Genomic DNA, 57671 nt, shown 5'->3' on the forward strand with positions numbered 1-57671 from the left:
TCGCACTCACGGGCCGTACTGGAAGCGGTTGGCAGCGGTGAGCGCACATTCAGCACCATCGCAGCCCAGGCGGGCGGCGCCGGCGCACTGCCGTCGGGCACGCTCTCCCCGCTACTGGCCATGCTGCAGGCCAAGCGAGTCCTGGCCGCTGACCTCCCCCTGTCCGTCAAGCCGGACACCAAGAACAAGCGCTACCGGATCGCCGACCCATATCTGCGGTTCTGGCTGGCCTTCCTGGCACGCGCGATCCCACTCATCGAGCGAGGCCGCGGTGACGTGGCACTGGAACGCATCGAGCGGTCATGGACCACTTGGCGCGGACGAGCGGTCGAGCCACTGATCCGCGAGTCCTTGCTCCGTCTGATGCCCAACGACGAGTGGCCCGAGACCGAGGCCGTCGGCGGTTGGTGGAACCGTCAGAACAACCCCGAGATCGACCTCATCGGTACAGACCGTGAGCCGGTGGCCCGGCAGGTGCACTTCGTCGGGTCGGTCAAGTGGCTGGAGACCCAGCCCTTCGGGCGCCATGAGTACGACGCCTTGGTACGTGACATGCTCGCCGTCCCCGGCACCGCCCCGGACACTCCCCTAGTGGCGGTCTCCCGCTGTGGGGTGACCGATGATCTGCCTCTCAACGTGTGCTGGGGGCCGGAAGACCTCGTACGGGCATGGCAGCCCCGATAGTCGCGGAGCAGCAATGTTCTCTTCTTCGTCCCCGCCGGTTTCACCGCTACTTCGGGGCCCGGGTGCAGTGCCGTGGCCGCCGACCAGATCAAAATCAAATGCACCGCCACCGCCGGGCCGATTCCAGTGAGCTGAGTTTCCGTCGGGTCCGGCATACCCGGGGCGGCCGTCGTACCGTTCTACCGTGCGGACGGCGCCAGGCCCGTCTTGGCGCCCGCGCCGCAGAGCGGTACGACGGCGGTGCGGTCCGTCCAGTCGCCCGCCGCCGCCCAGCAGGCGACGCCCGTCGACTCCACGAAGAGTCCCCGGGCGGCCAGATCGAGCTGGGCCGCGCGCAGCTGGTCCTCCGTCACCGTGAGGAACGTGCCGCCGGACTCCCGTACGGCGCGGAGGATCTGGCGGGCACGCGGCGGGTTCGGGATGGCGATGCCCTCGGCGAGGGTGGGGGCCGGCTCGGCTCCCGCGAGCAGGTCGTCGGCGCCCGCGTGGAAGGCGGCCGCCAGCGGCGCGACCGCCGCGGCCTGGACCGCGATCAGGGCGGGGCGTTCGTCGATGAGGCCGTTCGCGGACAGCTCGGCGACCGCGAGCGCCGCGCCCAGGAGCAGGGTGCCGTTGCCGACCGGGACGACGATCGCCTCGGGCAGCCGGCCGCCGAGGTCCTCCCACAGCTCGTAGACGTAGGTCTTCGTGCCGTGCAGGAAGTACGGGTTGTGGACATGGCTGGCATAGAACGTGCCCGGCTCGTCGGCCGCCGCGCGGGCGGCGCGGGCCGTGGCCTCGCGGTCGCCGGGGACGCGTTCGAGGCGCGCGCCGTGGGCCCGGATCTGCTCGGTCTTGTTCGGCGAGGTGGCCTCGGGCACGTACACCGTGCAGGGCAGTCCGGCCCGTGCGCAGTAGGCCGCGACGGCCGTGCCCGCGTTGCCGCTGCTGTCGGCGATCACCCGGCGCGGACCGAGCCGGACGGCCAGTTCCGCGAGGAGCACCGCGCCGCGGTCCTTGAAGGAGAGCGTCGGCATCAGGAAATCGAGCTTGGCGGAGACGGACGGCGTGAGCGGGACGAGCGGGGTGCGGCCCTCGCCGAGCGTCGTGACGGGCGCGGAGAGCGGCAGCGCTTCCTCGTACCGCCACAGTGAATTGACCCGATGGCGAGGGAGCGTCAGGGGTACGGGCGACGCGTGGAAGTCGAGATCCCAGGGCCCGCGGCAGACGGGACAGCACCAGGTGAGCGACTCGACGGGGGAGCGGGTGCCGTCGGCCGGGCAGAGGTACGTCGTCATGACCGCCAGCATGGCAGTTCCCCGTGCGACGGCGCGGGCGCTCCCCGGGCGCGGGCTTCTCGGGGCGGGCAGCGGCCGGACGCCGGATCCGGAACTCGGACACGTGCCGCGCACCCACAACTCATCACTTCGGGTGAAACGTTGGCCCATGCTTGCGATCAACAACCGACGGTTGCGAGTCTGTTGCTGTCTGTCAACCTGATGGGAGTGGCCCGTGGCCTTCGGTGAGCAGCCCGCCTATCTGCGCGTTGCGGGCGATCTACGCGAGAAGATCGCCAATGGCGCCCTGCCGCCGCACACCCGACTGCCTTCACAGGCCCGCATCCGCCAGGAGTACGGCGTCTCCGACACGGTCGCCCTGGAGGCGCGCAAGGTGCTGATGGCCGAAGGGCTGGTCGAGGGCCGCTCCGGCTCCGGAACGTATGTGCGGGAGCGGCCGGTGCCGCGCCGTATCGCCCGCTCCGGCTACCGGCCGCCGTCCGGCTCCAGCCCGTTCCGGCAGGAGCAGGCGGCGGAGAGCGCGCGGGGCACCTGGGAGTCCAGCAGCGAGCAGCGCGAGGCGGGGCCGGAGATCGCGGCCAGGCTCGGGATCGCGCCGTCCGGCCGGGTGATGCGTACGAGCTATGTCTTCCGGGACGCGGGCGAGCCGATGATGCTCTCCACCTCCTGGGAGCCCCTCGCGGTCACGGGGCGTACGCCGGTGATGCTGCCGGAGGAGGGGCCCCTCGGCGGCTGCGGGGTGGTCGAACGTATGGCGGCCATCGACATCGTCGTGGACAACGTGCTGGAAGAGGTCGGCGCCCGCCCGGGTCTGGCGGAGGAGCTCATGGCGCTCGGCGGTGTACCCGGCCATGTGGTGGTGGTTCTGGAGCGGACGTACTACGCGTCGGGCCGGGCCGTGGAGACGGCGGACGTGGTCGTGCCCGCCGACCGGTACCGCATCGCGTACCACCTCTCCGTCAAATGATGTGACGGATAGCCGGACCCCCTTTTTTCCTCCCCCGCGGGTGCGCCTGGAGCCTGTTGACGGCTCAGCCGCCGGTACCTGGAGCGAGTTCCCCACCAGCGCACTGTCGCCTGCGGACCCTGGTTTTCGGTGGATTCTTGGCCGGATGCGTATCTCTTTGTGAAAACACGCATCCGCTGAGTGAAGGTCAGGCGTAGGGTCAGGCATATGCGGATTGCGGTTTCCCTGGAATTGCTGGAGAGAAGCGGACCGGCGGCGGGAGGGGCTCGATGAATGACAGCGGCGCCGTGCTCCCCTGGCTGGTGATACGGCAGGACGACAACGGCAATCGCTACCGGGTCGGTAGCTACGCCACGCGGGACGAAGCGCAGAAGATAGCCGACAGCTTCGAGGTCCACGGACATGAGCAGCCCTACTCGGTGGAGCGCGCCGGACAGGTCGCCCACTGAGCCCTCGCCTGCCCACCGCGTTACGCTCCGGCCCATGAGCGATCGAGTGGTGGTGGCAGGCGCCGTGTACGACCGGGGGCGCCTGCTGGCGGCGCGTCGTAGTGCGCCTCCCGAGCTGGCCGGCCGCTGGGAGCTGCCTGGCGGCAAGCTGGAGCCGGGGGAGGGGCCCGAAGGGGCCCTGGTGCGCGAGCTGCGGGAAGAACTCGGCGTGGAGACGCAGCCGGTGGAGCGGATCCCCGGTGAGTGGCCGCTGAAGCCCGGCTTTGTTCTCCAGGTGTGGACGGCCCGGCTGCTCTCCGGCGAGCCCCGGCCTCTTGAGGACCACGACGAACTGCGGTGGCTCGGCCCGGACGAAATCCACACGGTGGACTGGCTCGACCAGGACCGGCCGGCCGTGGCCGAAGCCGCCCGCCGTCTGCGCGCCGCCTCGACCGGACAGGACCTGGGCACGGGCCGCCACTGACGGGGCCGCGTGCCAGGGGGCTGCGGGCATGCGCCCCTTTGATGCTCTGCGTACTCCATTGGTGCCACCGTGCGCCCGCTGTGGCGATAGCCACAGGAGATAACGGGTATGTGCTGACCAACCCCCCTAAAAAGGGCGCGGGTCTGCCCGTCGGTCTTGGGAAGTGATCGGCTTGATCGACACAGAGGGCGCCGGCGCCGAGTGGACCTTCCCCGGCGACCTCGCCGCTGTGCGCTCCGCCCGCCATGCCGTCCGTGACACGCTCCAGGCATGGGACATGCCCCCGGCCGTCCGTGATCTGGCGGTCCTGCTGGTCAGCGAGTTGGTGACCAATTCCTTGCGGTACGCGTCGGGGCCGATCGGGGTGCGGCTGGCGGTCCGTGTCCTTGCCCCCGGCCCGGGCGGACCCGACGGCGCCGAGGCGGAACCGCCCGCCGCACTGCTCGTCGAAATCTCTGATCCGCTGCCTGATCCTCCGACCGAGCGCCCCGCGGGCCCCGACGACGAAGGGGGTCGCGGACTGCAACTGGTGGCCTGTTCCGCCCGGCGTTGGGGCACGCGCCGGGGGAAGACGGGTAAGACCGTGTGGTTCGAGCTGCCCGTCCCTGGTTAGAAGTCTGGAGGGACAACGATCACGTCGGACTCGGCTCAAAAAGAACGAGACCTTGCTGTGATCGTGAACGCCGTGTCGACCGGGGCCGTAGTGCTGAATACTGCGGGCAAGGCCGGTCCGGTGCGTGAGCTGGAGGGGACGGTCGCGTGAGCGAAATATCTGGAACGGCGGGCGACGTCGTATGGCAGAGCAGTCCGCCCGGCTCGATGTATGACTACATCAAGGTCGCTTCCTTCTCGATCGGCCCCGACGGGCTGGTCGACCAGTGGAGCCGACGGGCCGCCGAGCTGTTCGGAATCGGCCTGGACGAGGTCAGGGGCAAGGACCCGGTCGAGGTGTTCATGCCCGCCGAGCTGCGCCCGCGTGGCCACCGCAAGGTCAGCGAGATCCTCGACGGCAAGGAATGGACCGGCCTGGTCCCGTTCCGTACGGACCGGGGGCGCGGAGAGCACGGGCTCGCCGAGGTCTATGTGATGCCGAGCGAGACGGAGAGCGGCGAACGGGGCGCGCTCTGTATCGTCGTCGACGTCCACGCACTGCGCCGGATCGAAACCGACCTCGCCTCCTCGCAGGCCATATTCGGCCAATCTCCCTTCGGATTCCTGCTGTTCGGCACCGATCTCAAGGTGCAGCGCGCGAACCAGCGCTTCGCCACCGTCTTCGGCGGCGAGGCCAGTGACCACCGCGGCCGTACGGTCCACGACTATCTCTCCCGCCCCGAGGCCGACCGGATGACCGCGGCCCTCCAGCGCGTCCTGGGCAGCGGGGAGTCCGTCACCGACCTCCAGATCGTCGGCACCCAGCCGGGCGGCAACGAACGCCGGCACTGGTCGATCAATCTCTATCGCGTGCACAGCGGCTCCGGCCGGCCCATCGGCGTCGCCGGAGTCGGCACCGATGTCACGCGCCGTCATATCGCCGCCCGTGAGGCCGCCAGCGCCCGCCGTAACCTCGCCCTGCTCAACGAGGCAAGCGCCCGAATCGGCAACTCCCTCGACCTGGAGACCACCGCCCGCGAGCTTCTCGACGTCGCCGTCCCCGGCTTCTGCGATCTCGCCTGCGTCGACCTCTACCAGAGCCTGCTCACCGGTGAGGAGGCGCCGCCCGGACGCTGGGGCTCCTCCGGGGACGATTCCGGCGGCGGCAGCGCCCGGCTGCGCCGGGTCGCCTTCGCCAGCGCCGTCTCCGACGCCCCGCTCACCGGACCCGGCGACCCGGGCGACGGGGAATACGTCCCGCCCGAGGTCGGCGCGGTCCACCGGTTCCCCTTCAGCTCGCCCAGCGCGAGCGCCCTGCGCACCGGCCGGGTGCAGTCCATCCCCGGTGAGGCCGGCAGTCTCGTCCAGTCCACGCTCGCCGTCCCGATGGTCGCTCACGACACCGTCATCGGCCTCGTGCAGTTCTCCCGGACGAAGGGCAGTGAACCCTTCGGCGAACGGGACCGGGCGCTCGCCGTCGAACTCGCCGCCCGCGCCGCCGTCTGTATCGACAACGCCCGCCTCTACCGGAGGGAGCACGAGCGCGCGCTGATCCTCCAGCGCAGCCTGCTCCCGCCCGGCGACCCCGAGGCCGCCGGGCTGGACATCGCCTGCCGCTATCTGCCGGGCAACACCGCCACCGAAGTGGGCGGTGACTGGTTCGACGTCATCGAACTGCCGGGACACCGGACCGCGCTGGTCGTGGGCGATGTCATGGGGCGCGGTCTGCGGGCCGCCGTCGCCATGGGCGAGCTGCGCACGGCCGTCCGCACCTTGGCGCTGCTCGACCTGGAGCCCGCCGAAGTGCTCTCCGCGCTCGACGAGATCGCCCGCGGCCTCGGCACCCCCAGCGGCGCCCAGCAGGCCTCGCGGGTCGCCCACAAGACGCGGGACGCGGATCTCGCCGAGGTCTATCTCGCCACTTGTGTGTACGCCGTCTACGACCCGGTCACCCGGCGCTGCACGTTCGCCAACGCCGGTCACCTTCCGCCCGTCCTCGTCGAACCGGGCGAGGAGGCGCTGCTGCTCGATGTGCCGCCCGGCATGCCGCTCGGGGTGGGCGGTGAGCCCTTCGAGCAGGTCGAGGTCGACGTGACGGAGGGCGCGCTGCTCGCGCTTTACACGGACGGGCTCGTCGAGTCCAGGGACCATCCCCTCGACGAGGGGCTGAGCGCCTTCCGCGCGGCCCTCACCCACCACGCCCGCCCGCTGGAAGACGTCTGCGACCACGTACTGAACACGCTCGACACCCGGCACGGCGAGGACGACATCGCGCTGCTGATGGCCCGTATCCAGGGGCTGCCGGCCGACGCGGTCGGAGACTGGCGGCTGCCCCGCGAGCCACGCTCCGTGGGCCGGGCCCGGGAGCTCGCCCGCGCTCAGCTGCTCACCTGGGATCTTGAACCGCTGGTCGACACCGTCGAACTGCTCGTCAGCGAACTGGTCACCAACGCCATGCGCTACGGCGAGGGCGAGATCAGGCTGCGGCTGCTGCGCGACCGTACGCTCGTCTGCGAGGTGTGGGACGCGGGCCTCGTACAGCCGAGGCGGCGGCGGGCCCGCGACACCGATGAGGGCGGCCGGGGGCTGCAACTGGTCGGCCTGCTGAGCGCGGCATGGGGCTCGCGCCGGACGCCACGCGGCAAGACGGTCTGGTTCGAACTCGCCCTGCCCGACGGCGACTCGACAGCCGAGCCGACGGTCGAGCAGCTGCTGAGCATGTTCTGACGGAAGGCCGCCCGCGCCCGGCCGCCCCGTCAGGCGCTCTTCAGTGCGGCCAGGCGTGCTTCGACCTCCGCGCTGTCGCCGAGACTGTCGAGCTGCTCGAACCGCGCGTCCAGCGACGAGGCGGCAAGCTCCTGCTTGCCCATCGCCTTCGCCTCCTCGCGCCGCACCTTGTCCTCGAACCGGCCGATCTCGCTGGTCGGGTCGAGAACATCGATGTTCTTGACCGCGTCCATCATCCGGTTCTGCGCATGGGCGGACGTCGCACGGGCCACCAGCTCGTCGCGCTTCGACCGCAGCTCGGTCAGCTTGGCTCTCATCCGCTCCAGACCGGTCTTGAGCTTCTCCACCACCTCCGTCTGGGAGGCGATCGTCGGCTCGGCGGTCTTCGCCTCCTTCTCGGACTGGAGCTGCCGCCCCAGCGCCACCTTGGCGAGGTGGTCGAAGGTGTCCGCATCCTCGCTCCGGCCGGCCGAGCGGAGCTCGTCCGCCTTCCTGCTGGCCGCCAGCGCCTTCTCGCCCCACTCCCGGGCCGCGGCCACATCCTCCCCGTGGTCCTGCTCCAGCAGCCGGAGATTCCCGATGGTCCCGGCCACCGCCTCCTCCGCCTCGCTGATGTTGTTCGTGTACTCGCGGACCAGTTGGTCCAGCAGCTTCCGGGGATCCTCGGCCTCGTCCAGCAAGGCGTTGACATTGGCCTTCGCCAGCTGCGTGACGCGACCGAGGATGGTCTGCTTCGCCATGGCTCTTCTCCTTGTGGGGAAAGGGAATTGCGTCAGAAACGGCCGCCGCCGCCCAGCCTGCCGCGCGTACCACCGCCGCCAAAACTGCCAGGACCGCCGCCACCCCCGCGGCCGCCGCCGAAACCTCCGCCAATGCCCCCGCCCCCTCCCTGTGCACCTCCGCCGCCGCCCAGGCCGCCGAGGATGATTCCGCCGAGCACGGCGCCGCCGAGCCCGCCTCCTGCTCCTTGTACACCGCCCGCCCCGTATCGGTTCCCGAACGACCGCACATCCTGCTCGGCGAGATCCTGCGCCTGCCGGGCCAGCGCGTCCGCGTGCTGCGCCTGTGTCAGCGCGCCCTGCGCGTCGGCCCAGGAATCCAGCGCGTGCGCCCGCTCCAGCAGCCGCTGAGACTCCGCCAGGCGGGTACGGGCCGCGCTGCCGACCGCCCCGCGATGGGTGGTGATGTAATCGGCGGCGGCGCCGACGGCCGAGCCGGCGGTGAGCGTCGCCAGGCCGAGGTGGGACCTTGCCCGCCGGTCTCCCTCCTCGCGGGCCCGCGAGCCCGCCAGCGCCTCGTCGAGGACCGCGTCCGCCTCCTCGACCCGGCGCAGGGCGTCGATCGGGTCGTAACGTCCGGTGTCCTGCTCGCGCCATACGTCTGCGATCACCGCCTCGGCGCGGCCGATCCGCCCCCGGAGATCGGCCGTCGGCACACCTTCCGCGGTGCCTTTCAGCAGGCCGCGGGCGTCGGCGAGATCCGTCTCCGTCTCGGTGAGGGCGCCGGGCAGCTTCCCGGCCGCCTCCGCGAGTTCCAGCGCGCGCCGCTCGACCGCCGCGACGAGGGTGGTCGCCTGGTCGACGGCCCCCTCCGCGGCGCGCACCTGCACGGCCGCCTTGCCGTTGTCTCCCGCGTCGATGAACCCGCGGGCCTCGTCCAGGCCGGTGGCGGCGAAGACCATCCGGTCCTCGGCCTGCGCGGCATTGTCCGCGACGGGAGCGGAGGCCGAGTCGGCGTAGCGCCGGCGCAGCGCGGTGAGCGTGCCCCGCGCCGTGACGACGCGTCCGCTCAGCTCGTCGAAGGCCGCTCTGACGGCATCGAGGGCCTGCGGCGCGTTCCGCTCCAGGGCGCGCAGCCGGTCGAAGCCCTCGGACTCGGCGTCCAGCCGGCCGTCGGCCTCCGTGCAGCGGGCGATGATCTCCTCCAGCATCCGGCGGCGGGTCGCGTCGTCCTCCGGAAAGGCATCGTCCAGTTGCTGGCGCAGCCGGAACGCCAGGGTCAGCTCCCCCTTCGCGAAGTGCACGGCATCGTTGAAGGGCGCCGCGGCCTCCTCTCCGAACTGTGCCGTGGCGAAGCCCACTTCTTCCTGACTGGTGCGCAGGGCGTCGTCCGTGTCGACAAGCATCCGCTTCGCCCGGCTGTCGAGCTCGGGCAGCGGAGTCCCGGCGGGCGGCGCGGGTGAGCCCCAGCGCTGCCGGCCGCTGCGCGGTGTCGTGAGGGTTTCCGCCCGCCGCCTGCGTCGCGCGTACGCGTACGCCGCGACGGCTCCCGCCCCGACCACCAGCACGACGGGCAGCACCAGATTGCTCGCGGCACCTGCGTCGGCCGCGCTGCTGCCCGGGTCGACCACGCCGGGAGTGATGGCGGGCGTGGGTACGGCCCGGCCCGCCAGCACCGCGGCGTACCCGTTCGCCGCTCCGATCGCCGCGCCCGCCCAGTCGTTCTGTCTCAGCGCGGGCTCGACGGCCGTCCTGGCGACATCGGCGAGCCGGCTGCCGGTGAGGGGAGAGCCGACGTCGGCGGAGTAGGCGTACTGCCGGTCGTGGGTGGCGACCGCCAGCAGGATGTCGTCGCGGCCGAGGCCGCTGAGCCGGGCGGTGGAATCGGCCCAGCTCTGGGCGGGGCGGCCGGAGAAGTCACGGACGTACGCGACGAAGAGCTGGACGCGGCTGTCGTCGTACAGCCGGTCGAGGGAACGGCTCACCTCGGTCCTGCGGTCGCCGAGCGCGCCCACCTTGTCGGTGATCTGACCCTGCCGGGAGAGGGGGATCGGATCCTCGGCGCGGGCGCGCTCGACGGCGGGTACGACCAGCCACCACGCCGTGACCAGCACGGCCAGAAGGGCCCGGCCTGCTGTGCGCGTCCGGATACGGCTCGCGAGCGGCGTCACACTGCGGAGGTTATGTCCGTGCCGCGGCGTCCGCGACCGCACACCGCACCCGTCCTTCCCGGGCCCGGCGCATAACCTGGTCACCGTCCCGGCCGGGGGGCCGGGGCTCAAGGGGAGGGGACAGCTTTGCGTGCACGGCTGCGTGGATTCGGGCGGACACTGATACGGGCCTGGCGCGATCCCCGCGCACGGTGGCCCAAGCGGGTCGCACTGGTGCTGGCCGTCCTGCTCGTCGTGCCCGTCGTCACCGGCGCGGCCGCCCTGCGGCTCAACTACGCGGGGGAGCTCCTGGACGGCACCCAGACCCGTGGCCGGGACGCCATCTGGCTGGGCCACGCCTGGGTGGACGGCCGCAAGAAGGACGCGGATATCGACGCCTTCGCTCGGCGGATCAAGGGGACGGGGATACGCGACCTGTACGTCCACACCGGGCCGCTGGAGCACAACGGCACCCTGCCCGCCGACCGCCATCCCCGCGCGCGATGGCTGATCGACGCCGTACACCGTGAGATGCCGGGCGTACGCGTGCACGCCTGGCTGGGCGACAAGCTGGCGACCGAGAGCCCGGACGGGCTGCGCCTGGAGCGTGCCGCGTCCCGTGCCGCCGTGGTGCGCTCCGCCGAACAGATCCTGGACGTGGGCTTCGACGGCGTCCACTTCGATCTGGAACCGCTGCACTCGGACGACCGCGACTATCTCTCGCTGCTGGACGACCTGCGCGTGCTCACCCGGGCACGCGATGTGCCGCTCTCCGTCGCCGCCCACCAGATCGATCCCCTGCCCGCGCTGCACTCCGCCGCGGGCGCTCTCGCCGGCCACCCCAAGTGGTGGTCGCAGGCGTTCTTCGCCGAGGTGGCCCGGCGGGTCGACCAGATCGCCGTCATGTCGTACGACACGGCGCTTCCGGTGGAGAGTCTGTACGGCGGCTATGTCGCCCAGCAGACCTCCCTCGCCATCGAGGTCACGCCCGAGGACACCGACCTGCTGATGGGGCTGCCCTTCTACCACACGGAGGAACTGGGGCATCACGCTCACGCGGAAACGGCCGCGGCCGCGGTCCGCGGCGCCCGGCTGGGGCTCGGGCGTACGGACCGCGACCGGGAACGCTTCGGGGTCGCGCTCTATGTCGACTTCGCGGCGACGGAGGCCGACTGGACCGCCTACCGCCAGGGATGGGGCTGCGTGGCAGCTAAATGCTGAAACGCTCCTTCGCCAGCAGCGGGCGGACCCGCGAGGTGAATCCGCCGCTGCGGAAGGGGTTCTGCAGCAGCCCGGGACGCAGCTCCTGCGCGAGGGCGGCGGCGATCATGCCCTGGTCGAGGGCGAGGACGAAGTCGCTGACCCGGCCGGTCCCCACGTTGACGGAGTCACGGAATCCGTAGCGGTCGTCGTACGCCCCGAAGTCAGCGGCGATGGCCTTGAGGTTGGCGATGGCCTCACCGCGCGCCTGCGGCAGCGCGAGGAACGACGCGTGCGGAGTGACGACACCGTTGGTGTAGGCGGAGGCGGGCGGCAGCGGCTCGCCGTGCGTGACGAAGGTGCGGTCGGTGTTGGAGGCGTAGCCGTCGATCTGCATGCCGATCGCGTCGACGCCGTACTCCTGATAACCGCCCTCGGGCACATTGGAGGGGGAGAAGCCCCAGTAGCCGTAGCCGGCCTCTTCCATGCCGTGTTCGATCTGGGAGCGGACGTAGCGCTGGTGGGTGGTGCCCCAGGAGCGCGGCGACCACTCGGTCTCGGGTACGAAGAGCGGCACCATCAGCGCTTCGAACATCGAACCGCCCCAGGTGGGGACGAGCTTGCGGCCGCGGTAGGTGTAGTGCCCCTGCCAGAGGCGGACACCGTCGATGGTGTCGTACGCCCCCTGCGGGGGCTGCTCCTGCCCGTTCTCGGGGACCATGGTGCGCAGCATGTGCCAGTAGTGGTCGGTGGGGACGGTGCCGTCGGCTATGCCCAGATAGCTGGCCATGCGGGGCTCGGTGTTGAGGGCTCCGTAGTGATGCGCGGTCGGCTCGCCGGTGTCGGTCCAGAAGCCACCGCGGAGCTGGCCGGGCTTGGCGATCGGGTCGGCGGGGTCGTACGGCGTGTAGAAGTACGACCAGTCGGCGGTGGTGAGGAGCGCGGCGACCCGGCGGCGCAGCTGCGGGTCCGCGTCGGCGGCGATACGCAGGCCGGTGACGAGCCAGGCGTTGTCGACGGAGGAGAGGAAGGGGCGGACCGGGTCACCGGTCTCCGGCCAGCTGGTGAGGACGGAACCGTCGTGGGAGTCGTACCAGTTGAGCCAGAAGCCGTGGTGGCGTTCGAGCCGCTCGACGGCCGAGACGGTACGGGCCAGCCGGCGCCGCATGGTGTCGTGGTCGATGACGCCCAGACCGGCCGCGGCGACGGTGGACCACAGGCCGCAGCCGATATTGGTGGGTGAGGTGTTCTGCGAGGGCACGGGCGTGCCGGGCTTGCTGACGTCGATCTTGTCGGCGGTGAGACCGAAATCGGTCGTCATTGCCTCGATCGAGTGATACGTGTCGTGGAACCAGCGGCGCAGCAGCGGTGTATCAGAGGCATGAGAGACACGAACACGCGGCGCGGCGACGGCAGGTGTGGATACGGCTCCGAGGGACAGGGCGGCGGCCCCGGTTCCCGCGGCGGCGAGAAACGTGCGACGGTCCATAAGAGTCCAGCTTCCCTTGACAGGTGTGGAGTTGTGGCTAGGACGTGTGCAGCGGTGCGGGTATTGGCCGTGGTGGTGGCGCGTTCGGCCGCCGCCGCGGCTGCGGCTGTGCGTCGTGCGGTGGTGATACGGGGGCCGACGGCGGTCAGGTGCCGCCGGCCCCCGGGTCTGTGGGGGCCGGGTGGATCAGCTGCGGGCGAGACGCAGGAAGCGGATGCCCGGGTTGGGGAGGCCGACGGTCAGCGCGGCGGTGCCGTCGGCGTCGGCGGTGACGGGCGCGAGATCCTCCTCGGGCAGCCGGTCGGCCGCCCGCAGCTTCTGCCACTGCTGGTCGTCGGGCCAGTCGCCGCCGTCGAGGTCCTTCCAGACGGCCTGGATATTGGCGTGCTGCTCATCGACCCGGCGCGACCGGACGGAGTAGACGGCGCCCGGTTCGAGCCCTGTGACCCGCACGGCCGCGGTGCGGTCGAGTGCGGCCGCGCCGTCGATCTTGGACTGGTCGAGGGTGCCGTTCCAGAACAGGACGTCCACGGTGGAGCGGTCGTCGGCGCGGGTGGCGACGGACTCGACGAGCGCGTCGGCGCCGTCACCGGAGACGGCCACGGGAATCCGGCCGCCGGCCAGCTGGGAGAGGAGGTACAGCGCCCAGAAGCGCGGCTTGCGCAGATTGCCGACGGTCAGCAGTCCGAAGCCGCCGTGGAAGAGCCGCGGAGGCCAGCCCAGTTCCTCGAACTGGTCGGAGGCGACCCAGTAGGAGAGGCAGTCGGTGGACGACAGGGCGCTCTTCATGCCCCGCAGGACGAACGGCGCGGCGAAGACGGAGTCGCTGACGCGGTGGAAGTGGGTGGGCGTGACGCCCCACTCGGTCCACAGGATCTCCGGCTCGGGCCGGCCCGTCGCTTCGGCGAAGGCGCGTGTCATCGGACGGAAGTCCAGCGGGGCGTTGCCGTAGGTGTGGGTGGAGACGAAATCGACGGGGACGTCGTGCTCCTGGCAGTACTCCAGCAGCGCGCCGACCCAGCCGGCCGCGGCGGACGAGGGCCCGCCGACCTTGATCCGCTCGTCGACGTCCTTCACGGCGCGCACGGCGACCTCGTAGAGGCGGTGGTAGTCGTCCTGGGTGCCGTTCCAGAACACCTCGAGATTGGCCTCGTTCCAGACCTCGAACTCCCAGCCGGCGACGGTGTCGCGGCCGTACCGCTCCTGGAGGTGAACGGTCAGCTCGCGGCAGAGATCGCCCCAGCGCTCCCACTGCGCGGGCGTGGAGACCAGGGCCTTGTAGTCGAAGACCGTGTAGTCGGGATCGGAGGCCAGCTCCTTGGGCATGAAGGAGAGTTCGACGACCGGCTTGAGGCCGGTGGCGAGGAAGCGGTCGTAGACGACGTCGAGGCCGGAGAAGTCGAAGGAGCCGTCGCCCCGTACGGTCACGGTCTCAGGCAGGAAGGTGCCGTGCGCCCGCACGGACCGTACGCCGATCTCGTCCCGGACGATGGCGAGCGCCTCGCCGTACTCCTTGGCGACATCGGAGCCGCCCGCGCCCGGCTTGTCCCAGACCAGCAGGGAGAAGTGCTCGGCGCCGATCATCCGGTTCCAGACGCCCGGGAGTTCGGTGGCCGGGGCGGCCGCGTCCACCGCGACGGTGACCTCGGCGGGGCGCGAACCGGCGGCCCTGGCGGAGCCGGCCACGGCCTCGGAAAGCGCGCCGGCGCCGCTGTCGGACCAGGTGGCGACCTTGTAGAAGTAGCCGCGGCCGGGCTCGGCCAGCGTGTCCGCGTACGGCGGGTGGGGCACGGCGAGCACATCGCCGCCGAGGTGGTCGAGCGGCGCGTAGGGGCCCTCGGCGGAGTCGGCGCGGTGCACGAGATAGCCCAGGGCGCCCGCCACCGGCTGCCAGGTCAGCAGCACATGGCCGGTGCCGTCCTCGGCGGACAGGCGGACGGGCGCGGGAAGCTCCCCGATGCCGGTGAGCCGCTCGTCGCTGGGCTTCCCGATGCGCGACTCCCAGTCGGCGCGAGCAGCGGACTTTTCGGTCATGAAAGTACAAACCTTTTCTTGTTGGGGTGCGCGGAGCCGGAGCGGCGATGTGCGGGTCGTCGCAGCTGCCGGGGCGCGGAGGACGGGCTGCTACTTCAGGCCGGCCGTGGCGACGCCCTGGGTGAAATAGCGCTGCAGCACGAGGAAGACCAGCAGCACCGGCAGCACGATCAGGAAGGAGCCGGCCATCAGCATTCCGTTGGAGCCCGCCGACTGATTGGGGTCGGTGGCGAAGGTGGCCAGGGCCACCGGGAGGGTGTATTTGTCCGGGTCGTTGGTCGCGATCAGCGGCCAGACGAAGTTGTTCCAGGAGCCCAGGAAGGTGAGGATCGCGAGCGTCGCGAGGGCGGGCTTGACCAGCGGCATCACGATCCGCCAGAAGATGTACCACTCACCGGCGCCATCCATCCGGGCCGCTTCCAGCAGCTCGTCGGGGATCGACTGCATGAACTGCCGCATCAGGAAGACCCCGAAGGCCCCGGCGGCGAACGGCAGCACCAGACCCGCGTACGAATCGATCAGCTGCAGTTTGCTCATCAGGACGAAGAGCGGCAGCAACATCAGATTGCCGGGCACCATGAGCGCGCCCAGCACCAGGGCGAACAGCTGGTTCCGTCCGGCGAACCGCAGCTTGGCCAGGGCATATCCCAGCATCGAGCAGAACACCAGATTGCAGACGGTGACCAGCACCGCGACGATCAGGGAGTTGGCGAAGTGCAGCGGCAGATCGAGCCGGTCGAGCAGGCGCGCGAAGTGGTCCAGGGTCCACTCGGTGGGCAGCCACACCGGTGGGCTGGCCGCCAGCTCGCGGTCGGTCTTGAAGGCGGACAGCGCCATCCAGAGGAACGGCGCCGCCATGACCAGCAGCCCGAGCGACAGCAGTGCGTACACCCCGGGCTTCTTCAGCCGCTCGGTGCGTGCGCCCCGCCCGACGGGCGCGGGGGCCTTGGGTGCGGAGGGGGCCGGGGCCGCGCTCTGCGGGGCCGCGACGGGGGCCGGGGTGGGTGCGGCGCTCATTTCGTGTTGTCCTTCAGCAGACGGAGCTGGAGCACGGTGATGCCCATGATCACGACGAAGAGCACATACGCCATGGCGCTGGCATAGCCCATGTGGAAGAAGCTGAAGCCCTCGCGGTACATGTTCAGCGAGACGGTGAGGGTGGTGTCCGAAGGGCGGCCCTGGGTCATCACGAACGGCTCCTCGAAGACATTGAGATAGCCGATGCTGGTGATCACCGTGGCGTACAGCATCGTGGGCCGCAGCAGTGGCACGGTGATCCGGCGGAACTCCTGCCAGGCGCCCGCGCCGTCCAGCCGCGCCGCCTCCCGTACATCGGTGGGGATGGCCTGCAGGCCCGCGATGAAGAGCACCATGACCGTGCCGAGATTGCGCCATACCGCCATCGCGATCAGCGAGGGCATGGCCAGCTTCTCGGAGCCGAGGAAGTCGGGGGCGGTGAGCCCCACTTCGGAGGCCAGGCCCGCGATCAGTCCGTCGGACGGATCGAGGACGAAGCGCCAGACGACGGCGACGGCGACGATGCTGGTCACGACCGGGGCGTAGAAGCCGACCCGGAAGAAGGTGCGGGCCCGGTCCACGCCGTTGTTCAGCAGGACGGCGGCGGCGAGCCCCGCACCGATGGTGAGCGGTACGCCGACGACCACGAAGTACGCGGTGTTGAAGAGGGACTTGAGGAACTTCTCGTCGCCGAACAGCTTCGTGTAGTTCTCGAAGCCGATGAACTCCGCCGAGAGGGGGTCGGTGACATTGCGCAGCCCGAAGTCGGTGAAGCTCATGAGGAGCGTCGCGATGATCGGGAAGGCCATGAAGACGGTGAACAGCACCAGGAAGGGGGTGGAGAACAGCCAGCCGGCCAGATTCTGTACACCCATGGGGCGCGGCGTGCGGCCGTTCCCCCGGCCGGCCGGGGGACGAGCCCCCGGCCCGGACTTCACCGGGGCCGCTTCCGCGGCGGGTTCGGTCGTGGCGCTCATCGCTGTTACTCCACGAGCCCTTCGATCTCGGACTGTGCCTTCTCGGCGGCGTCCTGAGGCGAGGCCTTGCCCTGGGTCACCGAGGCGATGGCGTCGTCGACCTTCGAGCTGATCTCGGTCCACTTGGGCTGCACCGGCGAGGCCTTGGACGACTCCATCTGCTCACGGAAGACCCGCAGGCCGGGGTCGTCGGCGAGCTTGCCGGAGTCCCAGGCGCTGGTGTTGGCGGGCAGATCGCTGGAGCGGGTGAACCAGTCCTTCTGGCCTTCGGTTCCGGTGAGGTACTTGACGAAGTCCTTGGCCGCGGCCTTGTGCTCGCTGTCCTTGGAGATGACCAGGCTGGAGCCGCCCGCCATGGAGACGGAGCCCTTGTCGGCGGGGATCTTCGCGACGCCCCACTTGTCCTTGAGGTCGGGGTAGCCGTCATTGATCAGCGACATGATCCAGGGGCCGGAGAAGAACATTGGCACATCGCCGGTGTTGAAGTCCTTCAGCACCTCGTAGCCGGGCGCGACGTTCTTCTTGGTCAGGCCCTTGTCGAAGTACGTGCCGTACTCCGTCAGGGCCCTGACGGAGGCGGGGCTGTCGACGACCGCCTTGCCGTCATCGGTCACGATCTCCCCACCGGCCGAGTACAGGAAGGGATACCAGCTCTGCACGGTGTCCAGGCCGCTGCCCTGGATGTAGATGCCCCACTTCGTGCCGGCCTTGTCCTGGTAGGCGGTGGCGAGCTCCCGCAGCTCCTGCCAGGTGGCCGGCGCCTTGTCCGCCCCGGCCTTCTCCGCCAGGTCGGTGCGGTAGTAGAGGACACGGGTGTCGACGTACCACGGGACGCCGTACACGCCGCCGTTCGTCTCGCCCTGCTTCCAGGCGGCGGGGAAGAAGTCGTCCTTCTTGAAGACGGAGGTGTCGACCGGCTCCAGCACCCCGAGCTCGGCGAACTCGCCCATATAACTGCCGCCCATCTGCGCCACATCGGGCAGATTGCCGGCGGCGGCCGCGGAGACCAGCTTCTGGTGGGCGACGTCCCAGCCGACCGGCGTGACCTTGACGGTGATGTGCGGGTTCGCCTTCTGGTACACGGCGGCCACATCGGCGAGCTTCTCGCCTTCTGCGCCCATGGCCCAGACGGTGAGTGTCTGCTTCTTGTCGGCGGTGACTCCCTCACCGCCGGAGCTCCCGCACGCGGTGATTCCGAATGCCACCGCGAGTGCGGTGGCGGCAGAGGCGGTTCTGGCGGTGCGGTGCATGGACGGCTCCTCCTTGAGCTCCCCGATGTATGCGCTGCCTGTAAGCGCATACATCACTCTGCCGCTGTCACTTCGACATCCGCAAGAGGGGCCTAGGTCACACTCGTGCAACATGTGTGACATCTGCCCGAGTGGCTTCCGTGAGCCAAGCCGGGTTGTTTGCGCTTCGGGAGCAGTTGTGACGGATTCCGGCTTTGACCGGTGGGTTACTGTCGCGCTCATGTCCGCGTTCGAGCACGGCTTTCCCTTCGACCCGGCCTACGGCCGGACCCTCGATCAGCTGCTCGCCACCCCTGCGCCTGCCCCGCCGGACGGATTCGACACCTTCTGGCAGGCACGTCATGAGGCCGCCCGCCGGGTGGAGACGGCGCCTGCCGTGGGCCCGCAGGAGGAGGAGCGCGACGGCTTCCGGATCTTCGGAGTGTCCTTCACCTCCGTCGGCGGACTGCGGCTGGGCGGCTGGCTCGTCCTGCCCGCCGACGGCCCGGCCGAGCGCGGATTCGTCATCGGCCACGGCTACGGCGGGCGCCAGGAGACCGGACCCGCCGTGCCGCTCCCGCTGCCCCGCTCCGCCGCGATCCTCCCGTGCGTCCGGGGGATGGGCGCCCGCAGCCGCCGGCCCGGCATCCCCGGCGACGCCGACCGGCATGTCCTGCACGGCATCGCGTCCCGCGACACCTATGTCATCGGGGACTGTGTGGCCGACCTGTGGTGTGCGGCGTCCGCGCTGCTCGAACTGGTGCCGGAGCTGATGACGCCGGGGGGCGCCCGGCTCGGCTATGCCGGGGAGAGCTTCGGCGGCGGTCTCGGCGCCCTGGCGCTGCCCTGGGACGACCGGTTCGCCTGCGGCCTGCTGACGGTCCCGACCTTCGGCCATCACCCCCTGCGGCTGACGCTCCCCTGCGCCGGGAGCGGTGAAGCCGTCCGGGCCCGGCATCGCGACCACCCCGAGATCATGGATGTCCTGCCGTACTTCGACGCGGCCACGGCCGCGAGCCGGATCCGTATCCCGATGATGATCGCGCCGGCGCTGTTCGACCCGTCGGTGCCGCCGCCGGGCCAGTTCGCCGTATACAACGCGCTGACCGGCCCCCGCGAGCTGCATGTTCTGACCGCCGGCCATGTCGAGCACCCCGGGGCCGCGGCGGAGGCCAAGGGGCTGCTGGCGGCCGGGCGGTGCTTCTTCGCGGAGCGACTGGCGCCCCGGCCTTGATCCGCCACGGATTACCGGACAGGGCCTAGCCGCAGCCGCAGCTCGCGCGGCGGGCCACCGAGACCGGGAGCATCAGGGAGACCGGCTCGCGGTCGCGCTCGCCGAGCCGTCGTACGAGCAGCTCCACCGCTTCCTCGCCGAGACGCCGCATCGGCTGGCGTACGGTCGTCAGCGAGGGCCGCACCATCCGGCTCAGCGGAATCCCGTCGAAGCCCGTCACCGCGATGTCCTCGGGCACCCGGACCCCACGGCGTTCCAGTGCGTGGAGCGCGCCGATCGCCATCTGGTCGTTGGCGAAGAGCATCGCCTGTGGCCGGCCGCCGTCCCGGTCGCCCCGCTCCAGCAGAGCTTCCGCCGTCCGCTCACCCTCGGCCTGCGTCATCATCACAGCGCGCAGATCCGGTTCGTCGGGCACCGGCAGCCCGGCCTCCTCGCACGCCTCCCGGAACCCCCGGAAGCGCGCTTCGGCGTCCGGTGACTCCTTCTCGCCACCGACGAAGGCGAGTGCGCGCAGCCCGTGGTCGCGGATGAGATGGCGGGCCAGTTCCCGTTCGCCGTCGGAGTTTGCCACCTCGATATGGTCGAGGTGGTCGATCTCGCGCGGCCCGGCCAGCATCACGACCGGAAGCCGTCGCGAAATCACCTCAAGGTCCTCGGTGGGCACGGTCCGCGCCAGTACGGCGAACCCGTCGACCCGTCCCGCGACGTTCGCGACCAGCGACTCGGGCCCGCCCCGCAGGGACGCGGCGATCAGCAGCGCGTAGCCGTGGCGCCGCGCGGCCCGCTCCATCCCCCGGATGATCTGGTCGGAGTAGAGCATCACCGCGGAGTCGTCGTACGCGTCGTCCGCCTCGGCTTCGGTCTCGGCGTCCGGGTCCGCGTAGTCGGGGAAGCAGAGCCCCAGCACGCCGGTGGTCCTGCTGGCCAGGCCGCGGGCGTTTCCGCTGGGTACGTAGCCGAGCTCACGGGCGGCCTCCAGTACCCGGTCACGGGTCTGGACGCGTACGGAACCGGGGTTCCGATAGACCCGCGACACCGTCGCGATGGAGACGCCTGATCGCTCGGCGACGTCGTACACCGTAGGGGCACTCACCCGACCGACCGTCCGCTTCTTCTCTGTCCGTATGCGCCGGAGCGCGTCATGAAAGCGCATTCACCCTAGGCGCGCTCTTGTCCTGGGGGCAAGGCGGGGTGCCCGTCAGCGGCGAGAACGCGCCATGAGAATAACAGGCAAACTTGCAAGGCTACCTGTCTATCTCGTACGGTGGTCCGATGCCCGAACCGTCCGACGACGACCCGACCGCGGAGCAGGTGGCCGCCGATCTCAACGCTGTGGTCAGCAGGCTGATGCGGCGGCTGCGAACGGCCTCGCCCGACAGCCGGCTCACCCCGTCCCAGCGCTCGGTGCTGGCGCGACTGGACGTCGAGGGGCCGTCCACCACGGCCGCGCTGGCCCGCGCCGAGTACGTACGTCCCCAGTCCATGCGGCTGACCCTCGGCGCCCTGGAGGAACAGGGCCTGGTCGCGCGGACGCCCGATCCCGACGACGGCCGGCAGTCCGTCGTATCGGTCACGGACCCCGGCCGCAGCACGCTCGCAGGGGTCCGCGCGGCCAAGCGGGGCTGGCTCTCCGACGCCATCGCCGCCGAGCTGGACAGCGCCGAGCGCCGCACCCTCTCCGACGCGGCCGCTCTGCTGCAGCGGCTGGTCGAGAAGTGAGCCCCGGCGGGGCGAAGGGCCCCGGCGGAGCGAAAGAAGTGAGGGAGTGAGGGAGACGGAGGCAGGCGACATCGCTACCGATCCCGAAACCCACGGCCCGGGATCCGGCACCACGGCAGTCGGCGGCGCGCAAGCCTCCAAGGCGCCCGAAGCCCCAGGGGCGTCCGCAACCCCAGGGGCGTCCGAGACCCCCGAGGCGCCTGCCGACGGGATATCCGCTGGACCGGGCCGCGCGGGATTCCGGGCCCGCCTCACCGCGCCCCTGCTCCTCGGCTCCCTGCTGAACCCGCTCAACACCACCATGATCTCCACCGCCCTGGTGGCGATCGGGCACACCTTCGGGATCGGCGCCGCCGACACCGCGTGGCTCATCTCCGTCCTCTATCTCGCGAGCGCCGTCGCGCAGCCCGTCCTCGGCAAGCTCGCCGACGCGCTCGGCCCGCGCCGCGTCTTCCTCGCGGGCCTTGTCGTCGTCTTCGCGTCCGGCCTGGTCGGCGCGGTGGCCCCGTCCTTCGGCTGGCTCATCGTCTCCCGCCTGCTGCTCGGCATCGGCACCTCCGCGGCCTATCCCGCCGCGATGTCCGTCCTGCGTGACGAGGGCCGGCGGGTCGGCCGTCCGGCACCCCGTCCCGTGCTGGCCCGGCTGTCCTTCGCCGCGCTCGGCAGCGCGGCCGTCGGCCCCACTCTCGGCGGACTGCTGGTCACCCTGGTCGGCTGGCGCGGCATCTTCGCCGTCAATCTGCCCCTCGCGCTGATCGCGTTCGTCGCCGCGCTGATCTGGATCCCGGTGGACCCGCCCCGCGAGAGCGCCACCACCGGCGGTTCCCTGCGCCTCGCCCTGGATCCGCTCGGCATAGGGCTGTTCTCCACCGCCCTGACCGTCCTTGTCTTCTTCCTGCTGGACCTCGCCCACCCGATGTGGTGGCTGCTCGCGCCCTTCGCCGTGCTGACGGCCGCGCTCGTGTGGTGGCAGCTGCGCAGGCCGCAGCCCTTCATCGATCTGCGGATGCTCGCGGACAACGGTCCGCTCGCCCGCACCTATCTGCGCCACGGCGTCAGCTATCTGCTGATCTACTGCGTGATGTACGGCTACACCCAGTGGCTGGAGGAGGGCCGCGGCTTCTCCGCCGCGGACACCGGACTGCTGATGCTGCCGATGTCGGTGGCCGCGCTGGTCTGCTCGCTGCTCGGGGCCCGTACGAAGGGCATACGCGGCCCGCTCGCCCTCGCGTCCGTGCTGCTCACCGCCGGCGCCGGGCTCCTGCTCTTCATCGGCGGCAGCACCCCGCTCGCCGTACTGCTCCTCGCAGGCGCGTGCTTCGGCATCCCGCAGGGGCTGATCGGTACGAGCAACCAGGCCGCCGTCCAGGCGCATGCCCCGCCCGACAGCATCGGCTCCGCCGCCGGGCTCCAGCGCACCGCGCAGTACATAGGAGCCATCGCCGCCTCCAGCCTGATCGCCCTCGCCTACGGCTCGCGGGCCGACGACAGCGGGCTGCACCTCATGGCCGGTGCCTCCGCCGTCCTCGGGGTGCTGCTGATCATCCTGACCGTCACCGACCGGGCACTGCGGGCCCGTTCCTGACCCCACAGACCCTGACCCCCACAGACCCCGACCCCACAGACCCAGACCTCATAGACCCAGACCCCACAGGGAGTACCACCATGACCGCCACCACCCTGGATCCCCGGACCGCCCTCGTCGTCGTCGACCTCCAGAAGGGAGTCGTCGGCCTTCCCGTCGTCCATTCGGCCGAGGCGGTCGTGGCGCGCTCCGCCGAACTCGCCGAGGCCTTCCGCGCCAAGGGCCTGCCGGTCGTGCTCGTACGGGTCACCGGCGGTGCCCCCGGCCGCAACGAGCGCCCCGCGGGCGGCGGCGGCACGCCGCCGGACGACTGGGCCGACCTGGCGCCCGGTCTCGGGCAGCAGGACAGCGACATCGTGGTCACCAAGCAGGTGTGGGGCGCCTTTTACGGCACCGACCTGGACCTTCAGCTGCGCCGTCGGGGCATCACGCAGGTCGTGGTGACGGGCATCGCCACCAGCGTCGGTGTCGAATCCACCGCCCGCGCCGCCCATGAACGCGGATACAACGTGACCGTCGTCACCGACGCGGTGACCGACATGGACGAGGGCGCGCACCGCAACGCCATCGAGAAGATCTTCCCCAAGCTCGGCGAGACCGGTACCACCGACGCGATCGTGAAGCTGCTCGGCTGACGGACGCCCGACAGGAGAACGAGAAGGGGGCTCGCACCCAGATGCGAGCCCCCTTTCGCGTCACTCCCCGCCGAACGCCCTTCGCGTCACTCCCCGCGGCGCCGGATCTTATTGCCCAGCCACACCAGCGGGTCGTACTTCCGGTCCACCGCCCGTTCCTTGAGCGGAATCAGGGCGTTGTCCGTGATCTTGATGTGCTCGGGGCACACCTCCGTACAGCATTTGGTGATGTTGCAGTAGCCGAGTCCATGCTCGTCCTGGGCCGTCTTCTTCCGGTCGAGACCCGATTCCCCGGCCGCGTCCAGCGGATGCATGTCCAGTTCGGCCACCCGCATCAGGAAGCGGGGGCCGGCGAACGCGGTCTTGTTCTCCTCGTGGTCGCGCACCACATGGCAGGTGTCCTGGCACAGGAAGCACTCGATGCACTTACGGAACTCCTGCGAGCGGTCCACATCCACCTGCTGCATCCGGTACTCACCGGCGGCCACGCCCGGCGGCGGTACGAACGACGCCACCTCCCGCGCCTTCGTGTAGTTGAAGGACACATCCGTCACCAGATCGCGGATCACCGGGAAGGCGCGCAGCGGCGTGACCGTGATCGTTTCCTCGCGCGAGAAGACGGACATCCGGGTCATGCACAGCAGCCGTGGCCGCCCGTTGATCTCCGCGCTGCACGAGCCGCACTTTCCCGCCTTGCAGTTCCAGCGCACCGCCAGGTCCGCCGCCTGGGTCGCCTGGAGCCGGTGGATGATGTCGAGGACGACCTCCCCGTCATTCACCTCGACGGCGAAGTCCTTCAGCTCACCGCCGTCCGCATCGCCCCGCCAGACCTTGAATTTCGCTTCGTATGTCGTCGACGCACTCGGACTCGGGCTCACTCGTGAAGCTCCTCTTCGGCGAGGTACTTGACCAGCTCTTCCTTGTCGAACAGGGCGAGCAGGTCGGGGCGGATGGGCTCGGTCGTCCGGCGCGTCAGCGTGATCTGGCCGCGTTCGGGGTCGGTGGCCGCCGGCGCGTCCGTGGGATCGGTGAGCTCACAGAGCAGATTCACCCGGCGCCAGTCGAGGTCCATGCCGGGCCAGTCCTCGCGGGTGTGGCCGCCACGGCTCTCCGTACGCTCCAGGGCCGCCCGTGCGACACACTCGCTGACCAGCAGCATGTTCCGCAGATCGAGCGCGAGGTGCCAGCCGGGGTTGAACTGCCGGTGCCCCTCGACCCCGGCCCGCCTGGCCCGTACGCGCAGCTCGGCCAGTTTCTCCAGGGCCTGCTCCATCTCGGCCTCGCGCCGGATGATGCCGACCAGGTCGTTCATCGTCTGCTGGAGTTCCTGGTGGAGGGTGTACGGATTCTCCGCGGGCCCGCCGGGCTTCTCCTCGCCCTCCGGCCCGCCGGCCGCTTGGCCCTCCGCGCTGAACGGGCGGAGCGCCTCGGCCGCCGCCACGTCGATCTGGGCCTCGTCGACCTCCGGCCGCGCGCCCGGCCCGGCCGCGTACGCGGCGGCGTGCAGCCCCGCCCGCCGTCCGAAGACCAGCAGGTCGGACAGGGAGTTCCCGCCGAGCCGGTTGGAGCCGTGCATGCCGCCCGCCACCTCGCCCGCCGCGTACAGACCGGGGACGCCCGGCGCCGCGGCGGTCTCCGAGTCGACGGCGATCCCGCCCATCACGTAGTGGCAGGTCGGGCCGACCTCCATCGCCTCCGCCGTGATGTCGACATCCGCCAGCTCCTTGAACTGGTGGTACATCGAGGGCAGCCGGCGCCGGATGACCTCCGCGGACATCCGGGTCGAGACATCGAGGAAGACCCCGCCGTGCGGCGAGCCGCGGCCCGCCTTGACCTCGGAGTTGATGGCGCGGGCCACCTCGTCGCGCGGGAGCAGCTCGGGCGGGCGCCGGTTGTGGTCCGGGTCCTCGTACCAGCGGTCGCCCTCCTCCTCCGACTCCGCGTACTTCTCCTTGAAGACGTCCGGGATGTAGTCGAACATGAACCGCTTGCCCTCGGAATTGCGCAGCACCCCGCCGTCGCCGCGCACCGATTCGGTGACGAGAATGCCCTTCACGGAGGGCGGCCAGACCATCCCGGTCGGATGGAACTGCACGAATTCCATGTTCAGCAGGGGAGCGCCCGCGAGCAGCGCCAGCGCGTGCCCGTCGCCGGTGTACTCCCAGGAGTTCGACGTCACCTTGAAGGACTTCCCGATACCGCCCGTGGCGAGCACGACCGACGGGGCCTCCAGCACGAAGAAGCGCCCGGACTCCCGCTCGTAGCAGAAGGTGCCCGCGACCCGGTCCCCGTCCTTCAGGACCCGGGTCACCGTGCACTCCTGGTAGACCTTCAGCCGGGCCTCGTAGTCGCCGAACTCCTTGAAGTCCTCCTGCTGCAGCGAGACGATCTTCTGCTGGAGGGTGCGGATCAGCTCCAGTCCCGTCCGGTCGCCGACATGGGCGAGACGGGGGTACTCATGCCCGCCGAAGTTGCGCTGGGAGATCCTGCCGTCGGCCGTACGGTCGAAGAGCGCGCCCCAGGTCTCCAGCTCCCAGACCCGGTCCGGCGCCTCCTGCGCGTGCAGCTCCGCCATCCGCCACTGGTTGAGGAACTTCCCGCCGCGCAGGGTGTCCCGGAAGTGCACCTTCCAGTTGTCGCCGGAGTTCACATTGCCCATGGAGGCGGCGATTCCGCCCTCGGCCATCACGGTATGGGCCTTGCCGAAGAGGGATTTGCAGATGACGGCGGTACGGGCGCCCCGCTCGCGCGCCTCGATGGCGGCCCGCAGCCCCGCACCCCCCGCACCCACCACCACGACGTCCCACTGACGGCGTTCGAGTTGCGTCATGTCTGAGGGTCTCCCTAGAAGAAGCGCGGATCGTCGAAGACTCCGGTGGCGAGCAGGTATACATAGAAGTCGGAGACGGCAACGCTGATCAACGAGGCCCAGGCCAGTTGCATATGGCGGTTGTTCAGCTTGCCGACCCAGCCCCACAGGCGGTAGCGCACCGGGTGCTTGGAGAAGTGCCGCAGCCGGCCGCCGATGACATGCCGGCAGGAGTGGCAGGAGAGGGTGTACGCCCAGATCAGCCCGATGTTGACGAGGAAGATCAGCGAGCCGAGGCCCATATGGCCCCAGGCGTACTCCTCGTCGCGGAACGCGAGCACGGTGTCGTACGTGAGGATGCCGGCGACCGGTACGGCGGCGTAGAAGAAGTACCGGTGGATGTTCTGCAGGATCAGCGGGAAGCGGGTCTCGCCGGTGTACTTCGTGTGCGGCTCGGCGACGGCGCAGGCGGGCGGCGACGCCCAGAATCCCCGGTAGTACGCCTTGCGGTAGTAGTAGCAGGTCAGCCGGAAGCCCAGCGGGAAGATCAGGATCAGCAGCGCGGGGGACAGGCCCCACCAGCTGCCGAAGATCTCCCAGTTGGGGCCGCTCCGCATCGGCGCGCAGTTCTCCGCCAGACATGGCGAGTAGAACGGGGAGACATACGGCGCCGCGTAGTAGTCGGAGTTCGCGAACGCGCGCCAGGTCGAATAGACGATGAAGGCGAGCAGTCCGGCGGCGGTCACGGCAGGCGCCAGCCACCAGCGGTCCGTCCGCAGATGACGGGGCGCGATGGCGGCGCGCGAGGCGCCGTGGACGCCCGTACTGCTGTGCGTTCCTGTATGGACAGGTGGAGGTTCGGTACCGGTGGCCAACGCGTTCTCCTAGGGACTAGGGCGCTCGCCGGTCGCGTACTCCCAGGCCCTCGTCGTCCGAGTCCGTCCACAGCGCGCTGTCGTACGGGGTGTCGGGGATGGTGACCAGGTCGTCGGCGCGGCCGGCCGACTGGGGTCGGACGTCGTTCTCGCGCTGCAGCGCCAGACTTTGTTCCAACCGTCCGACCGTGCGGACCAGGTCATCGAGGCAGCGCCTGACAGCTGTCAAATCGTCCTGCAGGGACATGAGTTGACCTCACTTCCACAGTCGCGAACGGCATGGTGGGATCTCTGAGGGCTACCCCTCTGAGGACTCTGCACGCGCCTGAGAGTGTTGCGCGTCACATCCCCGCCTGTGAAGGCGTATACACCTAGTTTTTGAGGGCTCGGTTCACCTCCGGGGCGCTTTGTGCCCCTGTCGACGGTCGACCGTGCTCGGCCCCTCGTTCCTCGGGGCCTGTGCGCGCTCTCCCTTTCGACAGCGGCGCGCCCCTTCGGCTCACGCACCTCTTTTTTGAGGGCTCGGTTCGCCTCCGGGGCGCTTTATGTCGATGTCGACGGTCGACCGTGCTCGATTCGCTCGTTCCTCGCGAACCTCCGCGCGCTCTCCCTTTCGACACCGACGCGCCCCTTCGGCTCACTCGCCGGGGGTGGGGGAGTCGGGGGCGTTGGGCCGGTTGGGTGGGGTTTGTGGGGGGTGTCGTCGTGTCTGCGGCGTCCCTCCGGTCCCTTCCCTTTCAGTGAGTGGGCAATAGGTGTGATCATCTCAAAATCCACAAACAGGACGAAGAGGTAAAAGCCATGTCCCACGTCGGCGCCCCACGCGGGAGGACATGCTCCCGAACGCTCCGCTCCGTCGCCCTCCTCACCACCGGTGTACTCGCCCTGCCCACGCTGTCCGCGTGCACATCGGACGACGGGAACGGGGCCGCGTCCGCGGCCCCGGACATCGCACCGGCCGGACGGGACGGGGTCGACCAGGGCGGCACCCTGCGCTGGGCGATCGACACCATGCCCACCACGCTCAATGCCTTCCAGGCCGATGCCGACGCGTCCACCAACCGGGTCGCCAGTGCCGTACTGCCCTCTCTCTTCACCCTCGACCAGCGCGGCCGCCCGCAGCGCAACCCGGACTATCTGGAGTCCGCGGACGTCGTCGAGCGCGAGCCCAAGCAGGTCGTCCTCTACAAGCTCAACCAGCAGGCGGTATGGAGCGACGGCCGGGAGATCGGGGCGCCGGACTTCGCGGCCCAGTGGCGAGCGTTGCGCGGCAAGGACTCCGCGTACTGGACGGCGCGCAACGCCGGCTACGAGCGGATCGAGAAGATCGAGCGCGGGGCCAACAACCTGGAGGTGAGGGTCACCTTCAACAAGCCCTACGCGGACTGGAGGTCTCTCTTCAGTCCCCTCTATCCCAAGGACGTGACCGCCAAGCCCAACTCCTTCAACGACGCGGCCAGGACCACCCTGAAGACCACGGCGGGGCCCTTCCGTGTCAAGAAGTCGGACCGCAAGGCCCGGGAGATCACCCTCGCCCGCAATCCCCGCTGGTGGGGAGAGCCCGCCAAGCTCAACTCGCTCGTCCTGAGCGCGGTGCCCCGGAGCAAGCGGGCCGCCGCCCTCGCGGCGGGCAAGCTCGATCTCGCGGAGATCGACAGGAGCGTGGCGGAACGTATCGCCCTGGCGACCAGGGACGACGGAACCGGCGGGCAGCCGCTCACGCACGGCCCCGGCACCCGGATCACCGCGGCCTCCGCGCTCCGGTCCTGGGCGCTGGCCCACGGTTCCGACGACGAGAAGGCCGAGGAGGCGCAGAACGCCCGCCAGCAGACCGTCGCGGCCGTCAAGAGGTACGCGAACGAGCAGAAGGCGCTGCGCGGCTACGAGGTCCGCAAGTCGCTGGAGCCCGCCTACACGCAGCTCGCGCTGAACGGCCAGTCGGGACCGCTCGCCGATGAGCGGGTACGGCGCGCGGTGGCCCGCGCGCTCGACCGCCAGGAGCTGGCGGACACCGTACTCAAGCCGCTCGGACTGCCGGCGAAGCCGCTCGGCAACCATCTGGCACTGATCGGACAGCAGGCGTACGAGGACAACAGCGACGCGCTCGGCAAGTCAGACACGCACGAGGCCCAGGCACTGCTGACGGACGCGGGCTGGATTCCCGGCGGAGGGGTCAAGAAGCCCACCAAGGCCGGCAGCGAGGGCAAGAAGGCCCCGACCGAGGACGACGAGGACGAGAGCGGTTCGGAGGACGAGAAGTCCAACGGCAAGACGTCCGGCGTGCAGCGGTCCGGCGTGCAGAACAAGGAGGACTGGGAGAACGACATTCCCTCCGACGAGGGCTCGTACATCGTCGGCGACGACAAGTCCGGCGAGGCGGCCCCGCGCCCCGAGACCGCCATCCACATCCTCGCGCCCGCCCGCGCCGCCGCCTTCCAGGGCACCACGCTGCTCCGCCAGGCCGCGGCCCTGGACGACTCCGACGCCACGCGGAAGGCGGTGCGGGCGGCCCAGGAGCCCCAGGAGAAGAAGCAGGGCGGTATGGCCGGCGCCTATGCCCCGCGCGGTACGGCCGCTCCCCGCGGTACGGCCTCTCCCGCACCGCTCACCGGTCCGGTCGGCAAGGCCGGCAAGCCCCTCAACCTCCGCTTCGTGCTGCCCTCCGGCGAGGGCTCCGAGTCGCTGCGCGCCGTCGGCGAGCGGATCTCGCGGATGCTGGACCGCATCGGCATCCGTACGACGGTCACCAAGGTCGCCGACGACAGCTACTTCAAGGACCACATCGCCTCGGGCGACTACGATCTCGCCCTCTACTCCTGGCCCGCCTCCGCCTACCCGGCGACCGACGGCCGGCCGATCTTCGCCAAGCCCGTGCCGGCCAGCGACGGCTCGCTGCAGGTGGAGCAGAACTACACCCGCGTCGGTACGGACCACATCGACCAGCTCTTCGACCGGGCGGCCGGCGAGCTGGACGACAAGGCGGCCCATGATCTCCTGAAGCAGGCCGATGCCCGTATCTGGGCCGCGGCCGGTTCCATCCCCCTCTATCAGCGTCCGCAGCTGGTGGCCGCCAAGCCCGGCGTGGTGAACGCGGGAGCCTTCGGTTTCGCCGCCCCCCGCTACCAGGACATCGGCTTCAAGAAGGACAGCGCCGCCGGCAAGAAGAAGTAGCAGGTCAGCGCCTTCCGCAACCGCTCAGAACCCGCTCAGAACCCGTTTGGAACGCTTGCCCGCCGGTCTCCCCGGCGGGCAAGCCCATGTCCGCCCTCGATTCGGCGGGCTCCCCCTCCGGCAGCGCTCCCACCAGCGCCCCGGCGCACGATCCGGGTGCCTCCGCCGCACCGTGGTCCGGCACCCCGGATCGGGCCGGGAAGCCCGCGACGCCTGGGCCCCGTACCATGGGACGAGCCGTGGCGTGTCCGCCCGGCGGGCGTACGAGGAAAAGACGCCGCATCCCACGATCGAGAGAAGCGCCAGCCAGCATGCCCACGCGCCACGACATCCGTAACGTCGCCATCGTCGCCCACGTCGACCATGGCAAGACCACTCTGGTCGACGCCATGCTGAAGCAGGCCGGCGCTTTCGCCGCGCACGCCGCCGAGCACCTCGACGACCGGATGATGGACTCGAACGACCTGGAGCGTGAGAAGGGCATCACGATCCTGGCCAAGAACACCGCCGTCAAGTACCACCCCAAGACGGGTGGCGACCCCATCACGATCAACATCATCGACACCCCCGGCCACGCCGACTTCGGCGGTGAGGTCGAGCGGGGCCTGTCGATGGTCGACGCGGTCGTGCTGCTCGTCGACGCCTCCGAGGGCCCGCTCCCGCAGACTCGCTTCGTGCTCCGCAAGGCGCTCTCGGCGAAGATGCCGGTCATCCTCTGTATCAACAAGACGGACCGTCCCGACTCCCGGATCGCGGAGGTCGTCGACGAGACGTACGACCTCTTCCTGGATCTGGACGCGACCGAGGAGCAGATCGAGTTCCCGATCGTCTACGCCTGTGCGCGGGACGGCATCGCCTCGCTGACCAAGCCGGAGGACGGCACGGTCCCGCCGGACAGCCAGAGCCTGGAGCCGTTCTTCAACACGATCCTGGCGCATGTCCCGGCTCCGGAGTTCGACGAGTCCGCGCCGCTCCAGGCCCATGTCACCAACCTGGACGCCGACAACTTCCTCGGCCGTATCGCGCTGTGCCGCGTCGAGCAGGGTGAGCTGAAGAAGGGCCAGACCGTCACGTGGATCAAGCGTGACGGCACGATGTCCAACGTCCGCATCACCGAGCTGATGATGACCGAGGCGCTCACCCGCAAGCCCGCCGAGAAGGCGGGACCGGGGGACATCTGCGCCATCGCCGGTATCCCGGACATCATGATCGGCGAGACCCTGGCCGACCCCGAGAACCCGATCGCGCTGCCGCTGATCACGGTCGACGAGCCCGCGATCTCGATGACCATCGGTACGAACACCTCGCCGCTCGTCGGCAAGGGCGGCAAGGGCCACAAGGTCACCGCCCGCCAGGTCAAGGACCGGCTCGACCGTGAGCTGGTCGGTAACGTCTCGCTGCGCGTCCTGGACACCGAGCGTCCCGACGCCTGGGAGGTCCAGGGCCGTGGCGAGCTGGCGCTGGCCATCCTCGTCGAGCAGATGCGCCGGGAAGGCTTCGAGCTGACCGTCGGCAAGCCCGAGGTGGTCACCAAGCAGGTCGACGGCAAGACGCACGAGCCGATCGAGCGCATGACGATCGACTGCCCCGAGGAGCACCTCGGCGCCATCACCCAGCTGATGGCGACCCGCAAGGGCCGTATGGAGACGATGACGAACCACGGCTCGGGCTGGATCCGCATGGAGTGGATCGTCCCCTCCCGCGGCCTCATCGGCTTCCGTACGGAGTTCCTGACGCAGACGCGTGGCACGGGCATCGCGCACTCGATCTTCGAGGGCCACGAGCCGTGGTTCGGCGATCTGCGTACCCGTAACAACGGCTCGCTGGTGGCGGACCGCTCGGGCTCGGTGACGCCGTTCGCGATGGTCAACCTCCAGGAGCGCGGTGTCATCTTCACCGAGGCCGGCACCGAGGTCTACGAGGGCATGATCGTCGGTGAGAACTCGCGCGCCGACGACATGGACGTGAACATCACCAAGGAGAAGAAGCTCACCAACATGCGTGCCGCGTCCGCGGACACCACGGAGAACGTGGTGCCGGCCAGGAAGCTGTCGCTGGAGCAGTCCCTGGAGTTCTGCCGCGACGACGAGTGCATCGAGGTGACCCCGGAGACGGTCCGTATCCGCAAGGTCGTCCTGGACCAGAAGCTGCGCGGCCGCGCCGCCTCCCGCGCCAAGCACGGCTGACACACCCTCCGGCAGTACAGCTGACATCACGTCACCCGACGGCCCGGCCCACCGCGAAAATGGCGGTGGGCCGGGCCGTTCGTCAAGGGATTTTCCGCGCCCAGGTGTCCGGATATCGACCGTCGCTCTCCGGAACATGTGTTAACGGTCCGTTTCGCGGGTGTCTGTCTGTGCTCAGTTTGTCCGGATTTCGGGCTGTGAGGGTACTTCGATGTTGTCAAACCGAGACGCTTTAAGTGTGGTTTACGGCCGGGCCGTACTTAATAGTTGGCTCCATTGAGCTCGGGTCAATGGGTCATGCGCTGTGGGGAGCGCCGGCTCACGAGCACACTCAGGGTATCTGTCGAGCCCGCTGCCAGGGGTGTCAGCGCGCGTAGACAAGCCCTTCTTGTTTGTGACTAGTGGACACATGAGGAGGAACCCATGCGCGGTGCCAAGAGCGCCAAGTGGGTAGTCGGCGCGATAGTCGTGGCTCTGGCAGCGACGGCCTGTGGCGGCGGCGGAGATGACAGCAGCGAATCGGCTTCGAAGGAGAAGGGCAAGCCTGCGGGCTATGTCTCCATCGACGTCGGCGAGCCGCAGAAGCCGCTGATCCCGGCCGACACTAACGAGTCGCTCGGTAGCTACGTGATCCAGTCGCTGTTCACCCAGCTGCTGGACTTCGACGCGCAGGGCAAGATCGTCTACACGAACGCCGAGTCGGTGAAGTCGGACGACTCCAAGACCTGGACGGTCAAGCTCAAGCAGGGCTGGAAGTTCCACGACGGCACCCCCGTCACGGCGGACTCGTACGTCAAGGCGTGGAACTGGTACGCCAACATCAAGAACAACCAGCAGAACGCCTTCTGGTTCTCCGACATCGCCGGCTACGCCGACGTCCACCCGGAGAAGGGCGACCCGAAGTCCGACGCGATGTCGGGCCTGAAGGTCGTCGACGACACCACCTTCACCATCGAGCTCACCGCTCCGGTGCCGTACTTCGAGTACAAGCTCGGCTACGCGACCTTCGCGCCGCTGCCGGAGGTGTTCTACAAGGACACCAAGGCGTTCGGCCAGAAGCCGGTCGGCAACGGTCCCTACATCTTTGAGAAGTGGGACCACAAGAAGCTCATCCAGGTCAAGGCCAACCCTGACTACCAGGGTCCGAACAAGGCCCAGAACAAGGGTGTCCTCTTCAAGAACTACGCGACCATCGAGGCCGCGTACCAGGACCTCCTGTCCGGCAACCTGGACATGATCCGCCAGGTCGGCCCGAAGGACCTGCCGAAGTACAAGGAAGACCTCGGCGACCGCGCGATCGACCAGCCGTACGCGGCCATCCAGAGCCTCGTGCCGACCTTCTACTCGAAGACCTTCAAGGACATCGACCCGAAGGTCATCCAGGGTCTGTCGATGGCGATCGACCGTGACACGATCACCAAGACCGTCCTCAACGGCACCCGCAAGCCCGCCACCAGCTTCACGCCCCCCGGTGTGGCCGGTAACCAGGACCTGGGCACGGACGTCTTCTCGTTCGACCCGGCGAAGGCCAAGGCGCTCGTGACCGAGGGCGGCGGTGTTCCGGACAACAAGATCTGGATCCAGTACAACGCCGACGGCGGCCACAAGGAGTGGGTGACCGCGGTCTGCGAGTCGATCCGCAACGCCACGGGCGTGGACTGTGTCCCGGACGCCAAGCCCGACTTCCAGACGGACCTGGAAGCGCGCGACAACGACCAGGTCAAGTCGATGTACCGCGGTGGCTGGGTGGCCGACTACCCGCTGAACGTCAACTTCATGCGGGAGCTGTACGGCACCACCGCTGAGGCGAACAACGGCCGGTTCTCCGACAAGGAGGTCGACGCCGCGTTCAAGAAGGGCGACAACGCCGCCTCCCTGGACGAGTCGATCAAGGCCTACCAGGAGGCCGAGAAGCTGCTTCTGACCAAGATGCCGGCGATCCCGCTGTGGGAGTACAAGACCAACGGCGGCTACTCCAAGGCTGTGGACAACGTGACGGTCGACTTCCACGGTGACTACAACATCACCGAAGTCACGGTCGCCAAGTAGTCAGCCCGAGGGCCATCCCCCCGCTCGGCCATCAGCCGCCCGTGAAACGGCGGTAGGCCCCGGGGCCGCTCCCTGAGTCAAGGGAGCGGCCCCGGGGCTGCAGTTATCCATTCGGAGGCAAACATGGGGCGTTATGTCGCGCGGCGACTGCTCCAGATGATCCCGGTCTTCCTCGGGTCAACCTTGCTGGTCTTCTCCATGATGTACGCCCTGCCCGGTGACCCCGTGCGCGCGCTCGCCGGAGAGCAGACAGTCGATCCCACCCAGATCGCGGCCATGAAGAAGGACCTCGGTCTCGACCTGCCGCTCTGGCACCAGTACTGGAACTATCTTGTCGGCTTGTTCCAGGGTGACTTCGGCACCCAGATCGCCAGCGGCAGACCCGTCGCCGACATCATCTCGGAGGCATTCCCGATCACGGTCAGACTGACCCTGTTCGCCTTCACCTTCACCGTGCTCGTCGGCATTTCCATGGGCGTCTTCGCCGGACTGAAGGCCGACAAGCTCCGGGACCGCGGACTGCTGGTCCTGACGCTTCTGCTGATCTCCGTTCCTTCCTTCGTGCTCGGCTTCCTCAGCCAGTACCTTTTCGCCCACCAGCTCGGCTGGGTAGACCCGAACGTCAGTGTGGAAGCGAACTGGAGCGAGCTGTTCCTGCCGGCTGTCGTGCTCGGCTCGCTGTCGCTGGCCTACGTGGCCCGCCTCACCCGTACGTCGGTCGCGGAGAACCTGCGCGCCGACTACATGCGTACCGCCGTGGCCAAGGGGCTGCCCCGCCGCCGCATCATCGGCGTGCACCTGATGCGCAACTCCATGATCCCGGTGGTGACGTTCCTCGGCACCGACCTCGGCGCCCTGCTGGGCGGCGCGGTCGTCACCGAAGGCATCTTCAACGTCAAGGGTGTCGGCTGGAACGTCTTCGACGCGCTGAAGCACCGCGAGGGTGCCACGGTCGTGGGCATCGTGACCCTGATCGTGGTCGTCTATCTCGTCGCCAGTCTGCTCGTCGACCTGCTCTACGCGGTCCTGGACCCGAGGATCCGTTATGCCTGAGGCACTCAAGGACACCGTCACCGAGCCCGGCATGGGCGAGCCGATCGAGGCTCCGGCGATCCAGCCCGCGGACGGCAAGGTGGGCAAGCCCCGCAGCCTCTGGTCGGACGCCTGGCACGACCTGCGGCGCAACCCGCTGTTCGTCGTCTCTGCCCTGCTGATCTTCTTCCTGCTGACCATGGCGGTCTTCCCGGGGCTGTTCACCGGCGCCGACCCGCGCTACGCGGACCTCGCCCATCACTATCTGCAGAAGCCCAGGTGGGGCAACTTCTTCGCGGAGGACTGGTTCGGCTACGACATCCAGGGCCGGTCGATCTACGCGCGTGTCGTCTACGGCGCCCGTGCCTCGATCACCGTCGCGCTGGTGGTCACCCTGCTGGTCACGGTGCTCGGCACCATCATCGGGATGCTCGCCGGCTACTTCGGCGGCTGGATCGACTCCCTGCTGTCCCGGGTCACCGACATCTTCTTCGGCGTCCCCTTCATCCTCGGCGCGATGGTCGTCCTGACCTCGTTCGAGGAGCGTCACGTCTGGGTCGTGATCCTGGCCCTGGCCTTCCTGGGCTGGACCCAGATCGCCCGTGTCGCCCGCGGCTCGGTGCTCACCATCAAGCAGGCCGACTATGTGATGGCGGCCAAGGCGCTCGGCGCCTCGACCACCCGCATCCTGCTCCGGCACATCATGCCCAACGCGATTGCCCCGGTGATCGTGGTGGCGACCATCGCTCTCGGCGGTTACATCTCGGCCGAGGCCACGCTGTCCTTCCTGGGCATCGGCCTCGCGGAGCCGACCGTCTCGTGGGGCGTCGACATCTCGTCGGGCCAGGAGCAGCTGCGCAACGCCGCGTTCGTCCTGATCATCCCGTCGGTCATGGTGTCGATCACTGTCCTGGCGTTCATCATGCTCGGCGATGCGGTACGCAACGCCCTCGACCCGAAACTGCGCTGAGGGAGGCGTACATGACCATCATCGACAAGACGGCGGACGTTTCTTCTCCCCGCGGTTCGGATGCGAGCGGCACTCCGCTGCTCGAAGTCCGTGACCTGCACGTGGAGTTCCACACCCGTGACGGTGTGGCCAAGGCGGTCAACGGAGTCAACTACAGCGTCAGCGCCGGCGAGACCCTCGCCGTGCTCGGCGAGTCCGGCTCCGGCAAGTCCGTGACCGCGCAGGCGATCATGGGCATCCTGGACATGCCGCCGGGGAGCATTCCCCGGGGAGAGATCCTCTTCCGCGGCCAGGACATGCTCAAGATGGGCAACGAGGAGCGGCGGCTCATCCGCGGCCAGAAGATCGCGATGATCTTCCAGGACGCGCTGTCCTCGCTCAACCCGGTGCTCTCCGTCGGCTACCAGCTCGGCGAGATGTTCCGCGTGCACCAGGGCCTCTCCAAGAAGGACGCCAAGGCCAAGGCCATCGAGCTGATGGACCGCGTGCGCATCCCGGCGGCGAAGGAGCGGATCGGCGACTATCCGCATCAGTTCTCCGGCGGTATGCGCCAGCGCATCATGATCGCCATGGCGCTCGCCCTGGAGCCCGATCTGATCATCGCGGACGAGCCGACCACCGCGCTGGACGTGACCGTCCAGGCGCAGGTCATGGACCTGCTGGCGGAGCTGCAGCGCGAGTACAACATGGGCCTGATCCTGATCACCCACGACCTCGGCGTGGTCGCCGACGTCGCGGACAAGATCGCGGTCATGTACGCGGGCCGGATCGTGGAGACCGCCCCCGTGCACGAGCTCTACAAGCGGCCCGCGCACCCGTACACCCGCGGCCTGCTCGACTCGATCCCGCGCCTGGACCAGAAGGGCCAGGAGCTCTACGCGATCAAGGGCCTGCCGCCCAACCTCACGCGGATTCCGGCCGGTTGTGCCTTCAACCCGCGCTGCCCCTCGGCGCAGGACATCTGCCGTACGGACATCCCGGCACTGCTTCCCGTCACCGAGCGGGACGGCGGCGAGCTGCCGGGCCGCGGAAGCGCGTGCCACTTCTGGAAGGAGACGATCCATGGCTGAGTTGAACAAGAGTGACGACTCCATGGACGCCACCCCGAACGTCACCGAGGTCGAGACGGCCGACGCCGTCACGGTCGAGGACTCCGTCGCCGCCATCGAGGCGCCCGCGCAGCGGGGCGAGCCGATCCTTCAGGTGCGCAACCTGGTCAAGCACTTCCCGCTGACCCAGGGCATCCTGTTCAAGAAGCAGATCGGCGCGGTCAAGGCCGTGGACGGGATCTCGTTCGACCTCTACCAGGGCGAGACCCTGGGCATCGTCGGTGAGTCCGGCTGTGGCAAGTCCACCGTCGCCAGGCTGCTGATGACGCTGGAGACGGCGACCGCGGGTGAGGTCTTCTTCAAGGGCCAGGACATCACCAGGCTCTCCGGGCGCGCGCTGAAGGCGGTGCGCAGGAACATCCAGATGGTGTTCCAGGACCCGTACACCTCGCTCAACCCCCGGATGACGGTGGGTGACATCATCGGGGAGCCCTTCGACATCCACCCCGAGGTGGCGCCCAAGGGTGACCGGCGCCGCAAGGTGCAGGAACTGCTCGATGTCGTGGGTCTCAACCCGGAGTACATCAACCGGTATCCGCACCAGTTCTCCGGCGGTCAGCGCCAGCGCATCGGCATCGCCCGCGGTCTGGCTCTCAACCCCGAGATCATCATCTGCGACGAGCCGGTCTCGGCCCTGGACGTCTCGGTCCAGGCCCAGGTCATCAACCTGATGGAGAAGCTCCAGGACGAGTTCAACCTCTCCTACATCTTCATCGCGCACGACCTGTCGATCGTCCGGCACATCTCCGACCGGGTCGGGGTGATGTACCTCGGCAAGATGGCGGAGATCGGTACGGACACCCAGATCTACGACCACCCGACGCACCCCTACACCCAGGCGCTGCTGTCGGCGGTCCCGGTGCCCGACCCGGAGGCCCGCGAGGGCCGCGACCGGATCATCCTCAGCGGGGACGTCCCGTCGCCGGCGAACCCGCCGTCCGGCTGCCGGTTCCGTACCCGCTGCTGGAAGGCGCAGGACAAGTGCGCTACGGAGGTCCCGCTGCTGGCCGTCCCCGAGCCCTTCAAGGGCTCGGACGGCCCGGTCGCCCACGAGTCGGCGTGCCACTTCGCCGAGGAGCGGGACGTCGTCCACGCGGTGTGATCCCTTGCCGTGCGAGACACGCGTACGAGCACAGAGCGGCGCCCGACAGTGGCCGCATGGCCCTTTCCGTCCGCCCCGCCACGCTCGACGACGCCCCCGCGATACGCGATCTGCTCAATGCGATCGACGTCCTGGAGATCGGCGGGCCCGAGACCGATCTGCACGCGGTGGAGGCAGATCTCGGCCACCCCGGGGTGGAGCTCGAAGCCGACTCCTGGCTGGCCCACGAGAACGGCGAGCTTGTCGCGTACGGGCTGCTGTGGGACGACTCCGGCGGCGAGCGCATCGACATGGACCACTATGTGCTGCCCGGCCGACCGGTCGCGGCGGTACGGCTGTTCGAGCTGATGGAGGCCCGCGCGGTGCGGCGGGCCGGGGCCAACGGCGCCGCGCGCGCCGTCGTCCATATGCATCTCAACTCCGCGCCCACGCTGGACACCGCGCTCATCGACGGGCGCGGCTGGCAGCGGGTACGGCGCTATCAGGTGATGGTCCGCGAGGTGTCCGGGGAAAGCTGTCCCGTGCCCGTGCCGCCCCCGGGGGTGACCCTGCGGGACTGCGCCGCCGAGGCCGACCGCCGGCGGGCGCACGAGCTGTGGGAGCGGACCTTCGCCGAACACTTCGACCACCGGCCCCGTACGTACGAGCAGTGGCTCGACGACCTGGACGCCGGCCGGCTCGACTGGTCGCTGGTCCTGATCGCCGCCGTCGAGGGGCTGGGCGACGCCGCGGTGCTCGTCGCCCGTGACGACCGCGAGTCGATGGGCTGGATCCGCAATGTCGGCGTGGTCAAGGAGGCCCGCGGCCGCGGTCTCGGCGGGTATCTGCTGCGCCACGCGTTCAGCGCCTTCGCCGGGCGGGGCCGGGACACCGTCGGCCTCGGCGTCGACACGCGGAACGCGACCGGCGCGCTGAAGCTCTACGAGGCCAACGGCATGCGGCCGCACTTCGCGGTGGACACCTGGGAGGTCACGCTCCCGGTGTGACGCGCCGTACGTCACGGGGGACGACGGCAGCGGGTACGGGGGAGGAAGGCAGCGGGTACGGGGGAGGAAGGCCCGTGCCGACCACGGTCGGTACGGGCCTTCGCCGTCCCCGGGAACCGGTCTCATGGGGTGGCTCGGGTCAATGGGCCGGGGACCGGTTCGGTCGGCAGGGCTGTGCTGAAGGGGTGTTCAGGCCCCTGCCACGGGGTCTTCGGAGCCACTGCCCGCGGCGCGGGACACCACGGTTCCCGTCTCCTCCGGGTAGTGGCAGGCGGTCAGATGGCCGTCACGGCTGCCGTCCGCCCGTGCCAGCGGCGGAGTCTCGCTCGCGCACAGGTCCGTGGCCTTCCAGCAGCGGGTGCGGAAGCGGCAGCCGGAGGGCGGATGGACCGGCGAGGGCACATCGCCGACGAGACGGATCCGCTCGCGCGCCGGGACGTCCTCCGCGGTGGCCTCGGGCACGGCGGAGAGCAGCGCCCTCGTGTAGGGGTGGCGCGGGTTGCCGTACAGCTGGTCCCGGTCGGCGATCTCCACGATCCTGCCGAGGTACATGACCGCGACCCGCTGCGAGAAGTGGCGTACGACGGCGAGGTCGTGCGCGATGAAGATGAAGGCGATACCGAGGTCGCGCTGGAGCCGCTGGAGCAGGTTGACCACCTGCGCCTGGATGGAGACGTCCAGCGCCGAGACCGGCTCGTCCGCCACGATCAGCTTCGGCTCCAGGGCCAGCGCCCTGGCCACTCCGATGCGCTGGCGCTGACCACCGGAGAACTCGTGCGGGAAGCGGTTGTAGTGCTCGGGGTTGAGCCCCACGGTCTCCAGGAGCTCCCGCACCCGCTTCTCGCGGCCGCCCGCCGGGCTGACGTCGTTGATCTCCATCGGACCGGCGATGATCTTGCCGACCGTCTGCCGGGGGTTCAGCGAGGCGTACGGGTCCTGGAAGATCATCTGGATCTCGGACCGTACCGGCGCCAGCTGCCTGCGCGAGGCGTGGGTGATGTCCTGCCCGCGGTAGGTGATCCGGCCGGCCGTCGGCTCCAGCAGCCGGGTGATGAGCCGGCCCGTCGTCGACTTGCCGCAGCCGGACTCGCCGACCAGGCCCAGGCTCTCGCCCTCGGTGACCGAGAAGTCCAGCCCGTCCACGGCCTGCACCGCGCCGATCTTCCGTCTGACCGGGAAGCCGCCCAGGATCGGGAAGTGCTTGGTGAGTCCGGAGACGTCCAGGAGGGGGGTCGTACTGCTCATGGTGGTGAAGTCCCGTCTCTTGTACGTCACTGGGGCCGGGAAGCGGCGAAGTCGGCGGCGAACCCGGTGCGCTGCCCGGCGGTGAGGTGGCAGGCCGCTCCGCGCCCGTCGACCAGCTCCAGCGGCGGCCGCAGGGTCGGGCAGCGGGCGCCCTCCACCTGCTCGGTGAAGGCGCAGCGCGGATGGAAGCAGCAGCCCGTCGGCGGGTTGAGCAGGCTCGGCGGGGTACCGGGGATGGGGGACAGCGGCACATCGACGGGGGAGGAGAGGCGGGGCATGGAGCCCAGCAGCCCCCAGGTGTACGGGTGCTGGGGCGCCCGCAGCACCTCCTTCTTGGTGCCGCGCTCCACGCACCGTCCGCCGTACATCACCAGCACGTCGTCCGCGATGTCGGCGATCACGCCCAGATCGTGGGTGATGAAGATGATCGAGGTCCCGGTCTCCTGCTGGAGGTCCTTGAGCAGGTCCATGATCTGGGCCTGCACGGTGACGTCCAGCGCGGTCGTCGGCTCGTCCGCGATCAGCAGCTCGGGGTCGCAGACGAGCGCCATCGCGATCATCGCCCGCTGCCGCATACCGCCGGAGAACTGGTGCGGATAGTCGTCGACCCGCAGATCCGGCTGGGGGATGCCGACCCGCTTCAGCATCTCGACCGCCCGCTCACGGGCGGCCTTCCTGGAGGCGCCGGTGTGCTTGCGGTACGTCTCCGAGATCTGCCGCCCGATGGTGTGGTACGGCGAGAGGGAGGCCAGCGCGTCCTGGAAGATCATGGACATCGTGTTGCCGCGCAGCCGCTCCAGCTCCCGTTCGCTCGCGGTGAGCAGATCGCGGCCTTCGAGGACGATCTCGCCGTCGATCGCGGTGTGTTCGCGGTCGTGCAGCCCCAGGATCGCCAGATTGGTGACGGACTTTCCGGAGCCGGACTCGCCGACGATGCCGAGCGTCCTGCCCTGCTCCACGTCGAAGGACAGCCCGTCGACGGCCTTGACGGTGCCGTCCTCGGTGGAGAAGTGGACGCGCAGATCGCGTACGGAGAGGAAGGGGGTGCTCATGGGGTCTCTCCTAGGCGAGGCGCACGCGCGGGTCGATGAGGGCGTACACGGCGTCGACGACGATGTTGAAGACGACGATGGCGCCGGCCGCGACCAGCACCACACCGAGCAGCAGCGGCAGGTCGTTGTCCTGTACGGCCTTGACGGAGAGCGCGCCGATCCCGTGCAGATTGAAGGTCTTCTCGGTGATGATCGCGCCGCCGAGGAGATAGCCGACGTCGAGACCGAAGATCGTGACGATCGGGCCCATCGCGCCCCGCCAGGCGAAGCGGAAGAAGACCGTTCTGCGGGACAGGCCCTTGGCGCGCGCGGTGCGCACGTAGTCCTCGTTGAGGGTCTCGACCAGCTGGGAGCGGGCCATCCGCGTGTAGTTGGCCGTGAAGATGAGCGCGAGGATGAACCACGGCAGCAGCAGCCCCTGGAACCAGGCCGCCGGGTCCTCGGTGATCGGGACGTCCTTGGGCCTGCTGAGGATGTGCCACTGGTCCGACAGGTAGTACATGGCGACCACGCCGACGATGTAGATCTGCAGCGAGGATCCGATCAGGGACGCGGAGGACGCCACCTTGTCCAGCGCCTTGCCCTGCTTGACCGCGGCGAGCATGCCGGCGCCCACCCCGAGGACCACGAACACGACGGCGCTGCCGATGGAGAGGGAGAGCGTGGTCGGGAAGCGGTCGAGGATGGTGCCGAGGACCGGCTCGCGGTTGTGGAACGAGTAGCCGAGGCACGGCGCGGGGCAGTGCCCGAACGAGCTGTAGTCGCGGCCGACGAACACCGCCTGGAGCCAGTGCCAGTACTGCACGGGCAGCGGGTCGGAGATCCCCAGGTTGTGCCGTACCAGCGCGAGTGTCTCGGGCGTGCAGACCTTGCCGCAGGCGACCCGTGCGGGATCGCGTGGCGCGACGTAGAAGAGGACGAAGGTGAGGGCGCTGATGATCAGCAGGATCACCAGCGCGCCGAGGGTCCGGCGGACGAGGAAGCGGAGCATGGCGATGGGTTTCCCTGGCAGACGCCGATGAGGGGGCGGGCGGGGCGCCGGGCCGGCGCCCCGCCCCGGACATGGGCGTCAGGCCTTGGCGTACAGCCTGTAGAGGACCACCGAGGAGAACAGCGGGTCGAAGAGCGCCCCGCCGACCTTCGAGCCGTACAGGTAGAAGCGGCGCTGGTAGGTCTCGGGGATGATCGGCGCCTCCTCCGTCATGATCCGCTTGTCGAGCTCGGCCCAGGCCTTGCCGGCCGCCGCCGGGTCCGCGACCACGGCGTTCTTCTTGATCGCCTCGTCGACCCAGGAGACCTTCAGCTGGGAGATGTTGTTGGCGCCGTTGGCGACGGTCGCGCCGTCCAGGAGCGGCTGGATCAGGGTGTAGCCGGTCGGCCAGTCCGGCGACCAGCCGAACCACATCACGTCGAACTTGTTGTCGATCTGCTGGACCTGGTCGTAGTAGCTGGTGGAGTCGAGCTGCTTGATGACCGGGTCGAAGCCGGCCTTCTTCAGGGCGCTCTCGATGACGACCTTGGTCTTGTCGTACGTGTCGCTCTGCGGGAAGGCGTAGACGATCTTCTGGCCCACCTTGCCGGCCTCCGTCAGCAGCTTCTTCGCGGCCTCCGGGTCACCCTGCGGCTTCTTCAGCTTGTTGTAGATGTCGAACTTCTCGCGGCCCAGGATGTCGGGGCTGAGGATGGTGGTCGCGAAGTCGCCCGCCGAGGGCCCGCCGTAGATCTTGCGGATCTGCTCCAGCGGCCAGGCGTGGATGAGCGCCTGGCGCACCTTGAGGTCGGTGATGCGCCTGGTGTTGATCGCGTAGTAGTAGATGCCGCTCAGCAGCCCGTTGACGCTGCGCTTCTTCAGCTCGGGGTCGGTGAGCACCTGCTGGATGCGCTCGGCCGGCACACCGCTGTACGCCATGACGGCGTACTGGTCGTCGCCGGAGTCGGCGATCAGACGGTCCGAGGCGGCGAGCGACTCGGGGCCGAACTCGAAGACGAAGCTGTCCGGGTACGCCGTACGGATCGCGTCGGTCTTCTCGTCCCAGTGCGGGTTGCGCACCAGCGTCATCGACTTGTCGACGGCGTGCTGCTTGATCCGGTACGGGCCCGCGGAGACCGGGTCCTTGTCGTACTTCTCCTTGGTGTCGAGCTTGACCGGCACGGCGCCGTAGGAGCTCATCGCCAGCGTGAAGTTGAGGTCCGGGCGGGCCAGCTTCAGTGTGAAGGTGATGGTCTTCGCGGCGGAGTCGGTGACGACGGAGTCGAGGTGCTTGCCGCTGAACGGGCCCTTGTAGCCGGCCCGGAAGTCCTGGGAGCCGGTCAGGGCGGTCTGGGCGTAGCCCGCGCCTTCCGTGGTGAAGGACGCGAAGCCGCGCTCGATGCCGTGGCGCACGTCGTCCACGGTCAGCTCGCTGCCGTCCTCCCACTTCAGACCGTCCTTCAGGGTGAAGGTCCAGGTCTTGCCGCCGTCGGCCATGGTGCCCGCGTCGGTGGCGAGATCGCCCACCAGCTTCATGGAGCCGTCCGCCGCGATCTTGTAACCGGTGAGGCAGCGGATGTACAGATTGCCGACGGCCGAGTTCCAGGTGAAGTAGATGCGCTGCGGGTCGAGGTGGGAGAAATCGTCCGGGGCGATGCCGCGGATCGTGCCGCCCTTGCGGGAGCCCTCGACCGCGGGGGCCGGCCCTGTCGAGTCCTCCTTGGTGCCGACGGTGACGGAGCCCGTGTACGTGTCGGCGCCCCCGTGTCCGCCTCCCTTGCTGCCGCCGCCGCCCGAGCCTCCGCTGCTGCACGCGGAGAGGGCCATGGAGCCGCCGGCCGCGACCGACGTGGCGATGATGAAGTTTCTGCGGGAAAGGGACATGGCATCCTGCCCTGGTCGATGAGGAGAGATGGTCGCTCCGGCGGGCCCCGTCGCCCGGTCCGGAGAGGAACGCGGGGTTCAGCGCTTGGTCTTCGGGTCCAGCGCGTCGCGGACCGAGTCGCCGAGCAGGTTGAAAGCGATCACGAACACCACCATCGACAGGCCCGGGAAGAGCATGAAGGTGATGTCGTTCTGGTAGACGCTGGAGCCGCGCTGGATCATCACGCCCCAGTCCGGGGTCGGTGAGCTGAGCCCCACGCCGAGGAAGGCGAGACCCGCCTCGGCCGTGACGTACAGGGGGAGCGCGAGCGTCGCCTGGATGAGGATCGGCGTCCACAGGTTGGGCAGCAGCTCCTTGAAGATGATCCGCGCCGGGGAGGCGCCGGTCACCTTGGCCGCTTCCACGAACTCCCGCTCGCGCAGGGCGAGTACCTCGCCGCGCAGCAGCCGTGCGATGGGCGCCCAGCCGAAGGCGGTCATGACCGAGATGAGGCTGACGACGGTCAGCCAGACCGGGGTGTTCTCCTCCGGCGACACCAGGATCGAGATCATCACCGGCCAGAAGGCGATGAAGAACAGCGTCGAGGGAAAGGCCAGCAGGATGTCGATGACCCGGCCGATGAGGTAGTCGGTCTTCCCGCCGAGGTAGCCGGCGGTCACGCCGATGACAATGCCGAGCACCGTCACCAGCAGGGTGGTCGCCGTGGCGATCAGCAGCGAATTCCGGATGCCGTAGAGCAGAAACGTGAAGACGTCCCGGCCCAGGCCGGGCTCGATACCGAACCAGAAGTCGCCGCTGATACCGCCGTTGGGCGCGACGGGAAAGCCGAATTCATTGAGCAGGCTCGTGTCGTCCTGGCCGTAGGTGTCGTACGGATTCTTCCCGTACAGCGCGGCTATCAGCGGCGCACAAATGGCCACCACGAAGAAGAAGACGACGACATAGCCCGATATGACGCCGGTCCTGTCGCGCTTGAAACGGCGCCGGGCGAGCTGCCCGGGAGAGCGGCCCGCAGCGCCCTTGGGCGTCGGTGACGCCGGGCTCTCGGCGCTGTTCTCGGCGCTGTTCTCGGCCACTACTTCGAGCGGGACGGTGGCCGGAGGAGTGGGGGAGGTCATGGTGCTCCTGGCCGGAAAGGTCGAAGGACGCCGCGGTCGTGCCCACGGGCTATGCGGACCTTGTCAACGTCATTGATGCAGGGTCAATGAATCGCAGGCGGCCTTGAAGCCCTCTTTTGTAGCTTGACCAGTGCATGACTAGTTCATGGGCCAAGCATGTTTTCCCTTTGGCTCAATCGAAGGGATGTTCACGACGTAGCCGGAAGATCTGGGCATTGAGTTCGATATGTGGCCACCGGTTCTTCGGAATGCGTACATCCGGGGGGTGCGCCGCTCGCACGGGCGGGGTAAATGAGCGTGTCGTGCGTTATCGATCAATATGTGATCTTACAAAGGACACGTACTCCGAGGAGGTACTTCCATGCGCGGAGCCACGCATGCCCGGTGGGCCGCATGCGCGGTGGCCGCCGCCCTCGCCGCGACGGCCTGCGGTGGGGGGACCGGCGCCGTCGGCGGCGTCAACGGCGTGGTGCGCTCCTCCTGGGGTGACCCGCAGAACCCGCTGGAACCCGCGAACACCAACGAGGTCCAGGGCGGCAAGGTCCTCGACATGATCTTCCGGGGGCTGAAGCGGTACAACCCGAGGACCGGCAAGGCCGAGAACGCCCTCGCGGAGAAGATCGACACCACGGACTCGACGCACTTCACCGTCACCGTCAGGAACGGCTGGACCTTCAGCAACGGCGAGCCGGTCACGGCAAGGTCCTTCGTGGACGCCTGGAACTACGGTGCGAACCTCAGGAACAACCAGAAGAACGCGTACTTCTTCCAGTACATCGACGGGTACGACGCGGTCCACCCCGCCTCGGGGCAGCCCACCGCGCAGACCCTGTCCGGCCTGAAGGTCACCGGCGCCCGGACGTTCACCGTCACGCTGTCGCAGCGCTTCTCCACCTGGCCGGACACCCTGGGGTACGCCGCGTTCGCGCCGCTGCCCAGGACCTTCTTCGACCACCACGCGGCCTGGCTGTCCAAGCCCGTCGGCAACGGCCCGTACACGGTCCAGAATTACACCAGGGGCGCCCAGATGTCCCTGCGCACCAGGAAGGGCTACCCGGGCGACGACAAGGCGCTGAACGGTGGCGTGGACCTCGTGGTCTACACGGACAACAACACCGCCTACACCGACCTGGTCGCGGGCAATCTCGATCTTGTCGACGACGTCCCGGCCGCGCAGCTCAAGAACGTGAAGGCCGACCTGAGCGGCCGGTACATCAACACCCCGGCCGGCATCATCCAGACCCTCGCCTTCCCCTACTACGACCCGGCGTGGACCACCCCGGCCGCCGCCAAGGTCCGCACCGGCCTCTCCATGGCGATCAACCGCAAGCAGATCACCGAGACGATCTTCCGGAAGACCCGCACCCCGGCGACCGACTGGACCTCTCCGGTGCTCGGCGCGGACGGAGGCTACAAGGCCGGACTCTGCGGCGGGGCCTGCGACTTCGACGCGGCGACGGCCAAGAAGATGATCTCGGACGCCGGCGGCATCCCCGGCGGCGCGCTCACGATCACGTACAACGCCGACACCGGATCCCACAAGGAGTGGGTCGACGCGGTCTGCAACAGCATCAACAACGTGCTGGGCAACGACACGTCCTGTGCCGGCAAGCCCGTCGGCACCTTCGCTGACTTCCGCAACCAGATCGGGGGGAAGAAGCTGACCGGGCCGTTCCGGGCGGGCTGGCAGATGGACTACCCGCTGATCCAGAACTTCCTCCAGCCGCTCTACTACACCGACGCCTCGTCCAACGACGGCAAGTGGAGCAACGCCCAGTTCGACCAGCTGGTCGACGAGGCCAACGCCGAGACGGACCCGAAGACGGCGATCGGGACGTTCCAGCGGGCCGAACGGGTCGTACGGGACCAGATGGCCGCCATCCCGCTCTGGTACCAGAACGGCAGCGCCGGCTACTCGGACCGGGTCAGCCAGGTCGCGCTGAACTCCTTCAGCGTGCCGGTCTACCACCGGATCAAGGTCAGCTGACCCCGGCCGGACCGTGCCTGTCCCGCATCCGACGAACACGACCCCCGGAGCGCCTCATGGGACGTTATGTGATCCGCCGTCTGCTGCAGATGATCCCCGTCTTCGTCGGCGCCACGCTGCTGATCTTCCTGATGGTCAATGTGATGGGCGACCCCGTCGCGGGGCTCTGCGGCGAGCGGCAGTGCGATCCGGCGACCGAGGCCCGGCTGCGCCATGACTTCGGCCTCGATATGCCGCTCTGGCAGCAGTACCTCACGTACATGGGGCATGTCTTCACCGGCGACTTCGGCACCGCCTTCAACGGCCAGAAGGTCATCGACCTGATGGCCACGGCCTTCCCGGTCACCATCCGGCTGACGATCGTGGCCGTCGTCTTCGAGGTCATCATCGGCATCACCCTCGGCGTGATCACCGGGCTGCGCCGCGGCCGCCCGGTCGACACCTCCGTACTGCTGCTGACGCTGGTGGTCATCGCTGTCCCGACCTTCGTGACCGGACTGCTGGCGCAGCTGGTGCTCGGCGTGCGGTGGAAGATCATCGGTCCGTCGGTCTCCGCCGCCGCGCCGATCGGTGAGCTGATCGTGCCCGGACTGGTCCTCGCCTCGGTCTCCCTGGCGTACGTCACCCGGCTGACCCGCACCTCGATCGCCGAGAACCGCCGCTCCGACTATGTCCGCACCGCCGTCGCCAAGGGCCTGCCGGGACGGCGGGTCATCACCCGGCATCTGCTGCGCAACTCACTGATCCCGGTGGTCACCTTCATCGGTACGGACATCGGCGCCCTGATGGGCGGCGCCATCGTCACCGAGCGGATCTTCAATATCCACGGCGTCGGATTCCAGCTCTACCAGGGCATCCTGCGCCAGAACACCCAGACCGTCGTCGGCTTCGTGACCGTGCTCGTCATCGTCTTCCTGGTCGCCAATCTCCTGGTCGACCTGTTGTACGCCGTTCTCGACCCGAGGATCCGGTATGCCTGAGCCGCAGCTTTCCCGGCCCGACGACGGAGCCGTCGCGGCGACCGGAGCCGGTGGCGGGATGGACCTCGCCACCAGCGAGGGATTCACCCTGGAGCGGGGCCCAGCAGGGCCCGACGGCGGCGGGCCCACCGGCAGGCCGCGCAGCCTCTGGTCGGACGCCTGGCGCGATCTGCGCCGCGACCCCGTCTTCCTCGTCTCGGGGCTCGTCATCGTCTTCCTGGTGGTCATCTCCCTCTGGCCGTCACTGATCGCCACCGGGAACCCGCTGTCCTGCGATCTCGCCAAGGCCCAGGAGGGCTCCCGGCCCGGCCACCCCTTCGGCTTCAACGGGCAGGGCTGCGACGTCTACACCCGTACCGTGTACGGCGCCAGGACCTCGGTCGTCGTCGGGGTCTGCGCCTCGCTCGGTGTCGCCGTCACCGGCTCGGTGCTCGGCGGTCTCGCCGGCTTCTTCGGCGGCTCCTGGGACGCGGTCCTCTCCCGGATCACCGACATCTTCTTCGGGATCCCGGTGGTCCTCGGCGGCCTGGTACTGCTGTCCGTGGTGACCAGCTCCACCGTCTGGCCGGTGATCGGCTTCATGGTGCTGCTGGGCTGGCCGCAGATCTCCCGGATCGCCCGCGGGTCCGTCATCACCATCAAACAGAACGACTTCGTCCAGGCGGCGCGGGCGCTCGGCGCCTCCAACACGCGGATGATGCTGCGGCACATCCTGCCCAACGCCGTCGCGCCGGTGATCGTCGTCGCGACCATCGCGCTCGGTACGTTCATCGCGCTGGAGGCGACCCTCTCCTACCTCGGTGTGGGGCTCAAGCCGCCGACCGTGTCCTGGGGAATCGACATCTCGGACGCCTCCCCGTACATCCGCAACTCCCCGCACATGCTGCTCTGGCCGGCCGGCGCGCTGGCGGTCACCGTGCTCGCGTTCATCATGCTCGGCGACGCGGTGCGCGACGCCCTCGACCCCAAGCTGCGCTGAGGAGCCCCGTCCCATGCTGCTCGAAGTCCGCGATCTGCGGGTGGAGTTCCACACCCGCGACGGCATCGCCCACGCCGTCAACGGCGTCTCCTTCGCGGTGGAGGCGGGCGAGACGCTGGCCGTGCTGGGGGAGTCGGGCTCCGGCAAGTCCGTCACCGCACAGGCGGTCATGGGAATCCTGGACATGCCGCCCGGCCGGATCACCGGCGGTGAAGTGCTCTTCCAGGGCCGGGATCTGCTGAAACTCACGGAGCGCGAGCGGCGCAAGGTCCGCGGCGCCGAGATGGCGATGATCTTCCAGGACGCGCTGTCCTCGCTCAACCCCGTGCTCACCGTGGGCGACCAGCTCGGCGAGATGTTCATCGTGCACCGGGGAATGTCCCGCAGACAGGCACGGGTGAAGGCCGTCGAGCTGATGGACCGGGTCAGGATCCCGGCGGCGAAGGAGCGGGCCGGCGACTATCCGCACCAGTTCTCCGGCGGGATGCGTCAGCGCATCATGATCGCGATGGCCCTGGCGCTGGAACCCTCGCTGATCATCGCCGACGAGCCGACGACCGCCCTGGACGTGACCGTCCAGGCCCAGGTGATGGATCTGCTCGCGGAGCTCCGGCGCGAACTGGACATGGGGCTGATCCTGATCACCCATGACCTGGGGGTCGTCGCCGATGTCGCCGACCGGATCGCGGTGATGTACGCGGGCCGGATCGTGGAGACCGCGCCGGTGTACGAGATCTACAAGGCGCCGGCGCATCCCTACACCCGCGGTCTGCTGGACTCGATCCCGCGCCTGGACCAGAAGGGCCGGCAGCTCTACGCCATCAAGGGACTGCCGCCGAACCTCCTGGACATCCCGCCCGGCTGCGCCTTCAACCCCCGCTGCCCGAGGGCCAGGGACGTGTGCCGGACGGACGTGCCGCCGCTCTTCGAGGTGACCGGGGACCGGCGGAGCGCCTGCTACTTCTGGAAGGAGACGCTCGATGGCCACAACCACGGCGGCTGAACCGATTCTGGAGGTACGGGACCTCGTCAAGCACTATCCGCTGACCCGGGGCATCCTGTTCAAGAAGCAGATCGGGGCGGTGCGGGCGGTCGACGGGGTCTCCTTCGACCTGGCGCCCGGCGAGACCCTCGGCATCGTGGGGGAGTCGGGCTGCGGCAAGTCGACCGTGGCGAGGATGCTGGTGCATCTGGAGCGGCCGACGGCCGGCCGGATCCGGTACCGGGGCCAGGACATCACCCAGCTGTCCGGACGCGCGCTGAAGGCGGTCCGCAGGAACATCCAGATGGTGTTCCAGGACCCGTACACCTCACTGAACCCCCGGATGACCGTCGGCGACATCATCGGGGAGCCGTACGAGATCCACCCCGAGGTGGCGCCCAAGGGCGACCGGCGCCGCAAGGTCCAGGACCTGCTGGATGTGGTCGGGCTCAACCCGGAGTACCTCAACCGGTATCCGCACCAGTTCTCCGGCGGCCAGCGCCAGCGGATCGGCATCGCGCGCGGTCTCGCCCTCCGGCCGGAGATCATCGTCGCCGACGAGCCGGTCTCGGCGCTCGACGTCTCCGTACAGGCCCAGGTCATCAACCTGATGGGGAAGCTCCAGGACGAGTTCAACCTCTCCTACATCTTCATCGCGCACGACCTGTCGATCGTCCGGCACATCTCCGACCGGGTCGGGGTGATGTATCTGGGGCGGCTGGCCGAGATCGGCTCGGACGCGGAGATCTACGAGCACCCCACGCATCCGTACACCCAGGCGCTGCTCTCCGCCGTGCCGCCGCCCGACCCCACGGCGCGCGAGCGCCGCGACCGGATCATCCTGGTGGGTGATGTCCCGTCGCCGGCGAACCCGCCGTCCGGCTGCCGGTTCCGTACCCGCTGCTGGAAGGCGCGGGAGCGCTGCGCGCTGGAGGTGCCGGAGCTGGCGGTCCCGGCGGTCTTCCGGGATCTGCCGGGGCCTGCCGCGCACCCCTCGGCCTGTCACTTCGCCCAAGAGGACAAACCCACGTAAATAGCAATAATTTCGTTAACGCGCGCGCAACTTGGCGGACCCCGCACCGATATACGGACGCGTCAGGCTGTACAGCGTACGGCCGTGCGGGTGCCGTAGACCGGCCGGGACTCCAGAGTCCTGGCCGGTCGCCTGCCGTGAGCCCGCCCTGCCCGACCGCTCAGGACATCCCCAGCGACCGCTTGAGGAAGTCGACTTGGAGCAGCAGCAGGTTCTCCGCGATCTGCTCCTGCGGTGTCATATGGGTCACCCCGGTGAGCGGCAGTACCTCGTGCGGCCGGCCTGCGGAGAGCAGTGCCGAGGAGAGCCGTAGCGTGTGTGCCACCACCACATTGTCGTCGGCGAGCCCATGGATGATCATCAGGGGCCGCGCGGGATTCTCCGGCGCCGAGAGCCCGTCGTCCGTCACGAGTGAGTTGGCGGCATACACCTCGGGCGCCTCCTCCGGGGTGCCGAGGTAGCGCTCCATGTAATGGGTGTCGTACAGCCGCAGATCGGTGACCGGGGCGCCCGCGACCGCGGCGTGGAAGACATCGGGGCGGCGCAGTACGGCGAGCGCGGCGAGATACCCGCCGTACGACCAGCCGCGGATGGCCACCCGCCCGGTGTCGAGCGGGAACCGCTCCGCGAGGTCCCGCAGCACCTCGATCTGGTCGTCCAGGGTGAGCAGCAGATTTCCCTTGACCGACTTCTCCCAGGCGGGTGACCGGCCCGGGGTGCCCCGGCCGTCGGCGACGATCACCGCGAACCCCTGGTCGGCGAACCACTGGGAGGTGAGATGCGCGTTCTGGGCGGCCACCACGCGCTGGCCGTGCGGGCCGGCGTACGGATCCAGCAGAACCGGAAGCGGACCATCCGCCTCCTGATAGCCGGTGGGGAGCAGCACGGCGCACGGAATTCGCTGTGCGCCCCCCTCAGTGAGCCGGGCGTGCGCCGTGAGCACCGGCTGCTCGGCGTACGAGGCGATCGTGGCGATCTGCTTGCCGTCCCTGAACACCTGCACGGACGATCCGGCGACGGCCGGCCGGGCCGAGACCAGCACCGTCACCCCGCCCGCCCGCACGGCGGAGTGCACCCCCGCGCCCGCCGAGAACCGCTCGATCCCCAGCTCGTTGACCCGGTACACATGGATCTCACCGGTCTCGGGACCGGCGGCCTCCGCACCGGCCGACGCCGAGACCAGGACGTCGTGCTCAGCGATGTCCAGCACCGCCCGCAGATGCAACTGCGCCCCCGTCAGCGCCCGGTCGCCGACCACCAGAACCCGTGCGCCCCCCTCGTCGGCGATCCTGACGAGCCTGCCGTCGGGCGCCCAGGCGGGCACCGCGGGGAACAGCTCCAGCCAGGCCGGATCCTCGTCCCGGTGCACGGTCCGGGTCGCGCCGCTGTCCGTGTCCACCGCCAGATACAGCTGGCCGCGCTGATCGCGGGTCTGTACGAGCAGCAGGGGCGCGCCCGCCGCCGACCAGTGGACCCGGGCCAGATACGGATAGGCGGCCCGGTCCCAGGTCACCTCCGTACGCGATCCGTCCAGACCGACGAGGAAGAGCCGCACCTCGGCGTTGGGGGTGCCCGCCGCCGGGTAGGCGACCTGGGCCGGCTCCCGGTCCGGGTGCGCGGGATCGGAGATCCACCACCGCCGCACCGGCGTCGTGTCCACCCGCGCCACCAGCAGCCGGTCGGACTCGGGGGACCACCAGTAGCCGCGTGAGCGGCTCATCTCCTCGGCCGCGATGAACTCCGCCAGACCGTAGGTGACATCGGCGCTCCCGGCCTCCTCCGGCCCCGCCAGCTCGCGGTCGCCCTCCCCGTCCGCCCCGATCACGCGAAGCGCTCCCTGGGCCGCGTAGGCGACGTGACGGCCGTCCGGCGAGGGCCGCGGGTCGACCACCGGTCCCTGGGCGGGCAGTTCGCGCGCCGTCCCGGCCCGCAGCTCGGCCGCGTACAGCCGCCCCGACAGCGCGAACGCGGCCAGTTCGACCGCGCCGTCCACCGCGTAGCCGACGATGCCTCCGGACCCCTCACGGCTCCGCTCGCGCCGTGCGCGCTCCTCGGTGGAGAGCCGCTCGGTGGCGCCGCCCAGCAGCACGTCCGGGTCCGCGGCGATGCGCTCACGCCCCTCGTCCGACGACGGGCCTTCGAGATCGAGCACCCAGAGCCGGTTCGCGCGGTCCGTCCCCGAGCCGGAACGCAGGAAGACCACCCGCGCGCCGTCGGGCGACACCGTGAACGCCCGTGGGGCGCCGAGCGTGAACCGCTGAGTCCTGGCGTGCTGGCGGGGGAAGGAGAGCTGCTGCCTCGAGGTCATGCGACCGAACTTTAAGGGTTGGGTCGCCGGTTCGGGCCGACCTAAGAGCTGTCCGTCAGCGTCCGTGCGCCCCCATGTGCTGCCGTGCACCGATCGATGCGTACGTACGGATAGTTATGATCCGTAGCGTTAGGTGGGTATGAACCTGCCGGGCACATGCATGCCGCGTTTTCCCTACGGAATATCTATGGAGGTGAACCGCCGTGGCACTCTCGATTTCGGCGGTGGTGCTGCTGGCGATCGTCGTCTTCCTGCTGGTCCGGAAATCCGGGCTGAAAGCCGGACACGCGGTGGTCTGCATGCTGCTCGGGTTCTACATGGCCAGTTCCTCCATCGCCCCCACCATCAGTGAACTGACCACGAACGTGGCCGGGATGATCGGCGGGATCAAGTTCTAGGGCCACCGGCCGGTCACCGGCCGGGGAAGACCACACGCCGCCTCGTAGGCTGTCCTCATGACCGATCTAGCCGCCCGCCGTCTGCTGCTGGTGCACGCGCACCCCGACGACGAGTCGATCAATAATGGCGCCACCATGGCCAGGTACGCCGCCGAGGGCGCGCAGGTCACCCTGGTGACCTGCACCCTCGGTGAAGAGGGCGAGGTCATCCTGCCCGACCTCGCCCATCTGGCGGCCGGTCGGGATGACACCCTCGGCGCCCACCGGATCGGTGAACTCACGGCCGCCATGCGGGAGCTGGGGGTCACCGACCACCGCTTCCTCGGCGGTCCTGGGCGGTTCCGGGACTCCGGGATGATGGGCCTGGAGCAGAACCACCGCGAGAACGCCTTCTGGAACGCGGACGTCGACGCGGCCGCCGGGTACCTCGTCGAGGTGATCCGTGAACTGCGCCCGCAGGTGCTGGTGACGTACGACCCGCACGGCGGTTACGGCCACCCCGACCACATCCAGGCCCACCGCGTCGCCATGCGCGCCGCTGATCTGGCCGCCGACGCCGCTGTCCGGCCGGAGCTGGGTCCGCCGCACACCATCGGGAAGATCTACTGGAACCGTGTGCCGCGCTCGGTCGCCGAGGAGGGCTTCGCCCGGCTGCGCGCGGCCGGTGCCGACTTCCCCGGCGTCGCCGCGATCGATGACATTCCGGGCGTGGTCGACGACGCGGAGATCACCGCGGCGATCGACGGCGGCCCGTACGCGACGCGCAAGGCGGCCGCGATGCGCGCGCACGCCACCCAAATCGCCGTGGACGGGCCCTTCTTCGCCCTCTCCAACGATCTGGGCCAGCCGATCTTCGCCGCCGAGTACTACCAGTTGGTGCGCGGTACATCCGGAGCGCCCGCCGGCGAACGTGAGAACGATCTCTTCGCGGGGGTGGGCGCGTGAGCGGTCAGCACCAGCCCGGTGGCGGGCTGTCCGGCCCGCCCAGACCCGGACGTATCGCCGCATATCTCACTCTGCTCGTTCTCGGGGCCCTGGTCGGCATCGCGGGCTCCCTCGTCCAAGGCGGCTGGTTTCCCGGCGGTTTGGCGCTGGCGCTGCTCGCCACGGCCGGACTCTTCTTCGGCGGGCTGTATGTCACCGGCACCCAGTTGGGCGTCGGGGCGCCCGCGGCCGGCTGGCTGATCGCGGCCGTCCTGCTGAGCATCGGCCGCCCGGAGGGCGACGGGATCTTCGCCGCGGGCTTCGGGCCGCTCGTCTACCTGCTGGGCGGCATGGTGGTGGCTGTGATGTGTGCCACCATGACGCGGTTGCCGCAACCGGGCACGAAGTCCGGCCGACTTGAGAAGTGACGCGTCCGGCTGCTGCTGAATTGACCCTGTCCGTACGGCCCGCGGAGCGTCGCTTCCCCTGGCCGTCGGGTGTCTGTCGGCGGAGGCCAGTATGGTGGTGCGCGCTCCGGGCCTTCCCTTCGCCTCCGGCATGGGGAACCTGAACAATCGCGTACCAGTAAGAACGGGCGGCGGAGCCAACCGGGAGAACTTGCTTTGAGTCGTGAAACTGACAGTTCGTCCTCCGGGCCCCAGGGGCGCGGCGGAGCCGCCTACCCCTCGGGGACACCGCCGTACGGATCCCGCCAGTATCCGTCGCTGCATCCCCAGCAGGACGCTCCGGAGGAGACGGACACCGCGCCGTCCCCGCAGCCGGACGAGCCCAGAACCGAGACCACGCTGACCACGCGCATCCGGATCAACATTCCGGGCTCGCGGCCGATCCCGCCTGTCGTGATGCGTACGCCCATGGGCGACAGCGACACCACCGACGGCCGGGGCATCCAGGCGGCCGAGCGCACGGGCGCCGTCCCCAGGCCCGACGCCGCCCAGGACGCCGCCGACGCCCGGCGGGACCAGGCCGCCGAGGAGAATCCGGCCGGTCAGGCCGGGGACCAGTCCACCAGCGACTGGTTCGCGCCCCGCAAGTCGGGGCCGGCGGGCATGGGCGCGGGCGCGGCCGCCGTCTCGGGCGGTCCCACGCCGCCTCCGGGCGACCCGGGGACCGACCGGGGCCCCGGTCAGCCGTACTACTCCGAAGGACCGCGGCCGAACCCGCCGACCGGCGGCGGCTCGCTCAGCGAGCTCGCGGCCGGGGCCGGTCACACGGGATCCGGGGGCAACGGCTTCGTGCCGGGCGGCCCGACCACCCCGCCGCTCGGCATCCGTCCCCCCGGTTCCGGTGCCGGGCCCCACGGCCCGACCACCGGACCCGCCACCGGCAGCTCATCGCTGGGCACCCCGCCCTCGTCGCTCGGCAGCCCGTCGGGCGCGGGCCAGGGCGGCTCACCGCGGATGTCCGACGACACCGCTGAGCTGACCCCGCAGCAGCACGTACCCGATCCCGGCCCCGGCGGCCATGTCTCGGGAGACACGCTGACCAGCGGAATCCCGGTGGTCCCGCCGGAGCACCGCTCGCCCTTCCCCGGCGCGGGCCCGCAGGGCGGAGGGCCGCACCCGGACGGGAGCCCCCGGTTCGACGGACCCGGCTCGCACGGCCAGGACCAGGGCTTCTCGAAGCCGGACTTCCCCGGCCCGGTCGGCTCCGCCCACGGCACCGCGCCGTCGGCGCCGGCCCCCGCGCGCGCCACGGCTCCGTCGCGTCCCGCCAAGAAGGGCCGCTCCAAGCTGGTCCTCCTCTGCGTCGCCGCGTTCGTGGTGGCCGGCGGTCTCTACGGCGCCGGCCTGCTCATGAACCGCTCCGATGTGCCCAAGGGCACCACGGTCCTGGGCGTCGACATCGGCGGCACCCGTGACGAGGCGGTCATCAAGCTCGACGCCGTCCTCGGCAAGCGCGCCGCCGCGCCGCTGCTGCTCAGCGTCGGTGGCAAGACGGAGAAGCTGGCCCCGGACAAGGCGGGACTCAGCCTGGACAGCCAGGCGACCGTCCGCGCCGCGGCCGGCAGCGACTACAACCCCGTCTCGGTGATCGGCTCGCTCTTCGGCGGTGCACGGGTCGCCGAGCCGGTGATCCCCGTCGACGACGAGAAGCTGAGCTCCGCGCTGACCGATCTGGCGGGCGTCTCGGGCTCGGCCACCGAGGGCACGATCAGGTTCGAGCCGAACCAGGCCGTTGCCGTCCCGGGCAAGTCGGGCACGTCGCTGGATGTCAGCCACTCGATCATCTCGGTACGGGACGCCTACCGAGCCCAGGTCCAGACGGGGAAGACGAACAGCGTCGAGCTGCCCGTCGCCACCCGCGAGCCGACGATCAGCCAGACGGAACTGGACCGGGCGATGAACGACTTC

Annotated in this window: 47 protein-coding genes (2 of these 47 running past the window's edge); 28 read left to right on the plus strand and 19 right to left on the minus strand. The window is 69.6% G+C overall.

Annotated elements, in window-relative coordinates; genetic code table 11:
* Window positions 1-684, plus strand: the end of a protein-coding gene (locus tag ACFVWW_RS13035; RefSeq protein WP_386878418.1) for an ATP-binding protein. The gene continues 756 nt to the left of window position 1, outside the view; only the last 684 of its 1440 coding nucleotides appear in the window; its start codon lies off the left edge, out of view; it ends in the stop codon at window positions 682-684.
* Between the two features lie 179 nt (window positions 685-863).
* Here the strand turns inward: ACFVWW_RS13035 and ACFVWW_RS13040 are convergent, their stop codons facing one another.
* The gene (locus tag ACFVWW_RS13040) at window positions 864-1961 is read right to left on the minus strand and encodes a pyridoxal-phosphate dependent enzyme (protein ID WP_386878417.1); all 1098 of its coding nucleotides are present in this window, start codon (window positions 1959-1961) and stop codon (window positions 864-866) included.
* A 214-nt stretch (window positions 1962-2175) separates the two neighbouring features.
* Between ACFVWW_RS13040 and ACFVWW_RS13045 the strand changes: the two genes are divergently transcribed.
* The 5 genes from ACFVWW_RS13045 to ACFVWW_RS13065 all read left to right on the plus strand — a co-directional run bounded on the left by ACFVWW_RS13045 (window position 2176) and on the right by ACFVWW_RS13065 (window position 7158).
* A complete protein-coding gene (locus ACFVWW_RS13045) occupies window positions 2176-2928 on the plus strand; it encodes a GntR family transcriptional regulator (protein ID WP_384181130.1) in 753 nt (250 codons plus the stop codon).
* A 269-nt stretch (window positions 2929-3197) separates the two neighbouring features.
* Entirely contained in the window at window positions 3198-3377 is a 180-nt protein-coding gene (locus ACFVWW_RS13050) for an SPOR domain-containing protein (protein ID WP_384181132.1), read from the plus strand.
* A 34-nt stretch (window positions 3378-3411) separates the two neighbouring features.
* On the plus strand, window positions 3412-3840 hold the full coding sequence (locus ACFVWW_RS13055) for a (deoxy)nucleoside triphosphate pyrophosphohydrolase (protein WP_384336474.1): 429 nt from the start codon (window positions 3412-3414) through the stop codon (window positions 3838-3840).
* 163 nt (window positions 3841-4003) lie between these two features.
* Window positions 4004-4453 carry an ATP-binding protein gene (locus ACFVWW_RS13060; protein WP_384336476.1) on the plus strand — a complete coding sequence of 150 codons (450 nt, stop codon included), beginning with the start codon at window positions 4004-4006 and terminating at the stop codon, window positions 4451-4453.
* Between the two features lie 146 nt (window positions 4454-4599).
* Complete coding sequence (locus ACFVWW_RS13065) at window positions 4600-7158, plus strand: SpoIIE family protein phosphatase (RefSeq protein WP_384181138.1); 2559 nt, start codon at window positions 4600-4602, stop codon at window positions 7156-7158.
* A gap of 29 nt (window positions 7159-7187) precedes the next feature.
* On the opposite strand, the gene ACFVWW_RS13070 is transcribed toward ACFVWW_RS13065, so the two are convergent.
* Window positions 7188-7898: a PspA/IM30 family protein gene (locus ACFVWW_RS13070; RefSeq protein ID WP_384181140.1), complete on the minus strand. Its 711-nt coding sequence runs from the start codon at window positions 7896-7898 to the stop codon at window positions 7188-7190.
* Window positions 7899-7930: 32 nt separating this feature from the next.
* A complete protein-coding gene (locus ACFVWW_RS13075; RefSeq protein WP_386878416.1) occupies window positions 7931-10048 on the minus strand; it encodes a TPM domain-containing protein in 2118 nt (705 codons plus the stop codon).
* Between the two features lie 138 nt (window positions 10049-10186).
* Between ACFVWW_RS13075 and ACFVWW_RS13080 the strand changes: the two genes are divergently transcribed.
* Entirely contained in the window at window positions 10187-11248 is a 1062-nt protein-coding gene (locus ACFVWW_RS13080; RefSeq protein WP_386878500.1) for a hypothetical protein, read from the plus strand.
* On the opposite strand, the gene ACFVWW_RS13085 is transcribed toward ACFVWW_RS13080, so the two are convergent.
* From ACFVWW_RS13085 to ACFVWW_RS13105, 5 genes are all read right to left on the minus strand, one after another.
* Complete coding sequence (locus tag ACFVWW_RS13085) at window positions 11238-12716, minus strand: glucoamylase family protein (RefSeq protein ID WP_384181144.1); 1479 nt, start codon at window positions 12714-12716, stop codon at window positions 11238-11240. The genes ACFVWW_RS13080 and ACFVWW_RS13085 overlap by 11 nt on opposite strands.
* 186 nt (window positions 12717-12902) lie before the next feature.
* Window positions 12903-14750: a glycoside hydrolase gene (locus ACFVWW_RS13090; protein ID WP_386878415.1), complete on the minus strand. Its 1848-nt coding sequence runs from the start codon at window positions 14748-14750 to the stop codon at window positions 12903-12905.
* A 90-nt stretch (window positions 14751-14840) separates the two neighbouring features.
* Window positions 14841-15767, minus strand: coding sequence for a carbohydrate ABC transporter permease (locus ACFVWW_RS13095; RefSeq protein ID WP_384181148.1), 927 nt, complete (start codon window positions 15765-15767; stop codon window positions 14841-14843).
* On the minus strand, window positions 15764-16744 hold the full coding sequence (locus tag ACFVWW_RS13100) for a carbohydrate ABC transporter permease (protein ID WP_384181151.1): 981 nt from the start codon (window positions 16742-16744) through the stop codon (window positions 15764-15766). Before ACFVWW_RS13100 ends, ACFVWW_RS13095 begins: the two co-directional genes overlap by 4 nt.
* 5 nt (window positions 16745-16749) lie before the next feature.
* A complete protein-coding gene (locus tag ACFVWW_RS13105; RefSeq protein WP_384336488.1) occupies window positions 16750-17994 on the minus strand; it encodes a sugar ABC transporter substrate-binding protein in 1245 nt (414 codons plus the stop codon).
* 220 nt (window positions 17995-18214) lie between these two features.
* Between ACFVWW_RS13105 and ACFVWW_RS13110 the strand changes: the two genes are divergently transcribed.
* Window positions 18215-19207: an acetylxylan esterase gene (locus ACFVWW_RS13110; RefSeq protein ID WP_386878414.1), complete on the plus strand. Its 993-nt coding sequence runs from the start codon at window positions 18215-18217 to the stop codon at window positions 19205-19207.
* A 25-nt stretch (window positions 19208-19232) separates the two neighbouring features.
* Here ACFVWW_RS13110 and ACFVWW_RS13115 read toward each other — a convergent pair whose 3' ends face one another.
* Window positions 19233-20300 (minus strand): LacI family DNA-binding transcriptional regulator, encoded by a 1068-nt coding sequence (locus ACFVWW_RS13115; RefSeq protein WP_384181157.1) that lies wholly within the window; start codon window positions 20298-20300, stop codon window positions 19233-19235.
* A gap of 179 nt (window positions 20301-20479) precedes the next feature.
* Here ACFVWW_RS13115 and ACFVWW_RS13120 point away from each other — a divergent pair, with 179 nt between their 5' ends.
* From ACFVWW_RS13120 to ACFVWW_RS13130, 3 genes are all read left to right on the plus strand, one after another.
* Window positions 20480-20926 carry a MarR family winged helix-turn-helix transcriptional regulator gene (locus ACFVWW_RS13120; RefSeq protein ID WP_384336492.1) on the plus strand — a complete coding sequence of 149 codons (447 nt, stop codon included), beginning with the start codon at window positions 20480-20482 and terminating at the stop codon, window positions 20924-20926.
* Between the two features lie 211 nt (window positions 20927-21137).
* Window positions 21138-22511: an MFS transporter gene (locus ACFVWW_RS13125; RefSeq protein WP_386878499.1), complete on the plus strand. Its 1374-nt coding sequence runs from the start codon at window positions 21138-21140 to the stop codon at window positions 22509-22511.
* 80 nt (window positions 22512-22591) lie between these two features.
* A complete protein-coding gene (locus ACFVWW_RS13130) occupies window positions 22592-23146 on the plus strand; it encodes an isochorismatase family protein (RefSeq protein WP_386878413.1) in 555 nt (184 codons plus the stop codon).
* Window positions 23147-23232: 86 nt separating this feature from the next.
* Here ACFVWW_RS13130 and ACFVWW_RS13135 read toward each other — a convergent pair whose 3' ends face one another.
* Genes ACFVWW_RS13135 through ACFVWW_RS13150 form a run of 4 tightly spaced genes read right to left on the minus strand, consistent with a single transcriptional unit; the run spans window position 23233 to window position 27077 of the window.
* Complete coding sequence (locus ACFVWW_RS13135; RefSeq protein WP_384181163.1) at window positions 23233-24024, minus strand: succinate dehydrogenase/fumarate reductase iron-sulfur subunit; 792 nt, start codon at window positions 24022-24024, stop codon at window positions 23233-23235.
* The gene (locus ACFVWW_RS13140; RefSeq protein ID WP_386878412.1) at window positions 24021-25976 is read right to left on the minus strand and encodes a fumarate reductase/succinate dehydrogenase flavoprotein subunit; all 1956 of its coding nucleotides are present in this window, start codon (window positions 25974-25976) and stop codon (window positions 24021-24023) included. Before ACFVWW_RS13140 ends, ACFVWW_RS13135 begins: the two co-directional genes overlap by 4 nt.
* Before the next feature lie 14 nt (window positions 25977-25990).
* Window positions 25991-26830, minus strand: coding sequence for a hypothetical protein (locus ACFVWW_RS13145; RefSeq protein WP_384336496.1), 840 nt, complete (start codon window positions 26828-26830; stop codon window positions 25991-25993).
* A gap of 16 nt (window positions 26831-26846) precedes the next feature.
* Window positions 26847-27077 (minus strand): hypothetical protein, encoded by a 231-nt coding sequence (locus tag ACFVWW_RS13150; RefSeq protein ID WP_384181169.1) that lies wholly within the window; start codon window positions 27075-27077, stop codon window positions 26847-26849.
* 554 nt (window positions 27078-27631) lie between these two features.
* Between ACFVWW_RS13150 and ACFVWW_RS13155 the strand changes: the two genes are divergently transcribed.
* The 8 genes from ACFVWW_RS13155 (at window position 27632) to ACFVWW_RS13190 (ending at window position 39435) form a co-directional block, all read left to right on the plus strand.
* On the plus strand, window positions 27632-30001 hold the full coding sequence (locus ACFVWW_RS13155) for an ABC transporter family substrate-binding protein (RefSeq protein ID WP_386878411.1): 2370 nt from the start codon (window positions 27632-27634) through the stop codon (window positions 29999-30001).
* A 311-nt stretch (window positions 30002-30312) separates the two neighbouring features.
* Window positions 30313-32187, plus strand: coding sequence for a translational GTPase TypA (gene typA / locus ACFVWW_RS13160; RefSeq protein ID WP_384181173.1), 1875 nt, complete (start codon window positions 30313-30315; stop codon window positions 32185-32187).
* 423 nt (window positions 32188-32610) lie between these two features.
* Window positions 32611-34236 (plus strand): ABC transporter substrate-binding protein, encoded by a 1626-nt coding sequence (locus ACFVWW_RS13165; RefSeq protein ID WP_384181175.1) that lies wholly within the window; start codon window positions 32611-32613, stop codon window positions 34234-34236.
* Between the two features lie 123 nt (window positions 34237-34359).
* A complete protein-coding gene (locus tag ACFVWW_RS13170) occupies window positions 34360-35289 on the plus strand; it encodes an ABC transporter permease (protein ID WP_384336498.1) in 930 nt (309 codons plus the stop codon).
* Window positions 35290-35320: 31 nt separating this feature from the next.
* Window positions 35321-36238 carry an ABC transporter permease gene (locus tag ACFVWW_RS13175; protein ID WP_386878498.1) on the plus strand — a complete coding sequence of 306 codons (918 nt, stop codon included), beginning with the start codon at window positions 35321-35323 and terminating at the stop codon, window positions 36236-36238.
* Between the two features lie 11 nt (window positions 36239-36249).
* Entirely contained in the window at window positions 36250-37308 is a 1059-nt protein-coding gene (locus ACFVWW_RS13180; RefSeq protein WP_384181179.1) for an ABC transporter ATP-binding protein, read from the plus strand.
* On the plus strand, window positions 37301-38449 hold the full coding sequence (locus ACFVWW_RS13185) for an ABC transporter ATP-binding protein (protein ID WP_386878410.1): 1149 nt from the start codon (window positions 37301-37303) through the stop codon (window positions 38447-38449). Before ACFVWW_RS13180 ends, ACFVWW_RS13185 begins: the two co-directional genes overlap by 8 nt.
* 56 nt (window positions 38450-38505) lie before the next feature.
* The gene (locus tag ACFVWW_RS13190) at window positions 38506-39435 is read left to right on the plus strand and encodes a GNAT family N-acetyltransferase (RefSeq protein WP_386878409.1); all 930 of its coding nucleotides are present in this window, start codon (window positions 38506-38508) and stop codon (window positions 39433-39435) included.
* 189 nt (window positions 39436-39624) lie between these two features.
* Here ACFVWW_RS13190 and ACFVWW_RS13195 read toward each other — a convergent pair whose 3' ends face one another.
* The 5 genes from ACFVWW_RS13195 to ACFVWW_RS13215 form a co-directional block, all read right to left on the minus strand.
* Window positions 39625-40680: an ABC transporter ATP-binding protein gene (locus ACFVWW_RS13195; protein ID WP_386878408.1), complete on the minus strand. Its 1056-nt coding sequence runs from the start codon at window positions 40678-40680 to the stop codon at window positions 39625-39627.
* 26 nt (window positions 40681-40706) lie between these two features.
* Window positions 40707-41732, minus strand: a complete 1026-nt coding sequence (locus ACFVWW_RS13200; RefSeq protein WP_384337116.1) for an ABC transporter ATP-binding protein — start codon at window positions 41730-41732, stop codon at window positions 40707-40709.
* A 10-nt stretch (window positions 41733-41742) separates the two neighbouring features.
* Complete coding sequence (locus tag ACFVWW_RS13205) at window positions 41743-42723, minus strand: ABC transporter permease (protein ID WP_384189957.1); 981 nt, start codon at window positions 42721-42723, stop codon at window positions 41743-41745.
* A 78-nt stretch (window positions 42724-42801) separates the two neighbouring features.
* A complete protein-coding gene (locus tag ACFVWW_RS13210; RefSeq protein WP_384189954.1) occupies window positions 42802-44586 on the minus strand; it encodes an ABC transporter substrate-binding protein in 1785 nt (594 codons plus the stop codon).
* Window positions 44587-44664: 78 nt separating this feature from the next.
* Window positions 44665-45705, minus strand: a complete 1041-nt coding sequence (locus tag ACFVWW_RS13215; RefSeq protein WP_384189952.1) for an ABC transporter permease — start codon at window positions 45703-45705, stop codon at window positions 44665-44667.
* A gap of 361 nt (window positions 45706-46066) precedes the next feature.
* On the opposite strand from ACFVWW_RS13215, the gene ACFVWW_RS13220 reads away from it, so the two are divergent.
* The 5 genes from ACFVWW_RS13220 to ACFVWW_RS13240 are packed head-to-tail and all read left to right on the plus strand — an operon-like array spanning window position 46067 to window position 51666.
* Window positions 46067-47692 (plus strand): ABC transporter substrate-binding protein, encoded by a 1626-nt coding sequence (locus ACFVWW_RS13220; RefSeq protein ID WP_384337112.1) that lies wholly within the window; start codon window positions 46067-46069, stop codon window positions 47690-47692.
* Between the two features lie 56 nt (window positions 47693-47748).
* Window positions 47749-48672, plus strand: coding sequence for an ABC transporter permease (locus tag ACFVWW_RS13225; protein ID WP_384189946.1), 924 nt, complete (start codon window positions 47749-47751; stop codon window positions 48670-48672).
* Window positions 48665-49651 (plus strand): ABC transporter permease, encoded by a 987-nt coding sequence (locus ACFVWW_RS13230; protein ID WP_384189944.1) that lies wholly within the window; start codon window positions 48665-48667, stop codon window positions 49649-49651. Before ACFVWW_RS13225 ends, ACFVWW_RS13230 begins: the two co-directional genes overlap by 8 nt.
* Window positions 49652-49664: 13 nt before the next feature.
* Window positions 49665-50654, plus strand: a complete 990-nt coding sequence (locus tag ACFVWW_RS13235) for an ABC transporter ATP-binding protein (protein ID WP_386878407.1) — start codon at window positions 49665-49667, stop codon at window positions 50652-50654.
* The gene (locus ACFVWW_RS13240; RefSeq protein WP_386878406.1) at window positions 50632-51666 is read left to right on the plus strand and encodes an ABC transporter ATP-binding protein; all 1035 of its coding nucleotides are present in this window, start codon (window positions 50632-50634) and stop codon (window positions 51664-51666) included. The genes ACFVWW_RS13235 and ACFVWW_RS13240 overlap by 23 nt, the downstream gene beginning before the upstream one ends.
* A 160-nt stretch (window positions 51667-51826) precedes the next feature.
* Here the strand turns inward: ACFVWW_RS13240 and ACFVWW_RS13245 are convergent, their stop codons facing one another.
* Entirely contained in the window at window positions 51827-53974 is a 2148-nt protein-coding gene (locus tag ACFVWW_RS13245; protein ID WP_386878405.1) for a prolyl oligopeptidase family serine peptidase, read from the minus strand.
* Window positions 53975-54177: 203 nt separating this feature from the next.
* On the opposite strand from ACFVWW_RS13245, the gene ACFVWW_RS13250 reads away from it, so the two are divergent.
* The 4 genes from ACFVWW_RS13250 to ACFVWW_RS13265 form a co-directional block, all read left to right on the plus strand.
* Window positions 54178-54372, plus strand: a complete 195-nt coding sequence (locus ACFVWW_RS13250; RefSeq protein ID WP_114622452.1) for a DUF2304 family protein — start codon at window positions 54178-54180, stop codon at window positions 54370-54372.
* Between the two features lie 57 nt (window positions 54373-54429).
* Window positions 54430-55317, plus strand: coding sequence for an N-acetyl-1-D-myo-inositol-2-amino-2-deoxy-alpha-D-glucopyranoside deacetylase (gene mshB, locus ACFVWW_RS13255; RefSeq protein ID WP_386878404.1), 888 nt, complete (start codon window positions 54430-54432; stop codon window positions 55315-55317).
* Entirely contained in the window at window positions 55314-55724 is a 411-nt protein-coding gene (locus tag ACFVWW_RS13260; RefSeq protein WP_384189931.1) for a DUF6113 family protein, read from the plus strand. Before mshB ends, ACFVWW_RS13260 begins: the two co-directional genes overlap by 4 nt.
* A 195-nt stretch (window positions 55725-55919) precedes the next feature.
* Window positions 55920-57671, plus strand: partial view of a hypothetical protein gene (locus tag ACFVWW_RS13265; protein WP_386878403.1) — the 5' portion only. Its footprint extends 306 nt past the window's final position; 1752 of the gene's 2058 nt are visible here — the first part of the coding sequence; its start codon is at window positions 55920-55922; its stop codon lies off the right edge, out of view.

The sequence above is a fragment of the Streptomyces sp. NPDC058198 genome, from assembly GCF_042882605.1.
Classification (GTDB): domain Bacteria; phylum Actinomycetota; class Actinomycetes; order Streptomycetales; family Streptomycetaceae; genus Streptomyces.

Coding starts and splice junctions, on each gene's coding strand:
- ACFVWW_RS13050 (WP_384181132.1), top strand. CDS start 3,198: ATGAATGACAGCGGCGCCGTGCTCCCCTGGCTGGTGATACGGCAGGAC.
- ACFVWW_RS13130 (WP_386878413.1), top strand. CDS start 22,592: ATGACCGCCACCACCCTGGATCCCCGGACCGCCCTCGTCGTCGTCGAC.
- ACFVWW_RS13095 (WP_384181148.1), bottom strand. CDS start 15,767: ATGAGCGCCGCACCCACCCCGGCCCCCGTCGCGGCCCCGCAGAGCGCG.
- typA (WP_384181173.1), top strand. CDS start 30,313: ATGCCCACGCGCCACGACATCCGTAACGTCGCCATCGTCGCCCACGTC.
- ACFVWW_RS13165 (WP_384181175.1), top strand. CDS start 32,611: ATGCGCGGTGCCAAGAGCGCCAAGTGGGTAGTCGGCGCGATAGTCGTG.
- ACFVWW_RS13070 (WP_384181140.1), bottom strand. CDS start 7,898: ATGGCGAAGCAGACCATCCTCGGTCGCGTCACGCAGCTGGCGAAGGCC.
- ACFVWW_RS13235 (WP_386878407.1), top strand. CDS start 49,665: ATGCTGCTCGAAGTCCGCGATCTGCGGGTGGAGTTCCACACCCGCGAC.
- ACFVWW_RS13205 (WP_384189957.1), bottom strand. CDS start 42,723: ATGCTCCGCTTCCTCGTCCGCCGGACCCTCGGCGCGCTGGTGATCCTG.
- ACFVWW_RS13150 (WP_384181169.1), bottom strand. CDS start 27,077: ATGTCCCTGCAGGACGATTTGACAGCTGTCAGGCGCTGCCTCGATGAC.
- ACFVWW_RS13100 (WP_384181151.1), bottom strand. CDS start 16,744: ATGAGCGCCACGACCGAACCCGCCGCGGAAGCGGCCCCGGTGAAGTCC.
- ACFVWW_RS13195 (WP_386878408.1), bottom strand. CDS start 40,680: ATGAGCAGTACGACCCCCCTCCTGGACGTCTCCGGACTCACCAAGCAC.
- ACFVWW_RS13245 (WP_386878405.1), bottom strand. CDS start 53,974: ATGACCTCGAGGCAGCAGCTCTCCTTCCCCCGCCAGCACGCCAGGACT.
- ACFVWW_RS13140 (WP_386878412.1), bottom strand. CDS start 25,976: ATGACGCAACTCGAACGCCGTCAGTGGGACGTCGTGGTGGTGGGTGCG.
- ACFVWW_RS13120 (WP_384336492.1), top strand. CDS start 20,480: ATGCCCGAACCGTCCGACGACGACCCGACCGCGGAGCAGGTGGCCGCC.
- ACFVWW_RS13215 (WP_384189952.1), bottom strand. CDS start 45,705: ATGACCTCCCCCACTCCTCCGGCCACCGTCCCGCTCGAAGTAGTGGCC.
- ACFVWW_RS13105 (WP_384336488.1), bottom strand. CDS start 17,994: ATGCACCGCACCGCCAGAACCGCCTCTGCCGCCACCGCACTCGCGGTG.
- ACFVWW_RS13185 (WP_386878410.1), top strand. CDS start 37,301: ATGGCTGAGTTGAACAAGAGTGACGACTCCATGGACGCCACCCCGAAC.
- ACFVWW_RS13155 (WP_386878411.1), top strand. CDS start 27,632: ATGTCCCACGTCGGCGCCCCACGCGGGAGGACATGCTCCCGAACGCTC.
- ACFVWW_RS13170 (WP_384336498.1), top strand. CDS start 34,360: ATGGGGCGTTATGTCGCGCGGCGACTGCTCCAGATGATCCCGGTCTTC.
- ACFVWW_RS13085 (WP_384181144.1), bottom strand. CDS start 12,716: ATGGACCGTCGCACGTTTCTCGCCGCCGCGGGAACCGGGGCCGCCGCC.
- ACFVWW_RS13240 (WP_386878406.1), top strand. CDS start 50,632: ATGGCCACAACCACGGCGGCTGAACCGATTCTGGAGGTACGGGACCTC.
- ACFVWW_RS13230 (WP_384189944.1), top strand. CDS start 48,665: ATGCCTGAGCCGCAGCTTTCCCGGCCCGACGACGGAGCCGTCGCGGCG.
- ACFVWW_RS13040 (WP_386878417.1), bottom strand. CDS start 1,961: ATGACGACGTACCTCTGCCCGGCCGACGGCACCCGCTCCCCCGTCGAG.
- ACFVWW_RS13210 (WP_384189954.1), bottom strand. CDS start 44,586: ATGTCCCTTTCCCGCAGAAACTTCATCATCGCCACGTCGGTCGCGGCC.
- ACFVWW_RS13190 (WP_386878409.1), top strand. CDS start 38,506: ATGGCCCTTTCCGTCCGCCCCGCCACGCTCGACGACGCCCCCGCGATA.
- ACFVWW_RS13055 (WP_384336474.1), top strand. CDS start 3,412: ATGAGCGATCGAGTGGTGGTGGCAGGCGCCGTGTACGACCGGGGGCGC.
- ACFVWW_RS13110 (WP_386878414.1), top strand. CDS start 18,215: ATGTCCGCGTTCGAGCACGGCTTTCCCTTCGACCCGGCCTACGGCCGG.
- ACFVWW_RS13090 (WP_386878415.1), bottom strand. CDS start 14,750: ATGACCGAAAAGTCCGCTGCTCGCGCCGACTGGGAGTCGCGCATCGGG.
- ACFVWW_RS13175 (WP_386878498.1), top strand. CDS start 35,321: ATGGGCGAGCCGATCGAGGCTCCGGCGATCCAGCCCGCGGACGGCAAG.
- ACFVWW_RS13220 (WP_384337112.1), top strand. CDS start 46,067: ATGCGCGGAGCCACGCATGCCCGGTGGGCCGCATGCGCGGTGGCCGCC.
- ACFVWW_RS13180 (WP_384181179.1), top strand. CDS start 36,250: ATGACCATCATCGACAAGACGGCGGACGTTTCTTCTCCCCGCGGTTCG.
- mshB (WP_386878404.1), top strand. CDS start 54,430: ATGACCGATCTAGCCGCCCGCCGTCTGCTGCTGGTGCACGCGCACCCC.
- ACFVWW_RS13225 (WP_384189946.1), top strand. CDS start 47,749: ATGGGACGTTATGTGATCCGCCGTCTGCTGCAGATGATCCCCGTCTTC.
- ACFVWW_RS13200 (WP_384337116.1), bottom strand. CDS start 41,732: ATGAGCACCCCCTTCCTCTCCGTACGCGATCTGCGCGTCCACTTCTCC.